This is a genomic window from Pseudomonas fluorescens (assembly GCF_902497785.1).
Lineage (GTDB): Bacteria > Pseudomonadota > Gammaproteobacteria > Pseudomonadales > Pseudomonadaceae > Aquipseudomonas > Aquipseudomonas fluorescens_BO.
This window is the reverse complement of record NZ_CABVHK010000021.1, coordinates 55,453-113,123: the sequence shown is the minus strand read 5'-3', so window position 1 is coordinate 113,123 and position 57,671 is coordinate 55,453. Positions and strand designations below refer to the sequence as shown.

The following is a 57,671-nucleotide window of genomic DNA, read 5'->3' as shown; positions in this document are numbered from 1 at the left end:
CCGCAACTGCTGGGCTTCGTGATTTCCCCGGCGGACACCGCCGACATCCGCCTCAACGAACTGCGCAGTCACCTCGGCGAAGTGTTGCCCGAGCACATGCAGCCCGTGCGTTTGCAGGTGCTGGAACGCTTTCCGCTGATGCCCAACGGCAAACTCAATCGCCAGGCCCTGCTTGACCTCGACGTGCGCCGCAGTGACTTCATCGCGCCGCGCACGGAACTGGAAAAAGTACTCGCCGCGATTTGGGCCGAAGCCTTGCAGGTTGAGCGTGTCGGCGTGCACGACAGCTTCTTCGAACTCGGCGGCCACTCGTTGCTGGCGACGCGGATTCGCGCGCGGATTCAGGAGGAGCTGAACCTGGCGATCCCGCTGAAACTGTTTTTCGACGGCGACACCCTGGAGCGGCTGGCAACGGAAATCGAGCAGTTCCGCCAGCAGGGTGAACACCAGGAAAACGATGTAGACGCACTGGAAGCGTTGTTCGACGAAGTGGATGAGGAACACACGCGATGAGTGCTGCACCGGACAGAATGATGATCCTGGCCCAGCGTTTCTGCGGCCTTAGCCTGGATGCGCGGCGTGCCCTGCAGGAAAAGATGCACGCCCAGGGCCTGACCCTGGAACTGCTGCCGATCCCGCCAAGGGACCCGGCGGTCGACACATTGCCCGCGTCTTACGCACAACAACGCTTGTGGTTCCTGTGGCAGATGCAGCCGCAGGCGACCGCCTACAACCTGACCGGTACCTTTCGCCTCAGCGGTGAGCTGAACCGCGCAGCGCTGGCGCAAACGCTGGACGCGTTGGTGCAGCGTCATGAAGTGCTGCGCACCACGTTCGTCTTCGACGAGCAGCAAGTGCTGCAAAAAATCCACCCGCGAATGGACGCGACGCTGGTCGAATCCGACGCTGCAGATGAAGCCGAACTGCAACGGCAGATCGCCCTCAACGCCGGGCAGCCATTCGATTTGCAGCACGGCCCGTTGATGCGTTGCCGGCTTGTCAGCCTCGATGCGCAACAGCATGTGCTGGTGCTGACGTTCCATCACATCGTCACCGACGGCGGCTCGCTGCCGATTCTGTTGCAGGAATTCACCCGGCTCTATGCGCAGTTGAGCGCGGGTCAACCGGCGCAATTGCCTGCGCTGAGTATTCAATACGCCGATTTTGCCCGCTGGCAGCGCCTGTGGCTGGAGGCCGGCGAGGCCGAGCGTCAGCTCGCGTATTGGCGTGAACAACTGGGTCGCGAGCATCCGCCGTTGAACCTGCCGTCCGACCGTCGGCGCCCGGCGATCCCAAGTCAGCAGGGTGCCAGCGTCGAGCTGCAAGTGCCGGCCGCCGTCGCGTCCCGTCTGAAAGACCTTGCCCGTCGCGAAGGCTGCACGCTGTTCATGGTGCTGATGGCGTCGCTGCAAACCCTGTTGCATCGCTACAGCGGCGAACAGGACATTCGCGTCGGCGTGCCGATTGCCAACCGCACCCGCCAGGACGTGGAAAACCTGCTGGGCTTTTTCGTCAACACCCAAGTGTTGCGTTGCCAGCCCCACGCGGACCAGCCGTTTCTGCAATTGCTCGCCGAGGTCAAAACGGCGGCATTGGGCGCGCAGGCGCATCAGGATTTGCCCTTCGAGCAACTGGTCGATGGCCTCGGTGTTGAACGCAGCCTGAGCCACACGCCGTTGTTCCAGGTGATGTTCAACCACCAGCGCGATGCCGGCGGCCCGCAGCGTTGGGACTTGCCGGGCCTGAGCGTCGAACCGCTGATCTGGGACGAAAAGACCACCAAACTCGACCTGATGCTCGACACCGTGGAAAGCGACGATGGCCTCCACGCTTCGTTCGTCTACGCCACTGAATTATTCGATGTGTCGACCATCGAGCGTCTGGGGCAGCATTGGCTGAACCTGTTGCAGGCAATCTGCGCCGACGGCACGGTCGCCTTGGCGGACTTGTGCATGCTCGCCGACACCGAGCAGCAAGCCACCTTGCTGGACTGGAACCGCAACGCCGCTACACCGGTCACGAACTCGCTGTGCGCGCATCAACTGATCGAGGCCCAGGCTGCCGCGCACCCGCATAACATTGCGGTGACGTGCGACGGCGCGACCCTCAGCTATGCGCAATTGAATGAACAGGCCAACCGCATAGCCCAGCGTCTGCGCGAACGCGGCGTCGGGCCGGACGTGCTGGTGGGTATCGCGCTGGAGCGCTCGCTGCAGATGATCGTCAGCGTGCTGGCAATCCTCAAGGCCGGCGGCGCCTATGTGCCGCTGGACCCGGATTATCCACAGGATCGCCTGGCTTACATGCTCGCCGACAGCGGCACGCGACTGCTGTTGACCGAGTCCGCGCTGTTGCCACGGCTGCCATTGTCCGAAGGCATCGAAGTGATGTGCCTCGACCAGACCAGTGACTGGCTGCAACAAGCGTGCGCCGACAATCTGCCAAACCTCACCTGCCCGGACAATCTCGCTTACGTCATTTACACCTCCGGTTCCACCGGCAAACCCAAAGGCACGTTGCTGCCCCACAGCAACCTGACGCGGCTGTTCAGCGCCACCGAGCACTGGTTCGGCTTCAACGCGGACGATGTCTGGAGCCTGTTCCATTCCTATGCCTTCGACTTCTCCGTGTGGGAAATCTTTGGCGCGTTGTTCTACGGCGGCAAATTGGTGGTGGTGCCGCACGCCGTCAGCCGTTCCCCGGAAGACTTCGCCCGGTTGCTGCGTGACGAACAGGTCACGGTGCTGAACCAGACGCCGTCGGCGTTTCGTCAACTGATGCCGTTTGCCTGCGCCCACGCCCAGGGCATGGCCCTGCGTTATGTGGTGTTCGGCGGCGAAGCGCTGGACGTTCCGAGCCTGCGCCCCTGGTACGACGCGTTCGACGACCAGCAACCGCAGCTGATCAACATGTACGGCATCACCGAAACCACGGTGCACGTGACATACCGGCCGCTGTCCCGCGCCGACCTCGACGGCGCCACCAGTTCGCCGCTGGGCGAGCCGATTGCCGACCTGCGCTGGTACGTGCTCGACCCGCGCCTGAACCCGGTGGCCAAGGGCTGTGTCGGCGAGTTGTACGTGGGGGGCGCCGGGCTCGCACGCGGTTATCACCAGCGCGCCGACCTGAGCGCCACGCGCTTTGTTCCGGACCTGTTCGCCAGCGAAGCGGGTGCGCGCCTGTACCGCACCGGCGATCTGGCGCGCTACTGCGCCGATGGCAGCATCGAGTACGCCGGGCGCATCGACCATCAAGTAAAAATCCGGGGCTTTCGCATCGAACTCGGGGAAATCCAGGACCGCCTGCAACGTCACCCGGCCATCGAACAGGCGCTGGTGCTGGCGCCGCAGATCAATGGCAGCCAGCAACTCGTCGCATGGTTCACCGTGACCGCTGACGTCGCTGATTTGCGTCAGTCGTTGCGCGAACACTTGCAGGCCGGTCTGCCGGACTACATGGTGCCGGCGCATCTGCTCAAACTCGATCACTGGCCGCTGACCAGCAATGGCAAGCTCGATCGCAATGCGCTGCCGACACCGGATGCCGCGCTCGCGCAACAGGTTTTCACGGCGCCGGCGGACGAGATGCAGGTGGCGTTGGCAGCAATCTGGCAAGACGTACTCAAGCTGCAACGCGTGGGCATTGACGATAACTTTTTCGAACTGGGCGGCGACTCGATCATCTCGATTCAGGTGGTCAGCCGTGCGCGTCAGGCCGGCATTCGCATCAGTCCGCGTGATCTGTTTCAGCACCAGACCGTGCAGAGTCTGGCCAAGGTTGCGCAACGCAGTGCAGGGCTTGAGATCGATCAGGGCCCGGTGCGCGGTGAAGTGTTGCTGACCCCGATCCAGCACTGGTTTTTCGAGCAGGCCATCGAGGCCCGGGACCACTGGAACCAATCGGTTTTGCTGGAGCTTCGCGAGCCGCTGGACAGCGCCTGCCTGCAACAGGCATTGGCCAAGTTGCTGGAACATCACGACGGGTTGCGCCTGCGCTTTCGCGAGGTCAACGGTGTCTGGCAACAGGCTCAGGCCGAGCAGTGCAACAGCGCCGAGGTGTTGTGGCAGCGTCAGGCCTCGACCGCCGAGGACCTGCTGGATCACTGCAACGCCGCGCAGGCCAGCCTGAATTTGCAAGACGGCCCGCTGTTGCGCGGCTTGCTGGTGGACATGGGCGCTGGCGGTCAGCGCTTGCTGCTGGTGGTGCATCACCTGGCGGTGGACGGCGTGTCCTGGCGCCTGTTACTGGAAGATTTGCAGACGGCGTACGACCAGGCGCGTCAGGCACAACCCTTGCGCCTGCCGGCCAAATCCAGCGCCTATCAAGCCTGGGCGGCGCGCTTGCAGCAGCATGCGCAAAGCCCCGAATTGGCCAGTCAGGCCGCTTACTGGCAGCGTCAGTATCAAGACGTTGTGGTCGACCTGCCCGCCGACAACCCGCAAGGCAGTCTCGCCAGTCAGCACGCCGTGAGCGTGGAAACAGTGCTCGACAGAACCTTCACCCGCCAACTGCTGCAAGACGCTCCGTCGGCTTACCGCACGCAGGTCAACGACCTGTTGCTGACCGCGTTGGCGCGGGTGCTCGGTGCCTGGACCGGTCAGCCATCGACGCTGGTCAAACTCGAAGGGCACGGCCGCGAAGACCTGTTTGACGATATCGACCTGACCCGCACGGTGGGTTGGTTCACCTCGATTTTCCCACTCAAGCTGACCCCGGCCAGCGACCTGGCGGCCAGCATCAAAGCGGTCAAGGAACAGCTGCGCGCGGTGCCCGACAAAGGCATCGGTTTCGGCATTCTGCGGTATCTGGCGCAGGCCGGTCTTGAGGATTTGCCGCCGCCGCAAATCACCTTCAACTACATGGGCCAGTTCGATGCCAGCTTCGATGAGCAGGCACCGTGGCGCCCGGCACGGGAAAACGGCGGCGCCGAGCAAGGTGCTTCGGCTTCGCTGGACCGTGGCCTGAGCATTAACGGTCAGGTGTACGCCGGCCAACTGCGCCTGAGCTGGACCTTCAGCCGCGAAGTGTTTACCGAGCACACCGTGCAGCGTCTGGCCGAGGCCTACGCCACTGAACTGCAAGCGCTGATCGAGCATTGCACCAGCGGGGCGGGTGGCTTGACACCGAGTGACGTGCCGCTGGTCCACGTCGATCAGGCTCAGCTCGATGCATTGCCATTGGCGTCGCGCGAGATCGAGGCTGTTTTCCCGTTGTCGCCGATGCAGGAAGGCATGCTGTTCCACAGCCTGTTCGCCCCGGAGGCCGGCGCCTACGTCCCGCAGATGCGGGTGGACGTGCAAGGGCTCGACGTCGAAGCATTCCGCAGCGCCTGGCAGCAGACGCTGGACCACCATGAAGTGTTGCGCGCAGCGTTCTTCGGCGAGAGCAATGGCTCACAACCGCTGCAAGTGATTCTGGCCAGCGCCACGTTGCCGGTGACCGTGCTCGACTGGCGCAACGACGCGGATCAAGCCCAGGCCCTCGAACGTCTGGCCGAGGATGACCGCCGGCGCGGTTTCGACCTGACGGCCGCGCCGTTGCTGCGCCTGACGCTGGTGCAGACGGCCGACGACAGCCATCACTTGATCTTCACCCACCACCACATTCTGCTGGACGGCTGGAGCACTTCGCAGCTGTTCGGCGAAGTGTTGCAGCGTTACTCCGGTGTGATTCCGTTGGCGAATGGCGGGCGTTATCGCGATTACATGGCGTGGCTGGGCGGCCGTGATCGTGCCGCGTGCGAGGCGTTCTGGCTCGACCAGTTACAGGCGTTCAGTGAGCCGACGCGCCTGGCCGGCGCGCTGCCCGGGCCGACCGCAGGGCAGGGTGGCGGTCATCGCACCGTGCACCTGAGCCTGGATCGCGCGGCCACCGAGCGCTTGAGCGGCTTTGCCCGTCAGGCCCGCGTCACGCCGAACACCTTGCTGCAAGCGGCGTGGCTGTTGCTGTTGCAGCGCTACACCGGCCAGCGCACGGTGGCCTTCGGCGCCACGGTGTCGGGGCGTGCGAGCGAGTTGCCGGGGATCGAGCAGCAACTCGGCCTGTTCATCAACACCTTGCCGGTGATCGCCACGCCGCACCCCGAGCGCACCGTCCGCCAATGGGTCGACGAGGTGCAGGCGCTCAACCTGAAACTGCGCGATGTCGAATACACGCCGCTGGCCGACGTGCAGCGCTGGGCCGGGCATTCGGGCGAGGCGCTGTTCGACACGCTGCTGGTGTTCGAAAACTACCCGGTCGCCGAGGCGCTGGAGGGCGCTAATCCCAGCGCGTTGAAGTTCTCCGGCGTCAGCCATCACGACCAAACCAGCTTCCCGCTGGCGATTGCCGCCGAGCTCGGCGAGTGCCTGGACCTGCGTTTCAACTACGACACGGCGCTGTTTACCGCGGAGGCCATCGACGGCCTGAGCACTCGTCTGCTGGCGTTGCTCGATGCCATGGTGCGCGAGCCGCAACAATCTCTGGGCCGTCTGAGCCTGCTCGATGCCGTGCACACCGCGCAGCAATTGCAAGGCTTCAACGACACCGCCGTGACCTGGCCCGACGTGCGCCCGGTCAACCAGTGCTTTGAGGCTCAGGTACTGAAAACGCCGGACGCGCCTGCACTGGTGTTTGGCGGTCAGACCCTGACGTACGGTCAACTCAACCAACAGGCCAACCGACTGGCGCACTACTTGCGCGCCGAAGGTGTAGGCGCAGAAGTGCTGGTCGGGATTGCCGCCGAGCGTTCGCTGGAGCTGGTGATCGGTTTGCTGGCAATCATCAAGGCCGGCGGCGCCTACGTGCCGCTGGACCCGGACTACCCGCGTGAGCGCCTCGAGCACATGTTCGAGGACAGCGGCGTGCACGTGCTGCTGACCCAGCGCCATCTGCTGGGGCAGTTGCCGATTCCGCCCGGCACCACGGCGATCTGCCTCGACGACGCTCAAGTCTGGCAAAACCTCAGCGAGGAAAACCTGTCGTGCGTGGTCGAGCTGCAATCGCTGGCCTACATGATTTACACCTCCGGCTCCACCGGCAAACCCAAGGGCGCGGCCAACCATCACGATGCGCTGTACAACCGCATTGCGTGGATGCAGGGCGCGTATCCGCTGGACGCTCGCGACACGGTCTTGCAGAAAACCCCGTTCAGTTTTGACGTGTCGGTGTGGGAGTTCTTCTGGCCGTTGATGGTCGGTGCGCGCCTTGCCGTGGCGCCACCCGGCGCCCATCGCGACCCGGCGCAACTGGTGCGTTTGATCGAGCAACATCAAGTCAGCACCCTGCATTTTGTGCCATCGATGTTGCAGGCGTTTGTTCAGGGCGACGGTTTTGAACGCTGCGCCAGCCTGCGGCAAATCATGTGCAGCGGCGAAGCGTTGTCGGCGGATTTGCAGAACAGCTTGTTCCGCGTGCTGCCCGGCGTCGGGTTGTACAACCTGTATGGGCCGACTGAAGCGGCCATCGACGTGACCCACTGGACCTGCGTCGATGACGGCTCGATCAGCGTGCCGATCGGTCAGCCGATCGCCAACCTGGTGACCTACATCCTCGACGACAGCCTGCAACCGCAAGTGCCGGGTTGCGTCGGCGAACTGTATTTGGGTGGCATCGGACTGGCGCGCGGTTATCACCGTCGTCCGGACCTGACGGCGGAGCGTTTCGTCGCCAGCCCGTTCGGTGAACAGGGCGAGCGCCTGTACCGCACCGGCGACCTGGCGCGCTACCGCGATGACGGCGTGATCGAGTACGTCGGCCGCATCGACCATCAGGTGAAGATCCGTGGTTTGCGCATCGAACTGGGCGAAATCGAAACCTGTTTGCTGGAGTGTCCACAGGTGCGCGAGGCGGTCGTGATCGCGCTGGATGTCGGCAAATCCAGACAGCTGGTGGCTTACGTGGTGGGCCAGTCGGTGGTGCTCGACGCGCTGAAGCAACAGCTGCGCAGCGTGTTGCCCGAGCACATGCAGCCGAATCATGTGTTGCTGCTTGAGCAATTGCCCGTGACGCCCAACGGCAAGCTTGATCGCCGCGCATTGCCACAACCCGATCAACAGGTGCGCGAATACGTCGCGCCACGCAATGCCATGGAGGCGACGCTGCAAGAGATCTGGCAAGCGTTGTTTGAAGTGCCGATCGGCATTCAGGACAATTTCTTCGAACTGGGCGGCGATTCCATCGTGTCGATTCAGGCGGTCAGCCGCGCGCGCAAAGCGGGCCTGAGCATTTCGCCGAAGCACGTGTTCAGCCACCCGACCATCGCTGAACTGGCGACTGTCGCCCAGTCTGTCGAAGCCGTGGAAGCGGCCCCGGTGATTGCCGCTCCGGCGCTGAAAATTGAACTGAGCGAGTCGCAGTACCAGGCGCTGGACTTGACCGCGGACGCGGTCGAAGACGTCTACCCTACCCACTGTCGCCAATGCAGCAGGGCATGCTGTTCCATTCGGTGCAGGACGGTGACTCGGGGCTGTACGTCAACCAGATCGAAGTTGGCTTGCGCGGGGTTGACGGTCCGCGCTTCCGCGAAGCCTGGGCCGACGCCGCGCAACGCCACGCGATCCTGCGTACCGCGTTCCTGTGGGAAGGCGACAAGGAACCGCTGCAAGTTGTATTGCGCAACGCACCGACGCTGTTGACCGAACTCGATTGGCGCGGTCTGGATAACCCATCCGAGCGGGTGCGCCAGTTGGCCACCGAGGAGCGCGAACGCGGCTTCGCGCTGAACCGCGCGCCGTTGTTGCGCCTGTTGCTGGTGCGACTGGAAGACGACCGCTATCGCCTGATCTGGACCTACCACCACATCCTCATGGACGGCTGGAGTGTTTCGCGCCTGATCGGTGAAGTGCTGCGTCATTACAGCGGCGACGAACAGGAGCCGGTGGCCGCGTATCGCGACTACATCGACTGGCTCGGCCAGCAGGTCGCCGAGACCAGTGAAACGTTCTGGAAAGGCAAACTCAACGCCCTCGAAGGCGCCACTTATTTGGCCCGGGCGTTGCCGGTAAAGGCGCCGCAGGCGGGTTATCACGCGATCTACACACACCTGACTGCGCAGCAAACCGCCCGATTGCAGGCATTTGCCCAACACCAGCAAGTGACCCTCAACACCTTGGTGCAAGCCGCGTGGCTGCTGCTGTTGCAGCGCTACACCGGCCAGCGCACGGTGACGTTCGGCGCCACCGTGTCCGGTCGCCCGGAAACCCTTAACGGCTCGGAGAACATGCTCGGGCTGTTCATCAACACCTTGCCGGTGGTCAACAGCGTGCCCACGGACGCGAGCGTCGGTGACTGGCTGCGGGAGATTCAGGCCTACAACCTCGACATTCGCGACTTCCAGCAAACCCCGCTCAGCGATATTCAACGCTGGGCCGGGCAGGGCGGGCAGTCGCTGTTCGACAGCATCATCGTCTTCGAAAACCAGCCGGTGGACCGCACGTTGCGCGAGTGGAACGGCGACTCACTGCGCTTCGACGACGTTTCCGATTTCGGCCTGACCAGCTTCGCCATGGACTTGATGGTCAGCGTCGATGACGGGCTGCGCATCGAGTACATGCACCAGCGGGATCAGTTCGACCTCGCCAGCGTCGAAACCCTGCGCAGCCACATGGAAAGCCTGATGCAGCGTTTGTGCGACGACGCCGGGCGCGCAGTCGGCGAGTTGGGCTTGCTGACGCTGGACCAAGGCCGGCGACTCGACGGTGAATTGCCAACGCTGGCTGACGACCACGAACGGCCGGTGCACGAGCTGATTCGAGAGCGGGCACGCCTGCAACCGCAGCACACCGCGCTGGTGCTCAGCTACGCCGACCGCGACGCTGAACGCTTGAGTTATGCCGAACTGGACCGGCGTTCCGATGCCCTGGCCGTGCACTTGCTGGAGCAGGGCGTGCAGGCCGAAGAGGTGATTGGCGTCTTCATGGAACGCTCGCTGGAACTGTTGATTTCGCTGCTGGCGGTGATGAAGTGCGGCGCCGCTTATGTGCCGCTGGACCCGACCTATCCACAGGAACGCCTGCGCTACATGATGGCCGACAGCGACATGCGTTTGCTGCTGACCCAGGAGCGTCTGCGCGACACTGCGCAACTCAATCCGGGTACACCGATGGTCGCGGTGGACCGCCTGAACCTCGACGTCGAAGTCGCGGCGCCACAATGCGCAGTCCATTCCGAGCAACTGGCCTACCTGATTTACACCTCGGGCTCGACCGGCAAACCGAAAAGCGTGGCAGTGGCTCATGGGCCGTTGAGCATGCACGTGCAGGCGATTGCCGAGCTGTACGAAATGGACCCGAGCAACCGTGAATTGCATTTCATGTCGTTCGCCTTCGACGGTGCGCATGAACGCTGGATCACCGCGCTGATCAGCGGCGCCACATTGGTGGTTCGCGACAACAGCTTGTGGACCGCCGAGCAGACCCTGGCGGTGTTGCATCGCCAGCGCATCAGCGTCGCCTGTTTCCCGCCCGCGTACCTGCTGCAACTGGCCGAGCACGCCGAGGTGCAGGGCGGTGAGCCGCCACCGGTGCGCATTTACTGCTTCGGTGGCGACGCGGTGCCGGACGCCACGTTCGAGCGGGTCAAGCACACGCTCAAACCGCAATTCCTGGTGAACGGTTACGGGCCGACGGAAACCGTGGTCACGCCGTTGCTGTGGAAAATTCCTGCCGGCGGCCACTGCGAGGCGATGTACGCGCCGATTGGCCGCCGCGTCGGCAGCCGCAGCCTGCATGTGCTGGACATGGACCTCAATCCGCTGCCGGTGGGCATGGTCGGCGAGCTGTACATCGGTGGTCGGGGCGTTGCGCGCGGTTACCACCGTCACCCATGGCAAACCGCCGAGCGTTTCGTCGCTGATCCATTCAGCAGTGACGGCGGCCGTTTGTATCGCACCGGCGACCTGGTGCGCCGCCGCGAGGACGGTGTGTTCGATTACGTGGGGCGCATCGACCATCAGGTCAAAGTGCGTGGCTTCCGTATCGAGCTGGGTGAAATCGAAGCGCGTCTGCGCGAGCAAGTCGGGGTCAATGACGCGCTGGTGGTAGTGCGTGATGCCGGGCAGGGGCCGCAACTGGTGGGCTATGTGGTCGCGGCCGAAGACGACGGCCTGGGCCTGCGTTGCCAGGCGGCCTTGCGTGAAAGTTTGCCGGATTACATGGTGCCGACGCAGGTCGTGGTGTTGCTGCGTTTCCCGCTGACACCCAATGGCAAACTCGACCGCAAAGCCTTGCCGGATCCGAGCTTCGAGGGGCGCGATTACGTGGCCCCGCGCACCCCGCTGGAATGGGCACTGGCCGAGATCTGGCAGCAGGTGCTGGGTGTCGAAAAAGTCGGCATCACCGACAACTTCTTCGAGTTGGGTGGGGATTCGCTGCGCACACTGAAAGTGATCTCGAAAGTGCGGGCGCTGAACGAGCCGGACTTTCAGCTGAAACTGCGCGACATGATGGCCAAACCGACGATTGCCGGGTTGTCCGGCGTCGATGAGCAACCGCTGAAACTGAGCTCGGAAGCCTTGCTGCTGTTGAACCTGCCAGTGAGCGATCAACCGGCGCTGTTCTGCCTGCACGCGGGGTTCGGCACGGTGTTCGACTACGAGCCGCTGGCCCGTCGACTCGAAGGCCAGCGCACGGTGTACGGCGTGCAATGTCGCATGCTGCTCGACCGCCAATGGCACGACACATCGTTGCAGCAGATGGCGGCAGATTACGTCGACGCCATCCGCCGCAAACAAACGCACGGCCCGTACCACTTGCTCGGCTGGTCGTTGGGTGGGGCGTTGGCGTTGATGGTCGCGGAGTTGCTTGAACAGCAGGGCCAGCGCGTGGCGTTTGTCGGTCTGGTGGACAGCTTTGTGCCGACCCAGGCCAACGCCGTCGCCAGCGTGGATGAGTGGCGCTCGGACCTGCGCGAGTTTCTCGGTGTAACGTTGAGCATGGACGGCGATGTCATTGCCAGGGCCTTGAGCGTTGCAACCTCCGGTGATGAGGACGCCTTCGCGCGAATCATCCGCACGGTGATCGACACCGAAGGCGAGCAGGCCAGCGGGTATGCGTTGCTTGGGGCCGATGAATTGGCGCACACATTCATGGTCAGCACGCGCCTGAAAGCGCTGTCGCGGCAGGTCGAAACATTGCCGCTGCCGCACGCCGAACTGTGCTGCTGGTGGGCCGATGGCAACCCGACCGCCGAACGCGCCGCGCTGGAGCGGCAGCAACCTCGTCTGCGCAAGGTGCAAACCGTCAGCGCAAGGCACTTCGATATTCTGCAAATGGATGAATGTTTGAACGCCGTGGTCACGGCACTGGCTCGGGAGGTGGTGGTTCAGGACTAAACTTTCACCGCACCCAAACAAGCTCGCCCTAAAGTCTGGAATCAGAGAAACCTGTGGCGAGGGAGCTTGCTCCCGCTTGAGTGCGTAGCACTCACAAAAATCGGCAGTGGTTGTCAGGTTTTTGGGGCCGCTACGCAGCCCAGCGGGAGCAAGCTCCCTCGCCACAAGGTATGTACGACTCAAGAGCGGTCTTAAGTAAACAGCATTCGTCCTAATGAACGACCCTCGCGGTTCGTTTATAGGGCGAGCTTTTTATTTTTGGAGACCGCCGCCCATGGCACTGCACCCGGACATCGAAGGATTTCTAGAGCTGGCCGAGTTCGGTCGCCTCACCGGCAAAAGCCTGCCCATGCATCAGATGAGCCCGACCGAAGCGCGCGAGCAATTCGACCAGACCTCGCAACTGCTCGACGCCCCGCCGCTGGGCGCGTTGACGGTGACCTCGGTGAGCATTCCGGCCCGAGACGGCCACTTGCTCAACGCGCGCCTCTATGCGCGTCCGTCGCTGGGCACTCAAATGCGCCCGGTGCTGTTGTATTTCCACGGCGGCGGTTACGTGGTCGGCAGCCTCGATTCCCACGACACCCTGTGCCGGCGACTGGCGCTGGCCGGTGATTTCGCAGTGTTGTCGGCGGATTATCGGCTGGCTCCGGAACAGCGTTTTCCTACGGCTTACGAGGATGCCGAAGACGTGACGCGCTGGCTCGCGACCACTGGCGCCAGTGCGCTGGGACTCGACGCCGCCCGCATCGCCTTGGCTGGGGACAGCGTCGGCGGCAGCCTGGTGGCGTCGCTGTCGATAGCCATCGCCCGCGATCCGCAGAATTGGCCGCTCACGCCACGAGTGCAAGTGTTGCTGTACCCGGTGATCGACGCCGTGGAAAAACGCCCGTCGCTTGCGCGGTTCGCCGGAGGGTTTTTGCTGGAAGCGACCACGCTGGAATGGTTCTACCAGCAATACCAGCGCAGTGATGAGGATCGTCGCGACTGGCGCTTCTCGCCGCTGTTCGCCGAAAACCTGCAAGGGCTGACCCCGACCATTCTGTGGCTGGCCGAATACGACCCGTTGCTGGACGAAGGCCTGGCCTGGGCGGAAAAACTGCGCTTGGCAGGGCAACCGGTGGTGCTGGAGGTGAAGGCGGGCATGACCCACGACTTTGCGCGCATGGGGGAAATGGTTCAGGAAGTGCCGAAAATGCTGGAACAACTGGCAGCGCAGATTACTGAAAGCTTGAGTTGATGCACGCGCGATGATCGTTCCCGCGCGGGGAACGATCACCTCGCCGGACTAATGCACGTTGTCTATGGGATCCAGATGGTCCAGTGCCCGATTCACCGTCAACTCCGCCAGCATGATCACCTGCGACATAGCCAGCAGCTTATTGCGCGACGGCCCTTCGATATGATCGGCGAGATCATTGGCCATCACATCGAGTGAGGCCAGCGACTCACACGCATAGCCCAGCAGGGATTGGACATCGGTGTGCGGATTGACGGTGAACAGCGTGCTCATCGTGCGTGGTGTGGCGTTGATGTCGGCGATTGAGGGTTGGATTTCAGGCGTTGGGTCGGCGGAAGAATCGAGGTTTTCGTTCGGGGAGGCCGGATCGGTTTCCGGCGGGTTTGGTGTGACCTTGGGCATATTTGGATTCCTGGTGTGGGCCGGAACCACTTCTCTACTAAAAGAAGGGGTGGCAGCTGTACGCAGGTTAGTAGACCGGGGAATCCAAGAAGCCGGCGCGCCCGAGGGCGCCCTACGTACAGCCACCATCAAAATGCAGGAAGAAACCTGACAGATAGCGTTGTACGTCTCGGATTAAGCCACGGGCTACTAAACCCGATCACTGATGGGCAGTGACGGGAATTAAATTACCGATCGACCCCAAGACGCACAAGCCGGCGAATTCTGGCGTACCTGTAGGCAACGACGCAAGGTGATGTAGCTTTCATGAAGTAACTTGTAGGCCGCTTAAACACGCACTGCCGGACAGCTCTAGCACGCGGTTAAGCGATTCCTACACCCGAGGTAAAACGCGAGATTATTCGGGAAATGTCCGACATGTTTTTAGGCTTGGCGGTCGGACGTTGGCCGTATAGCGTGGTCGCATCTTTGGCCACGGGCACGCCAATTCCCCATACATTACGATCAGCCGACCACATGGACGGAGCATCTCAATGGACTCCCTGATTCGAATCGCCACAACCGAAGATGCGACCGCCATAAGCGAAGTCATCATTGGCGCACTACGCGAAACCAACGCCCAGGACTACACGCCAGCAATCATCGAGCAAGTAGAACAAAGCTTTTCCCCAAAAGCGGTCTCACGCTTGCTGACCCAGCGCCAGGTTTACGTGGCAACAATCGAGGGTCACGTTGTCGCCACCGCCAGCCTTGATCAGGACGTAGTCCGAAGCGTATTCGTCGACCCGGCCCATCAAGCGAAGGGCATTGGAAAGCAGTTGATGGCGCGGATCCACTCAGCCGCAGTCAACGGGGGCGTGAAATTACTGCGCGTTCCCTCCTCAATCACCGCCGAAGGTTTTTACGCGTCACTGGGCTTCAAAAAAGTCCGGGACGAATTTAACGGTGCCGAGCGCACGATCATCATGGAGCAGAGCTTGCAAACTTAGCGCGCCACGCATCGACTTCGTCGCTGAGTTCACTTTGGGTGCCCGCTATGTGATCAAGGATGGTCGATGCCGGTGCAGATTGCTTGCGCGGTTGCCGAAAGCCCCGCTAACGACAACGGACAGCATTAACTACGCTTTTGTGTTTCCTACATTCGAGGTGAATCACGTAAATATCGGGAAAAAATCCGACGTGTTTTTAGGCTTGGCGTTCGGAAGCTCAGGGTATAGCGTGGGAGCACCTTTGGCAGATGGCATAGGTGGTCGTAAGGCGAGTCGCCAACAGGGTAGAGGTTGGCACGCCGCTCGTGAATTCAGCTCTGAATGGAACTCTGAAAGCTATGATTAATAAAACAAGCGAATGGAGGTAGGCCATGCTTTTTGACTCGTTTCTAAAAACGGTTGGATTGAGAAATAAGTCTCTCGCCGAAAAAATTAATGACAGAGTCATTTCTGGGTATATCCCCAGCGATATGGCGAAAGCTGTTGTAGGTAAAGTCTCGTCAAAAAAATTCAACGAGATGATGATCAAGGTGATCGATAAATACAACGCTGACAACGAGGTAAAGGTTTTCAAAGATGGGTGATCAGTACAATCAGATGCATGAAAGGCTCGTTAAAACGAGTGAAGATTTTACCGGCATGATCGCCTACTCAATCTACAAAGCTGAAAAGCGCGAAGCGATCAAAAACGGATTGAATATTGTTGAGTTTACCAAGCTGAAACTTCAGTCTAATGAAATAGGTAAGTACAAGCGCGAGGCAGAGGGTTTAGTTAACTTGTTTCTACAGGCTGCCGCTGACGAAAAAATAAATGGAGTCAAGGCTGAGTTGGCTGGGCAGATCAATAGACTGACGCTTGATTCACTGCCTAAAGATCCGATGTACAAAGGTTTTTTCAAATGGCATAACTCTGGCTCCGCTGGTGTTGTTGGAAATTTTTGGACCGCAGTTATCGTTGCAGTTTTTGTTTGGGTTTTTGCTGATTCATCGTCATGGAATACTGCGAAAGACAACGCCATATCATCTGTAAAGGCTCCCTTTGTTAATAGCTTCGGAGAAAAGAACATTTCTGGCTCTAGCTCGGCAACGGTCACTCCTTAACCGCCGATCCGTCTGAAATCCCACCTCCAAAAACCAAACCAGGCCGCAAGCGGCCCGGTTTGTCTCCAACATTTAACGTCCCCAACCCTCAATATTGAGCCCGCAACGTCAGCGTCAAATTGCGCGGGTCGCCATAGACGTTAGTCCCCCACGATAAGCCGCGTCATCATTGCCGCGCTACGCGAAACCAATGCCCAGGACTACACGCCGGCAATCATCGAGCAAGTAGAGCAAAGCTTTTCCCCAAAAGCGGTCTTACGCTTGCTGACCCAGCGACAGGTCTACGTCGCGACCATAGATCATCACGTCGTCGCCACCGCCAGCCTTGATCAGGACGTAGTCCGAAGCGTATTCGTCGACCCGGCCCATCAGGCGAAAGGCATTGGAAGGCAGTTGATGGCGAGGATCCACTCAGTCGCCGTCAGTGAGGGCGTCAAGCTACTGCGCGTTCCCTCCTCAATTACCTTCGAAGGTTTTTACGCATCGCTTGGCTTCAAAAAAGTCCGGGACGAATTTCACGGTGCCGAGCGCACGGTCATCATGGAGCAGGGCTTACAAAAGTAGCGCATTAAATCGTCCACTCCCTCGAAGAGCCGGGCGGGTGCAATGCAGCACTGCGGCACCCGACTGAGCGCAGTTATCGGGGAATGGGGTACCCACGCGCAGTGGCTCAGCCCGCGTTTGACAGGGCCTGTGCGAAGCCTTCCGGACTCGGACTCTGTGGCCAGCTCGGAACGCCCGCCGGCAGCAACAGCCAAGGCTGTTTGTGTTTCACCCAAATATGCGCCATTGGCGTGACGTCGGGGCTGCGGTCAAGCGTTCCGACACGTAGAACCTTCATGCCCGGCGCTGCTGACGTGGTGTTGTAAAGGCGTGTATGGCAAACACCACAGAGCGAGTGAACGCTGTGCTGTCCACCCTCATCGTAAGCGTACTCCACCGGTTCACCACTCACGGTAAATGCGTCTTCGGGCATGAGTGCATGCATCGCAAAGCTGCTGCCGCTCCAGGTTTGACAGTCGCGACAATGGCACGCGTAGATCGCCATTTGTACGTCCCGCGCTGACGTATAAGTCACTGCGCCACAGCGGCATCGGCCAGCTAATTTCATGATTGGATAATTCCTTTACGCGCCATGCGCTCGGTGAGGGGAAGAGGATCTCGCTCTAGCATGAGGTATTATTGGGCTCATTAGAATTGTTTAAGTCTGCCTACCTGCTCATAGGAAATGTATGACCTCGTCTCAACTGCATTGGGAGACTCAGCGGGCATTTTTGGCCGTTCTCCGGACCGGTAGCCTGTCTGGCGCAGCACGCTTGTTAGGCATCGCACAGGCCACAGCGCGGCGGCGCATCGAAGCATTGGAGCACGAGGTAGGGGTGAGCCTCTTCATACGTTCTCCCGCAGGCCTCACCCCCACCGAGATGGCGAGAGAGCTGGTAAGCCATGTTGAGACGATGGAAATGGCTGCCGACGCTTTCGCCCGTGCTGCCTCCGCCGAGGCGTGCCTGCCCGGCGGGACTGTGAGGCTTACCAGCGGCAAGCTGTTGGGAATTGAAGTGCTTCCACCCATGCTGAAAGCGATTCGCAATGTCCATCCAGACCTGGAGGTGGAGCTGAGCATATCGAACCGACTAGAGGCGCTGGCACTGAAAGAGTCGGATGTCGCTGTACGCATTCGTCGTCCCACTGAAGCGAGTGTTGTGACGCGGCATCTGGGTGATCTGCAGATAGGATTGTATGCAACGCCAGAGTTGCTTGAACGACACGGGCATCCGTGCAGCCCGGAGGAACTGACCCGATACTCCCTGATCGGGCCTGATCGTAATCTTGAGGAAATAGAGTTTCTCGGCCGCAACGGTTACATCTGCACCCCCGAGCGCGCTTCGATCCGGACGGACGATCACCTCGCGCAATTTGCGTTGCTCAAGGCGGGCTTGGGCATCGGCGTCTGTTCGAGCCAACTGGCGCAACACCACGGGTTGATACGGGTGTTGCCCCAACGGGTCGACTTCAGTGTGGATGTCTGGATTGCGATGCACCAGGACATGCGGCGAGTCCGTCGAATTGCGCTGGTGTTTGATGAGCTGGGCGAATCACTGGCACGCTATCTTGCCTGACGGCACTGGAGGGGCTGGCGCGCACATCATCGCCTCATCAAATCCGGGCGCACGGCGGATTGGGGCCGGACCTGGATTGAATATCCATACAGCCCGAAACCAGACCGGGCCGCTAGCGGCCCGGTGGTGTTCAACATTTAACGTCCCCAACCCTCAATACTGAGCCCGCAACGTCAGCGTCAAATTCCGCGGATCACCATAGAAGTTAGTCCCCCACGAAGCATCCACCCGGTCGTAGTATTTGCGATCAAACAGGTTGTTGCCGGTGAGTGTGGCCGACAGGTTTTCGTTGAACTTGTAGCCCACCTGCGCCGTGGCGATGCCATAGCCGCTTTGTTCAAAGCGCACTTCACGCTGGTACCAGGTTTTGCTGACCACCCGTACGCCGCCGCCGACGCTGAAGTCTTTGAGTGCGCCGTCGGTGAAGTCGTATTTGGTCCACAGGTTAAAGTTGTGTTTGGGCGTGATGGTGCTGAAGGTGTTGCCTTCGGTGCCGTCGGCGGCTTTGACCAGTTTAGTGCTGGTGAAAGCGTAGCCGGTGACGATGCTCCAGTTGTCGGTCAGGTTGCCGCTCAACTCGGTTTCCCAGCCCTGGCTGCGGGCCTTGCCTTGTGCTTCGTAGCTATTGGAGTCGGCGTTGTATTCAGCGCGGTTTTCGTCGTAGATGCGGAACATGGCGATGCTGGCGTTCAGACGGCCGTCGTAGAATTCGCGCTTGAGGCCGACTTCATACTGCTTGCCTTTGCGCGGTCCGACCGGACCACCATCGGTACTGATTTCACTTTGTGGTTTGAACACCCCCGTGTAGCTGGCGTAGGCCGACAATTCCGGGGTCAGCTTGGCGATGATGGCGCCGTAAGGCACGACCTTGCGGTTGATGCTGGTGTGGGCGTCGCCGAATGTATTAAAGAAGGCGTTGGCGTTCTTGGCGTTGCTTTCGTACCAGGTCACGCGGCTGCCGCCGACCACGTCGAGCCAGTCGGTGACGTTGAACTTGGCGCGGGTATAAACGCCGTACTGGTCGGACTTGGACCAGTTGCCGTTGTTGCGCTCGTAGTCGTTCTTGGGGATGTCGATGCTGCCCGGGTTGTAGACGTTGATCGGGAAGTACTCGCCGCCGCCGTACTCGAAGTCTTTGTCGAGGTGCTGATACTCGGCGCCCACGGTGAACTCGTGTTGGCGGTCCGCAAACTCGAACGGCGTGGTGACGAAGCTGTCGACGCCGATGGTCTTGATGTGGGTGTAGTAGTCATAGGCCACGGCCCAGCTGTCGCCATTGGGCTCGACGGCACCGTCGGCCCAGGTGAAATTACGCTGCGGGGTTTCGGCATCGCGGTAGGTGAGGGTGGTCTTGAACTGACCGCCGTTGTCCAGCGCGTGATCGACTTCAGCGAAGCTTTCCCAGACTTTTTCGTTCAGGGTGTTCCACTTGGCATCGACGAAGGTCGAGCGTGGTACGTCCAGCAACTTGCCGTCGGCAAAGGCCGGCAAGCCGAACGCCGGGGTGGAGTGGTTCTGCTGGTAGGCGCCGCCGACCGACAGGGTGGTGGACGGGTCGAGGTCGAATTCCAGCCGACCGTAGACCATCGGCCGTTCATTCTGGGCAGAGTCGACGAAGGATTTGTTGTTCTCGTAAGCGGTGATGAAGCGACCGCGCACGGTGCCCTGATCGTTCAGCGGGCCGGTGACGTCGACCATCGAACGGTAGTGGTCATAGGACCCGGCGCCCAGTTCGCCGCCAATGGCGAACTTGTCCAGCGCGCGCTTGCGCACCACGTTGATAGTGCCGCCGGGTTCGCCCGCGCCTTGATACAGGCCCGACGGGCCGCGCAACACTTCGACGCGGTCGTACATCGCGAGGTCGAAGCTGGTGCCCATGTCGCCCTGGCCGGTCGGTTGCGACACACCGTCAACCTGCACCTGGTCAACGAGAAAACCGCGCATGTACACGTCGTTCAGGCTGGAGCCGGAGTTGTAAGTCTTGATGGTGACGCCGGTGACCTGACGCATCGCATCCTGCAGGCTGTTCATGTTCTGGTCGTCCATGCGCTGGCGCGTGACCACGGAAACCGACTGCGGAATGTCCTTGAGCTTGATGTTGCCCTTGCCGATGCTGACTTCATCGGACGTGTAGGAACGCGTGCCTTCGGTGGTCGGCCCCGGTGCAATCCCGGAGATCGCGGTTGCACCCAGTTGCAGCGCACTGGAGTTGCTGGCCAGCGGAATCAGCGACACGGTGTTGCCCGTCAATTGAAAGGTAATGCCGCTCCCCAGCAGCAAGGTATTCAATGCCTGTTCCGGCTCCAGATTGCCCGACACCGCCGTGGACTTGAGGCCGTTGACCATGTCCTGGCTGTAGAGAATTTGCAGGTCGGTCTGTTGACCCAGTTGTTGCAGTGCGCTGGCCAGCGACTGTGAAGGAACGTTGACGTTCACCGGCGCTGCCTGGACATCAGACGTGCCCAGCAGCAACAGGGTCAGCAACGCACCCGGTACGACTGTGCGGAATTTCTTGTGCGGCGCGATGGCCAACGCCAGCGGCGCGCGGGACAGGGTAGGGCTGTGCATTGCTCAAATCGCTCCTGAAGGTGTGCAGTTTTTTTAGTTAATGATAATTATTATTAGACGCGTCACGTCGACAAAACCGGAAAACAAACCCCTGAATTCGTTGAAAATCCGTTTATTTGGCGTGCTCAGGCCGTCGCCCGTTCAGCCACCACCCGACCCGATTCCATGCGCACCAGTTGATCGGCCATGTCGAAATAGCGGTCGTCGTGGGAGATGACGATGATGGTCTTGCCCAGGCGCTTGAGGTCCGGGAGCAGCTCGGTGTAGAAGATCCGGCGGAAGGTCGGGTCCTGATCGGCGGCCCATTCGTCAAACACCAGCACCGGGCGTTCTTCCAGCCAGGCGTTGACCAGCGCCAGACGCTTGCGCTGGCCGGTGGACAGGTCGGTGGTGGTGAAACTGCCGTCCTTGACGCTGACCTTGTGCGCGATTTCCAGGCGTTGCAGGTATTTGTTGGCGTCTTCGGGAATGTGCCGGTCGCCTTGCACCACGTCATCGAACAGGTAGTAATCGGCGAAAATCGTGGTGAACAGTTGGCGATAGTCGTCACGGTTATGCGCATTGATGGCTTCGCCATTGAGCAGGATCGCGCCCTGTTGCGGCGCGTACAGGCCCAGCAACAATTTGATCAACGTGGTCTTGCCGCAGCCGTTTTCGCCAACGATGAAAATAATGTCGCCCTGTTCGATGCTCAGGTTCACCGGCCCGAGGCGGAAGGCTTCGCTGCCCGTTGGAGCGGGGAAGGCATAGCTGACGTTGTCCAGTTGCAGGCTGTTGACCACGACGGGTTTCTTGCCGCTGTCGTTGAGCAGCAGGTGCGGCTCGGGCGAGGAAAACTGGCTCGACAGTTCGGCGATGCGGCGGAAGGCAATCCGCGCACGGCTGACCACCGGCAAGGTGCCGACCAAATGTTCGATGGGGCCTTTCATGTACAGCAACACCAGCACGAAGCCGCTCATCACCGCTTTGTCGGCGCTCGGCCAGAACGATTGCAGGGCCAGCGCGAGGCCGATAACCACGAAGAACAGCATCGAACCCAGGGTCTTGGCGATCACGAAAGTATTGATCGAGCGCACCTGGGTGTTGCAGATGAAGTCCGCCGTGCCCTGAATACCCGAAGTGAACATGCGCTGGCGGCGCGGGCGATGAATGCGCAGTTCCTTGGCGCCGCCGGCGATGGCGTTGTAGTGCTTTTGCAATTCGTCTTCCGCATCGCGAGCAGCCATGAAGCCCTTGATGCCCTTGCCTTGCGCGTAGAACTGGATGCCCGTGCCGATGGCAATCGCCAGCACCATCATCAGAAACATCGGCCACGACAACAGCGCCAGATAGCCCATGCAGCCGAGCGTCACGGTCAGGGAAATGGCCAGCGGCGCGAAGGCAAACGCGAAGTCACTGATGGTATCGACGTCATGGGTCAGCACCGGGATCAAACGATGACTGCGGTAGCGTTCGATCTGCTCGATGGGCGCCGACAGGACCTTTTCCCCCAGCTCTTTGCGCAGATTGGCGATGATGTGCTGGCCGACATAGTTGGTGCCGATGTCCGAGCAGATCGAACTGGTCAACGCCAGCAGGCAAAGACCGCCGAACAGTGCGACCACGCCTTGGGTCAGGCCGCTGTCCGAATGCAGCGCCGTGTTGATGGTCGCCAGCAACACCGTCACGCTCAGACCGCCAACCATGCCCAGAAGGATCGACAGGCTGACCACCAGTCGAAACGGTTTCAGGAGGGTGAACAATTCATGAATTGCACCGCGTGCAGGCTGGGTCATGAGCGCAGGGTTCCTTGGGGTCGTGAGGCAGATACCCAATAGAACGTCTGGTCAGGGGTTTAATTTAGCCGGCCACCGACTGGCGGCGGCCGCCGGAGGAAGGGCTCAACCTTTGGACGGCAGCTCGCGCACCACGCGAAAACCGATCCAGTCGCCACGGGTGTGCGGGTAGATGTTGTTGCGGTTGCCTGAACGTGAAAACACCGGTGCTTCGCCCCAGTCGTTGCCGCGAATCTGCAAGGCTTCGCAGTTGGCTTCGACCCAGGCGCTGCCGTCGGTGGGGGCGCCGACGTAATCGCTGTGTTCGCAGTCGGCAATCCACTCGTAGACGTTGCCGTGCATGTCATACATCCCGAACGCGTTGGGCGGGAAGCTGCCGACGGGGGAGGTGTAGCTGTAGCCGTCGGTGGGCCCGTACGTATTGGCATGGGTGGCGATGCTGTAATCGGTGCCTTCATCGAACGGAAACGGGAACGGCCCGGCAGAACCGGCGCGCGCGGCATATTCGCGCTGCGCTTCGCTGACGATGTGATAGTGCTGCCCGGTCTTGAGCGACAGCCACGCGACATACGCGCTGACCTCGGCAAAGTTCATGCACACCGCCGGCTGTCGCGGGCCCTGTGGATAACGGGGTTTGCTGTTGATGCATTCGCGACCGGGGCGGGTGTCGCCGTCGGGAATAGTGATCCCGGTTTCCTTCAGGTATTGATCCCACTCACCGGCAGTGATCTGGTACCGGCTCATGGCGAACGGCTTGGCGAACGTTACTTCGTGCAGGGGGCCTTCATCGGGCTCGCGCCCGACTTCACCCTCCGGCGTGCCCATGGTGAAGGTGCCGGCAGGCAGCACCACCATTTCCGGGCAGTGGCGACAATCCTTGAACACCTTGCCCGGCAGCGGCGCGGTGGAGGCCTGGGCGACCACTGGCAACAACGCCAGCAATGCCAATACTGCGTAAACAAAACCCTGTGGCGAGGGAGCTTGTCGGAACGCCGCACCGTCCCGCTGGGCTGCGCAGCCGACCCTGTTCTTCAGGCGAAGAGCGGGGGCCGCTTCGCGCCCCAGCGGGACGGTGCGGCGTTCCGACAAGCTCCCTCGCCACAGGTGTTGCAATGCCCCGGACTGAGTAGCAATGAATCGGTGCAGGAGATTTTTCATTGTCATTCTCGCAAAAGAAATCGGTGGGTCAGAGCTTGCTCGCCAGCAGCGCCATGACGCGGTCGATGTGCGCCTCGGTGTTCAGCAGGCCCGGAGACAGGCGAATGATCGGGCCGACGTCGCGGTCGACGGCATCGCAGACCACGCGCTGGGCCATGAGGAAATTGGCGACTTCTTCGCAGTCACGATTCTTGATCCGGAAGAAGGTGAAACCGGCGGAATACTCCGGCGACAACGGAGTCACCAGCTCTACCGACGGATGTTCCTGCAAGCGCTTTTTCAGGTAGCTGTTGATCTGGTGAATGCGCGCCTGCACGTCGGCCTTGCCCAGGTCCAGGTGCAACTTGAACGCTTCGGTCAGCGCCCAGCGGTGTTCAAAAGAGTGATAGCCGCCGTAGGTCATCACCGTCGAGAACGTGGTGGCTTCGGAGAAGGTCGGGATGGTCGGCGTAAGGTCTTTCATCTCGTCGGAGCGCGCACAGATGATCCCGGTGCCGCGAGGGCCGAACATCCATTTGTGGGTGCCGGCGATAAAGTAGTCGCAATGCATGTCCGGGAAGTCGAGGTTTTCCACGCCGAAACCGTGGACGCCATCGACCACGTACAGGATGCGATCCTTTTCCTCACGATCACGGTTGTGCTCGGCGACCAGTTTGCCGATTTCGCCGATAGGTAATTTCACGCCGCTGCCCGAATGCACCCAGGTCATGCCGAGCACGCGGGTCTCGGGCCGGATGTTGCGGGCAATCGAGGCGAGGATTTCTTTGCTCGAAACTCTGGACGGGTCCTCGAACAATTTGATTTTGCGAACCTGGGTGCCGTCCTTTTGCGTGCGGTATTCAAACACGCTGTTGGCGGCATAGTGCTCATGTTCGCTGGTGAGGATTTCCTGATCCGGGCGCAGGTGAATGCCGGCGTAGATCATCGCCAGGCCTTCAGTGGTGCTGCCGGTCAGGGCGATCTGCGAGGGCTTGGCTTTGAGGTAACGACCGGCCCAGACGCGGACTTCTTCTTCGCGGCGTTCGGTTTCGCCGCGATGCCAGTCCATCGCCAGACCGGGGTTGCGGTCGAGGTTGGCGCGGTGCATCTCGATGGCTTCGCGCACCGGTCTTGGGTGTGAGGTCACCAGAAAGTTGGCGAAGTGCAGGTAGTCGGGATCCTGATTGAACAACTGGCGAAACTGCGCCCATTTGTCTTTCGGCAGCGGCGCCGGCGTGGCTGCCAGCGCCGGCAGGTTGACCGCAGAACTCAGGGGAATGGCGGCCGCGATAACGCCAGCCTGTTTGAGAAAGGTACGACGGTTGGTCATGAGTCGGGTTCGCTTGGCAAAGTTGAGCATCAGTTTTTTACGACTGGCCTGGAGGACTTCAGCACCTGGTCCCAGACCCGCAGGAAATTGCCACCCCAGAGCTTGGCAATGTCGGCCTCGCTGTAGCCGCGGCTGATCAGCTCGGCGGTGACGTTGCGACCTTCGCTGACATCTTTCCAGCCATTGAGGCCGCCCCCGTCGTTGAAATCGGAGCTGATGCCGACGTGGTCGATGCCGATTTTTTTAACCGCGTAATCGATGGCGTCGCCGTAATCCTTGAGGGTGGCTTTGGGCTCTTCATCGAGGATGGCGTAGAGCTGACTGGCGTAGTCGCCGAAGCGTTGTTCGGGCCACACGGTGATTACCGGGTCGCCGGGCATCAGCGCCATCTCCAGACCTTGCAGCGGTTGCAGGTCGAAGCGCGCACGCAGGGCGTTGAGTTTGTCTTGGGTGGTTTGACTCAGCGGCTTGATGTAAGTCGGGAACCCGACGATCTGCACCACGCCGCCACTGTGCTTGATCAGTTGCATTTCGCTGTCGCTGAGATTGCGCGGGATGTCCACCAGCGCCCGTGGCGCCGAGTGCGAGGCGACCATCGGCGTGCGGCTCAACTGGCTGACTTGTTCAAGCGCTTTGGTCGACATTTGCGACACGTCAATGATGATCCCGAGGTCGTTGAGGCGCTGCACCGCTTGCTTGCCCAGCTCGGACAATCCGCCAAGGGCGTCTCGCGAATCATTGAAAAACGGCAGCGGGCGCGACGAGTCGGCCCAGGCGTTGTTGCCTACGTAACTGAAGCCGAACATGCGCATGCCGCGGGCGGCCCATTTATCCAGGGCGTTAACGTCGTTGCCCAGCGGGTAGGCGTTGAGCATGCTGATGAACACGGCGAACTTGCCTTCGCCATGCAGGCGCCGGAAATCCTCCGGGGTGTAGGCAATGGCCACCTGATTGGGGAAGTCGCGCACCAGGGTGCTGATGATTTTGTAGCGGGTTTCCTGCTCGTGCCGCGCTTCGTCAATGAACCCGGCGGTGGGGCGGTGCGGGGCGTTGTCGCCGTTCCAGATTTCCGGCCAGCCAAAAATGGTCAGCGCCGCGCCGGACAGGCGACCGCGTGCAGCCTTGACCAGGTCGAACTGGCCGCTGCCGTCCTTGTCCGCCTCGTTTTCGGCGGTGCCGAAATCCATCGGCACGGTGATGTGGCTGTCGAACGAGAGGATGCGCTCTTGCAATTCATCGGCCTGTTTCATCACCGCGACCGGGTAACCGGGATTGTCGTTGAACCAATGATCCCAGGCCGCAAACCCTGCGGCGCCGGCGATGGCCAGCGCCAGGGGCAGGCCGATGAAAAGAGCCTTTTTCGAACGAGGTTTTGTCATTGCCGTCTCAGTCAGATTCGCCGTCGAAATGCAGGCGCGGGGGCCTTTGCTATCTGGGTTGAACGAGTGGCTGGGGCAGGAATTTAGGTTGCGCGGAAAAGATCGCAGCCTGCGGCAGCTCCTACATTGGATCGGCGTGCACCCGTAGGAGCTGCCGAAGGCTGCGATCTTTTCCGGAACACCATAAATTTCCCGCGGCAACACTCGTTCTAGCTTGGATAAAGCCTGCTCCATGGCTGACACAGGTAGGGCAATGACGATTTCTCGACGATGGTTCCTGGCAGGTCTGGCACTGACCGGCGCCGCCGTGCCTGCGGCGTATTACGGGCATCGTGAACTGACCAGACCGGACCCGACGATCACCCCCGGCGAAGCCTCGTTCGACGTCGCGGACGTGGCGGGGCAGCGTCTGGCCAATACGTTGCAAGGCGTCTGGGACATTCGTTTCGAAGGACGTGACGCGGGGCTCGACGGCTTGCCCGGCGAGGGCTTGCAACTGTTGCTCGACGTCGGCCACAAGGGCCGTGGGCTCAACGGTTTTCTCGATACGTTCGAGGGGTTGCGCGGCGAACCGACGCCCCGCTATCGCGTTCTCGGCGACCTGGCCGGCACCCGCGCGACCGAACTGAGCTGGCGCCTGATCGATTCGCGATCCCCGACCGGCACGCCGGACTACGAATTCACGTTCAAGCTGGACGAGGTCTGGGCCGCATTCGGCAATGCCGGCAGCGGCACGTTGAGCGGGCGCGTGCTGCGCCTGGATCGTCCGTTGGCCTTGACCGCTCAGGACAATCGTTTCGTCGCGGTCAAGCAAGTGTTCCCCGAAGCACGCGAGCGCACAGGCCTGGAGCCGGCATTACTGGCGTGGCTGATTTCCCCTGAGCACCGCTTGTTTCATCAACTCTGGCACGCCTCCCGGGACAAGTGGCACAGCCTGTCCGAAGACAAGCGCAACGCCCTGCGCGGTATCGGCTGGCAGCCGGGAGTGCGGGACCAGGAGCGCGACGCGCGCGGACCGCGCAAGGATCGCAATGGTTCGGGTATCGACTTTTTCTTCATGCACCGGCACATGCTCGGCACGGCGCGCTCGCTGCAGGACTTGCCGTCCTGGGCGCAATTTCCGTTGCCGCAACCGGAACTGGTTCGAGATCGCCAGGGCTTCGCCCGCTATTTCGACAACCACGACGGCACCGCTTTGCCGCCGGCGTGGCGCGCCGATGACGATGACGAATACTCGCAATGGGTCGCCGACCTCAAGACCGCCGAGACCTACCACAGTAATTTTCAGGTCTGGGAATCGCGCTATCGCGACCCGCGTTACCTGGCGAAGCTGACCTTGGGGCAATTCGGCTCCGAGGTCGAACTGGGTCTGCATGACTGGCTGCACATGCGCTGGGCCTCGGTGCCCCGCGATCCGTCCAACGGCCAGCCGGTGCCGTTCGCCCGGGACACCGCAGACTTTTCCGCGCGCTGGTTTGCGGCGGAAAACGATTTTCTCGGGGACCCGTTTTCATCCCATGTGAACCCGGTGTTCTGGCACTTCCACGGCTGGATCGACGACCGTCTCGAAGACTGGTTCCGCGCCCACGAGCGTTTTCATCCGGGTGAGGTCAGTCGGCTGGCAGTCAACGGCGTGCAGTGGTTCGCGCCCGGTCGTTGGGTCGAGATCGATGATCCGTGGCTGGGGCCGAGCACGCATGGCTGCAACACCACGCCGGGGTTGCAGGCGGGCAAGTCGGTGGAGATGGACCCGGAAACCATGAAGCTGGCGCTGCGGATTACCTTTGGCGAGGACGAGAAGAAGCTGGCGGACTTGTTCCGCAAAGTGCCGCAACGGCCGTGGTATGCGCGGAATTTGAAGGTTAAGCCGATTTCGAGTTAATCAATTGAACCGCGTTATCGTTCAATCGCGGGCAAGCCCGGCTCCCACAGGATTTATGTGTGCTGCCTGTTCTGGGTACGACACATCATCTGTGGGAGCCGGGCTTGCCCGCGATGACGGTCTATCTGGCTCCATCCCTTTTATAAAACCTGCCACCCACCCCCAAGCGCCTTGTACAGCGCAATGCTCGCCTGCAACCGCGACAACCGCAGCTGCACATTCAGATCCTGCGCGGCGTACAGCGTGCGCTGTGTTTCCAGCACCGTCAGTAAGTCCTCGGCCCCGGCCTGATAGCGGCTTTGCGCAATATCAAACGCCGTTTGCGCCTGATTCAATTCTTCACTCTGCCACTGGCGCTGGGCGTCGAGTCCGCGAATGCCGGTCAGGGCTTTTTCGACGTCGGCAAAGCCGTTGATGATTGCACTGCGGTAGGTTTCCAGCAGTTCTTCCTGACGCGCCGTGGCTTTGTCGCGTTCAGCGCCCAGTCGGCCGTTGTTGAAAATCGGCGCGACCAATCCGGCGGTGAGGTTGTAGAACGGGCTGCGCAGGACATCGCTGAAGGTGTCGGCGCCCGAGCCGAGCTGGGCGCTCAACGTCACCGTGGGCAGCATTTTCGCCCGGGCCACGGTGACGTCGGCCCGTGCCGCCGCCAACTGTGCTTCGGCGCGAGCGATGTCCGGGCGCCGGTTGAGCAGGTCGCTGGGTACGCCCGCGCCAATCACCGGCCAGCTCATCTGGTCAAAGCGCTGAGCGTCGAGTTGCAGCTCCTGCACCGGGCGGCCGAGGAGGGCGGCGAGGGTGATCCGTGCTTCGTCGGCCTGTTGCTGCACCAGCGGCAATTGCCGTTGCTGCGCGGCCACCAGGCTCTTTTGCTGAGCCAGTTCCAGTGCGGTGGCCGAGCCTGAGTCAAAGCGGGTCTGGACCAGGTTCAACACCTTTTGCGCATTCGCCAGATTGAGCTGCGCGATACGGTGCTGCTCTTGCAGCGATAGGGTTTGCGCGTAGGTGCTGGCGACGGCGCTGAGCAAGGTCAACTCCACCGTATCGCGATCGAACCGGCTGGCCTGCAAGCCGAACTGTGCACTGTCGCGGGTGGCGCGCTGGCCACCCCAGAAGTCGAGTTCGTAACTGGCACTGAGGCTGGCGTCGAAGTAATCCACCGCTTTGTCGCTGCTGTCGGCGTCCAGTTAGCTGTAACCGTTGCCGCGCATCAGCTTCTGTCGATTGGCATTCACCGCTCCCCTCACTTCTGGCAGCCGCGAACCGCCGGCAATCACCGTTGTGGCCTGGGCTTTTCGGACCCTGGCCAGTGCGGCCGCCAGGTCGTAACTGCCGATGCGGGCCTGGGCAATCAGTTGATCGAGCTGCGGGCTGCCAAAGCGCGTCCACCACTGGGCGTTGCGCATCAAGTTGTTTGCACTGTGCGCCGATTGCCAGTCGGGCGGCGGCTGCAGGCCGCTGTCCGGACGCGGGTCGGGACTGGCGCACGCGCTGAGCAACACGCAGAGGGTCAACAGGCTGAGGGGCGCTTTCATCAATCGATCATTCACTGGTAAGGGCCGTGACCGGGTCGAGCCGGGCAGCTTTGCGGGCCGGCATGAAGCCGAAGACAACGCCGGTGACCAGCGCGCAGCCGAAGGCGCCGAGTACCGCAATCAAGGAGAACGCGACAGCCACTTCGCTGAGCATCAACACACCGCCGACGATCAGCGCCAAGGCAATGCCGGCGAGGCCGCCGACCACCGAAAGCATCACCGCTTCGGTGAGAAACTGCCGCAGAATGTCGCGCTGGCGGGCGCCGGTGGCCATGCGGATGCCGATTTCGCGGGTGCGTTCGCGCACGGTCATGAGCATGATGTTCATCACGCCGATGCCGCCCACCAGCAGCGAAATCGCGGCAATCGAACCGAGCATCAGCGACAGGGTGTTTTGGGTGCGCGCTTCGGCCTGAATCATCGCCGCGTTGTTGGTCAGCTCGAAATCCTTCTTGCCGTCGTGCAGGCGCAGCATCAACTGCTCGATGGCGATTTCCGTTTCCTTGACCTTGCGCGCATCGGCGGCGGCAATGGCCACGTATTCCGGGTTATGGGTGCCGAACAGCCGCACACTGGCGGCGGAATACGGAATGGCGATGCGGTCGTCGCTGTCGGAGTCACCGGAGCTGGCGCCTTTTTCCGCGAGCACGCCGACCACCTGAAACGGCACGTTCTCGATCAGGATGTACTGGCCGATCGGGTTGGCCACGTCCTTGAGCAACTTGGTCCGAACCTTGTGCCCGATCACCGCGACAGCCGCCGCGCTGCGCTCGTCTTCCTGAGTGAAGTAACTGCCTTCGACCACGGGCCAATTGAAGATCGCCGGGAAGTTGGTGTCATTGCCACCGACGTAGCTCAAGTGGTCGAGGTTGCCGAAACGCACGCCGGCTTCCTGGCCGTTGACCGGCATGATCCGCGTCACTTGCGGCAGGCTGCCCACGGCTGCGACGTCGTCCAGGGTAATGATCCCCGGCGGCGTACGCGGATTCGGCGCCGAGCCGCTGAGGTAAATGATGTTCGAACCGAACGCGCCCATTTGCGCCATGACCTGACGCTTGCTGCCTTCGCCGACGGCCAGCATCACCACCACCGAGGCGACGCCGATGATGATCCCGAGCAGCGTCAGCGCGGTGCGAAATTTGTTGATCCACATGACGCGCCAGGCCGCTTGCACCGCGTCCACCAACTCGCCTTTCCAGGCGCCGGTGGCCTCGGCGCCTTCGCTAAGGCGCTTGCGCAAATCCACCGCTTGCAGGGCGCCGGGGTTGGCTGAGGTCTGAACGTCCGGGTTGTCGTGGGCGCTGTCGCTGATGATCAGCCCGTCGCGGATTTCGATGATGCGCTTGGCCCGGGCGGCGACTTCACGGTCGTGGGTGATCAGGATTACCACATGGCCCTGGCTCGCCAGTTCGTCGAGCAGGGTCATGACTTCGGCGCCGCTGTGGCTGTCGAGGGCGCCGGTCGGTTCGTCGGCGAGGATGATATGGCCGCCGTTCATCAAGGCGCGGGCGATGGACACTCGTTGTTGCTGCCCGCCGGAGAGTTGGTGCGGCCGGTTGCCGGTGCGCGAGGCGAGGCCGAGGCGGTCGAGCAGGGCGGCGGCGCGGGCGTGGCGTTCGGCGGCGGGGGTGCCGGCGTAGATCGCCGGCATCTCGACGTTTTCCTGGGCCGAACCGGACGGGATCAGGTGGTAACCCTGGAACACAAAACCAAAGGCTTCGCGGCGCAGCCAGGCCAGTTCGTCACTGTCGAGGGCGGCGACATTTTGCCCGGCGAAGCGGTATTCGCCCGAGGTCGGTCGGTCGAGGCAGCCGAGGATGTTCATCAGCGTTGATTTGCCGGAACCCGACGCACCGACAATCGCCACGAACTCGCCGGCATGAATCGACAGGTCGATGCCGCGCAGCACGTGGACGTGCGGGGAATCGCCGCCGCCGTAGGCTTTGCGAATGTCCTGCAGGTCGATCAGGGGCGTGCGCATTCAGCCGCCACTCCCGTCGGCCGGGCCGATCAGCAGGTGATCGCCCTCCTGCAAACCGTCGAGGACCTGCACCCGCAGGCGATCGCTGATGCCGGTGCGTACGTCGCGCTGTTCGATGCGGCCGTTTTTGGCGACCACCTGCGCGGTCTGCATGTCCGCTTGCGTGCCGCCCTGCAACGCGGCGATGGGGGCGGTCAGCACGTCTTTCGCCTGGTTGGCGACGAAGAACACTTGCGTGGTCATTTCCGCCATCAGCGCATTGTCGGCGTTATCGACATCGAGCAGCACGGTGTACAGCACCACCCGGGCGCTGCCGCTTTTGCTCGAACTGGCCGGGCTGCCACCGCCCTGACTGGTCTGGTCCAAAGGCTTGGGCGGCACCGGCAGAATCTGCCGCACGGTGCTGCTCCAGCGCCGCTTGCCGCCGCTGAGGGTGGTGAACCAGGCGCTCATGCCGGGTTTGACGTGGCCGATGTCGGCTTCCGAGACTTCGGCCCAGACGGTCATGGGCGACAACTTGGCGATGCGCAGAATCAGCGGCGTTTGCTGTTGCGCGTTCAGGGTTTGGCCGACTCGGGCGTCGAGGGCAACCACGGTGCCGGACATCGGTGCGTAAATCCGCGTGTAACCGAGCTCGGCCTGATCACTGCGCAAGCTGGCCTGGGCCTGGCGGATCTGCGCCTGGAACATGTCGATGCGTGCCTGGGTGGCGCGCAGTTCAGCCTGGGCGGTTTGCACGTCTTCTTCGCGGGTGGCGCCGCCGGCCTTGAGGTGTTGCTGGCGCTGGAACTTTTGCCGGGCCAGCTCGTGCTGTGCCCGTTGCTCCTCCAGCTGCGCCTTGAGATTGTCGACGGAAAAACGCCCGGCATCGAGTTTGGCCTGTTGTGTGGACGGATCGATTTCCACCAGCAACTGGCCTTCCTTGATCACATCACCGACTTCAACGTGGATGTTCTGGATCTGCCCGGACGCCTGCGCACCGACATCGACATAGCGCCGGGGCTGCAAGGTGCCGAGGGCCGTGACGCTGCTTTCGATATCGCCACGACTGACCTGCACGGTGGCAAACGTGTCTCGCCCCGGCGGGATGATCTGCCAGGCCGCCACGGCGATAACGGGGATCAGACACAGGGCTGCAAGCAGGGCGCGTCGGGTGTGTCGGGGACGTTTCATGCAGGGTTCCGGCCAATGGAAATCGGCCCGTCGTTCAAGGGACGGGGGGCTGTCCTTTATACGAGGAAAGCCGCAGGGAATTTAGGTGCAGACACATGGCGTAACACCCGTAGGAGCTGCCGAAGGCTGCGATCTTGTGATCTTGATGGTTGGCGCGATCACCTCCATCGAAGGTCAAGAGATCGCAGCCTTCGGCAGCTCCTACCGGAAAGATAAAGGAATACTTTAAATCTATATGAGAATTACTATAAATTACGCACCTCGAATTGCCACTATCGTGCCACTGCCCATTTCGGCAGTCGCCGACCGGGAGTCATGTTGGAAAACTACTATCGCGAGCTGGTGTGTTTCCTCAACGCCAAGCTGGGCAACCGTCAGGTGGCCGAAGATGTGGTGCATGACGCTTATCTGCGGGTTCTGGAGCGCTCCAGCAGCACGCCGATCGAGCAGCCGCGGGCTTTCCTGTATCGCACCGCGCTGAATCTGGTGATCGACGACCATCGGCGCAATGCCCTGCGTCAGGTCGAGTCGCTGGATGTCCTCGACAACGAAGAGCGCTACTTCACCCCCTCGCCTCACCACTCTCTGGATCACGGTCAGCGCCTGGAAATGCTCCAGCGTGCGCTGGCGGAATTGCCACGGCTGTGCCGCGAAAGTTTTCTGTTGCGCAAAATCGATGGCCTGTCACATCCGCAGATCGCCGAGCGGCTGGGGATTTCCCGGGCGCTGGTGGAGAAGCACATCGTCAATGCGATGAAGCACTGCCGGGTGAAGATGCGCCAGTGGGATGCGCATTGATCCCGCCATCGGGCTGTTGTTGTTAAATTTTATTTCATTGTCCTCGTTCCCTATCAACAGACGACCTGCTGGCCAGGTCACTTAGGCTAACTCCCCACGGTTGAGGGGTTCATCCAGAGGACACTGGAAATGACACAGGCAATTGCATCGCCCATCGTTCACGATCTGATCGGCGTCGGTTTCGGCCCTTCGAACCTCGCGCTGGCCATCGCCCTGCAAGAACGCGGGCCGAGCCAGGGCGAGCTGGATGTTCTGTTTCTCGACAAGCAGGCGGACTATCGCTGGCACGGCAACACGCTGGTGACCCAGAGTGAATTGCAGATTTCCTTCCTCAAAGACCTGGTGACCCTGCGCAACCCGACCAGCCCGTATTCCTTCGTCAACTACCTCAAGCATCACGGGCGTCTGGTGGACTTCATCAACCTCGGCACTTTCTATCCGTGCCGCATGGAGTACAACGACTACCTGTGCTGGGTCGCCGGGCAATTCGCCGCACAGAGCCGCTACGGCGAAGAAGTGCTGACCATCGAGCCGGTGCTGCACAACCAGCAGGTCGAAGCGCTGCGCGTGATCTCCCGCGATACCCACGGCCAGCAACATGTGCGCACCGCCCGTTCGGTGGTGGTCAGCGCCGGTGGTACGCCGCGTATTCCGGAAGCGTTCAAGGCGCTAAAGGATGACGGCCGGGTGTTTCATCACTCGCAGTACCTGGCGCAGATGGCCAGGCAACCTTGTGTGAATAATCAGCCGATGAACATTGCGATCATTGGCGGCGGGCAGAGCGCGGCTGAGGCCTTCATCGATTTGAACGACAGCTTCCCGTCGGTGCAGGTGGACATGATCCTGCGTGGTTCGGCATTGAAGCCGGCGGATGACAGTCCGTTCGTCAACGAAGTGTTCTCGCCGCAGTTCACCGACCTGGTGTTCCAGCAGGCGAGCAGCGAGCGCGAGCGGCTGGTCAACGAGTACCACAACACCAACTATTCAGTGGTGGACATCGACCTGATCGAACGCATCTACGGGATCTTCTATCGCCAGAAAGTCTCGGGCATCGCCCGTCATGTTTTCCGCACCCTGACCACTGTCGAGAAAGCCACCGCCACCGAGCGCGGCATCGAACTGGCGGTGCGCAACAACGCAACCGGCGAAGTCACGGTTCGGCACTACGATGCGGTGGTGTTGGCCACCGGTTACGAGCGTCAGATGCACCGCAAATTATTGGCGCCGCTGGAGCAGTACCTGGGGGATTTCGAGGTGGATCGCAACTACAAACTGGTCACCGACGAACGCTGCAAGGCCGGCATTTACATGCAGGGGTTCTGCCAGGCGAGCCACGGCTTGAGCGACACCTTGCTCTCGATCCTGCCGATTCGTGCAGATGAGATTGCCGGCTCTTTGTATGAGCATGGCAAGCAGCGGGGGCAGGGGCGGTCGGTGGTGGATGTGTTGCTCGCGACAGCCAGTTAACATTTGTTGCGCCTTATGCCGTCATCGCGAGCAAGCTCGCTCCCACAGTAGATCTTCAGGGAACACAAGTTTTGTGTAAAACAGAGATCAAATGTGGGAGCGAGCTTGCTCGCGATTGGGCCTTCAAAAGCACCACACATCTTGAATTCTGAACCCTTGCTGAAGAACCCCGCAATTCCCCCGCACCCATCAAAAGATCAAAAGATCAAAAGATCGCAGCCTTCGGCGGCTCCTACCGGGGATCGGTTTCACGCGGTGAATCTCCGTTCATTGACGGACGAGATGCCTGGATTTTCGGAATAGTCCTACAGAAAGCTTGAGGGCTCTTCCGTAGCCTTGGGGCCTCATGAACTTGAAACCCGCCAAGGGGCTCCCGTTGCTAAACAAAGCGTTGCGTATTCTGATTGCCGACAAGCAGCATTTTCAGCGGCTGCGAATGGAGCGCCTGTTCAACCAACTCGGCTACTACCGGGTGGCGCCCGCGCAAAACCTTGAAGAACTGCTGACGCTGATCGAATACGGCGATGTGCCTTTCGATCTGGTGGTGATCAATGCGGCGCTGGCGGGCGAGGCGCTGGACCTGAACGACTACTTCCTCGATCACCCGCAGGTGCGCCATGCATTGATTTATGCAGGCGCACAATCGCCGCCGATCCCGTTCGGCGGGTCGCAGAAGATTCGGCTGAGCGATGCGGCGTTGCCTGATCTGATAAGTATTCAACGGTTGATGACGACCGTTGATCCACGGTTACCGTTCGTCGGCACTGTCATTTCTGTCAGGTAGTCGAGCCCGGATTTTCATGCAAAAGTCGTTGCGCAGCCCTGCGTTAAACCGGGTCTGGCCCATGGGCATTGAATGCCCGATTGTCGTGCCCTACGCACAGGAGTTGCCATGAAGCCAGCGCTAAGAGCGGGGATCGCGGATGATCATCCCGTGGTTCGCACGGCGGTGAGGATGTTGCTTGCCCAGGCGGGATATCGGGTGAGCGAGGTATCCAACGGTAACGCGGTGATGTCGATGCTTCGCGAGCACCAACCTGGCACGCTGGTGCTGGATCTGAACTTGCCCGGACTGGATGGCCTGGGTGTGCTGGAGCACATTCGAAGCAGCGGCATCCGATGCCAGGTCGTGGTGTTCACTTCACTGAACGGGATGTTTTATCAGGATCGTTGCATGCGTGCGGGCGCTGCGGCTTTTGTTTCAAAAACCAACGATCTGGAGCACCTCCGCAAGGCCATCGATGCAGTCAAGGCGGGTTACAGCTATTTTGAAAAGCTCGAGACGAGCTCGGTCTCACTCAGCCTTGTGCAGCGCAGTGACGCGCAGCTGATTGAAAAACTGTCCAATCGTGAACTGACGATTTGCTGCTACCTGGCCAACGGTATGAGCAACAAGGCCATTGCCGAAATAATGCACCTGAGCCACAAGACGGTCAGTACCTACAAGACCCGATTGACCGACAAACTCCAGATCGGCTCCCCGGTGCATCTGCGCGATTTTGCCAAACGCAATAATCTGATCTGAATGATGATTTCGCACCGATTGCGTTGCCTCACCTGCCTTGTGCTGCTGGCTTGCCTGTGGATAACCAGCGCCGGTGCACAACCCCAGACCCTGAAACTGCTTGGACGCTCCAGCGTCGATGGCTACGACGTCAAACTGTCGGATGCCGATTCGCGGGTGCTGCGTCAAAAGGGTCGGCTGGTGCTGGCCGTTTCGAAGCCGGATTATCCGCCCTTCGACATCACCACCAACGACGACGATTACGAGGGTTTGACGGCCGACTACGCCGGGCTGCTCAAACAGCTGTTGCACGTTGAGATCGAGGTTCAGCGCTATGCATCGCGAGGCGATGCTGTGCGGGCGATCAAGGACGGCAAGGCTGATTTGCTCGGCACCGCCAATCGTTACGAGACCGAAGATCCACAGTTGCGCATGTCCACTGCCTACGCGGACGACCAACCGGTGGTGCTGACCCGCACGGATGCGTCTGCGCCACTGGACCCCGAACTGGCAGGTAAACGGCTGGCAATGCTTTATCACTACCTGCCCGAGCAGCAGGTGCGGGCGTTTTACGCCAAGGCGGATGTCGAGCTGTTTCCCTCGACGCTGGGGGCCGTGGGCGCCGTTGCGTTCGGCCAGGCAGACGCTTACCTGGGCGACGCCATCAGCGCCAATTACCTGATCAGCAAAAACTACCTCAACAACGTTCAGCTCGCGGATTTTTCGCCGATGGAATCCGGGGTGTTCGCGTTTGCGATGAGCCGCGACAACCTGCAGCTGCAACGCATCGTCAACCGCGCGCTGGCGGCGATTCCGACCAATGAGCGAATGAACATCCTGCGCCGATGGGGCGGCAGCGGGACGTCGATCGCCGGCACTCAGGCACCGCATTTCAGCGTGATCGAGCAACGCTGGATCGAGGATCATCCGCGCCTGCGAGTGGCGATCAATCAACACCTCATGCCGATTTCCTTCGTTGACAGTGAGGGCAAGTACCGCGGCATCAGTATCGATGTGCTGGGCAAAATCAGCCTGCGCACAGGCTTGAAATTCGACATTCAACCGACCCGGTCGGTGGCGGAACTGCTCGGCTGGATCAGAGCCGGCCACGTCGACCTGGTCGCCGGGATAAGCCCCAGCATCGAGCGTGAAGCCGAATTGCGCTTTACCCGGCCGTTTCTCACCAGCCCGAATGTGCTGGTGACGCGCATTGCATCCGACAGCCCCAAGACCCTGGACGAGATGGCCGGTAAAACACTCGCGATTACCCAGGGCAACAGTGCCGGCGAATTCATTCGCCAGCACTACCCGCAGATTGAGCTGATCGATGCGCCGTTGACGGCGCAAGCCATGGAAATGGTTGCCGAGGGCAGGGCCGACGGCGGCATCAACTCGCTGATCGGGGCGCGGGTCATGATTTCCCGCCAGTACCGGGACCGGTTGCAAGTGACCAGCACCGTCGGCACCGACCCTGCCCGCAGCACCCTGGCAACTGCGCGTGACGCGGTGGTGTTGCATTCGATTCTGGACAAGGCGTTGCTGAGCATTTCCCCCGAAGAAATCGATGAAATGACTGCCTTCTGGCGCAATGACTTGATGGTCGAGCCAAGCTTCTGGCTGGGCCACCGGCGGGACATTCTCCAGGCCTTTGCCGCTGCGGGTGCCTTGCTGGTGCTGGCGCTCGCCTGGATCGCCTGGCAGCGTCGACAGATCCGCCTGCGTCAGCAACTGCTTGCGCAATTGCAGGATGCCAAGGACGCCGCCGATGAGGCCAACCGTGCGAAAACCACGTTCCTGGCAACCATGAGCCATGAAATCCGCACGCCGATGAATGCGCTGCTCGGGATGCTTGAACTGGCGCTGAAACGGGCGGACGAAGGCTTCACCGACCGATCTGCCATCGAGGTGGCTTCGAATGCCGGGCAACAATTGCTCGCGTTGATTGGCGACATTCTGGACATCGCGCGCATTGAGTCCGGGCATTTGTCCCTGACGCCGGAGCGCGCCAACCTGCGGTCGCTGGTCGAGTCGGTGTGCCGTGTGTTCGAAGGTCTGGCACGGCAGAAAAAACTTGAGTGGCGCGTCAAACTGGACGATCGCAGCGACTGCGATGTGATGATCGACCCCACGCGTTTCAAGCAGGTGCTGTCCAATCTGCTGAGCAACGCGATCAAATTCACCCGCGAGGGCAGCGTGAGCCTGACATTGGTGGTTGAGCCTGATCTTTGCGGGCGGCTAGCGGTCACCGTCCTTATCGAAGACACCGGCGTCGGGATCAGTGCGTTCGACCAGAAGCGCCTGTTCAGTCCGTTCGTGCAAGCCGAAAACGGCCAGCAATCGGGTCGCAATGGTTCCGGGCTGGGGCTGGTGATCAGCCGCACACTGTGCGAAATGATGGGCGGCCAATTACGGCTCGACAGCGCTCTGGGGCGTGGCACGCGGATCAATGTCAGGCTTGATGTGCCGGTGTTGCAAGCGTTGGCCGGCAGCGATCTGGCCGACAACGAAACGCCGGCGCCGACCCGGCCGCTGAAGATTCTGGTGGTCGACGATTACCCGGCCAATCGGCTGTTGATGTCTCGTCAGTTGGGCTATCTGGGGCACAGCGTTATCGTCGCGGAAGAGGGGAGGCGAGGTCTGGAGGCGTGGCGCAAAAACGAATTCGATGTTGTCATCACCGATTGCAACATGCCGGTGCTCGACGGCTATGAATTAACGGGTGCGATACGCGATGAGGAGCATCTGCAGGGCTTGCCACCAACGCTGATTCTGGGGTTTACCGCCAATGCGCAGCCTGACGAGAAGGCCCGTTGCCTTGAGGCGGGCATGGACGACTGCCTGTTCAAACCGATCCGCCTGGCGGACCTCAGTGCCTGGCTGGCCGATCGATTTCCCGATGGTGCGTCGCCGGTTATCGATGCACCTTCATTTTCCGAGATTGACTTGAGTGGGCTGGAGCAATACGTCGGCGACGACCGTGAACTGATCACGCAGTTGTTGCGCGACCTGCTCACGACCAATCGCACCGATCGCGATGAACTGCTCAAGGCGCATGCCAGCGACGATAGGCAGGTACTGCGCAGGCTGGCGCACCGTATCAAGGGCGGGGCGCTGATGGTGCGGGCGATCAGCCTGATCGAATGCTGCGAGGTGCTGGAACGCGCCTGCGGTGATGGCCGTGGTGCGCTGATCGACGAAGCGGTCGATCAGTTGCAGCAGGCCATGACACGCCTGGATCAACGACTGGCGCAAGGCTAGTCCCGAAGTGACGGCGCCTGGTCTGACGCATTCGCGAGCAGGCTCGCTCCCACAGTTGGAACGCGTTCCCCTGTGGGAGCGAGCCTGCTCGCGAAAGCCGCGACTCGGTGTGAAGTCTGTCACCCAACCTCAACAATCAAGCGATCCCCAGTTGGAACGCGTTCCCCTGTGGGAGCGAGCCTGCTCGCGAAAGCCGCGACGCGGTGTGAAGTCTGTCACCCAACCTCCAAAATCAAGCAATGTCGCTGTGACTGAATTCCTCCCCCAGAAAGTCAATCAGCGCCCGCACCGACGGCAGCAATCCACGCCGTGACGGAAAGATCGCATGCACGATCCCGCACTTCGGCGCCCAGCCCGGCACCAGCTCCACCAGGCGTCCGGCGCTGATGTCGTCGCGCACGACCACCGCTGGCAAGTGCGCAATGCCAATCCCCGCGAGTACCGCGTGCCGCAACGCCAGCAAGTCATCGGTGACCATGCGCGGTGCGTGGCGGATCAGCGCGCTGGCGCCGTCCGCGCCGAATAACTCCCACTGATACTCACGCTGCGCCGCGCCCCAATGCACGCTGGGCATACCACTGAGGTCGGCCGGGGAGGCCGGCGACGACAGCCGTTCGGCAAACACCGGGCTGCCCACCAGGCATTGCGTGCTGTTGCCTAGCACCTTCATCACCATGTCGGTGTTTTCCAGCGGCGGAAAACGCACCCGCAGGGCGATGTCGAAGCCCTCGTGAATCAGGTCGACCCGGCGGTTGGTGCTTTCGATGAACAACTCAACCAGCGGGTATTTCAGCATGTAGCGGGTCAGCATCGGCCCGACCCACGAGTTCAGCAGCGCGGTCGGGCAGCTGATGCGCACCAGGCCTTGGGGTTCGGAGCGGTTGCGCTCGATCAGTTCGGCGGCGCTTTCCGCTTCCACGCGCATGGCCAGGCACCGTTGGTAGTAAGCCTGGCCGATTTCGGTCAGCGAACAATGCCGGCTGGTGCGGTGCAGCAAGCGCACGCCGAGGCGTTCTTCGAGCTCGGAGATGCGCCGGCTGAGCTTCGACTTGGGCATGTCCAGCGCCCGCCCGGCCGGGGCGAATCCACCGTGTTCCACCACCTGAGTGAAGTAGTAGAGGGTGTTGAGGTCTTCCACCATCGTTCTCCAAATAGAACGCTAAGAGTGATTTTTGCAGTCTAGTGCAAAAAAGGCGGTGGTTTTAAGCTTTGTTCATCGCGTCAAACCACAGAATTCGGAGGCAGCATGAAAAACATCATCGGCATCTACACCAGCCCGCGGACCCATTGGGTCGGCGACGGTTTTCCGGTTCGCACGCTGTTTTCCTACGACAACCTGGGCAAACACATCAGCCCGTTTCTGCTGCTGGATCACGCCGGTCCCGCCGAATTCACCCCGACCACCGAGCGGCGTGGCGTCGGCCAGCACCCACACCGCGGTTTCGAAACCGTGACCATCGTCTACAAGGGTGAACTGGAACACCGCGATTCCACCGGCAGCGGCGGCAAGATCGGCCCGGGTGATGTGCAATGGATGACCGCCGCGTCGGGCATTCTCCACGAGGAATTCCACTCCGACGGTTTCGCCAAAACCGGCGGCACCCTGGAAATGGTCCAGCTGTGGGTCAACTTGCCGGCCAAGGACAAAATGGCCACTGCCGGTTACCAGACGATTGTCGATGGCGACATCCCGAGCATCCCGCTCAAGGACAAGGCCGGCAGCCTGCGCTTGATCGCCGGTGAGTTCGACGGTCACCGCGGCCCGGCGCGGACATTTACCCCGGTCGACGTCTGGGACCTGCGCCTCAACGGCGGCAAATTGCTGACCCTCGATCTGCATGAAGGACGTAACACAGCGTTGGTAGTGTTGCGTGGCACGGTTCAGGTCAACGGCCTGGAACTGGTGCGCGAAGGGCAATTGGCGTTGTTCGAACGTAACGGCCAGCAGATCAGTCTGGAAGCCAACAACGACGCTGTTGTGTTGCTACTCAGCGGCGAACCCATCGACGAACCCATCGTCGGCCACGGTCCGTTCGTGATGAACAGCGAGCAGGAAATCCACCAGGCCTTTGCCGATTTTCAGTCGGGCCGGTTCGGGCGGATGAGCAGTTGAAACACGGATACACGGTTACACCGCTTCCGGCATGGCTGACTACGCTTGTCTGGTCGCGTTGAAATGAATCATCGGAAAACACTTACGCCGGCCCGTTCGGCATCGAAATCAAAGCGAGGATGACCCCATGACTACTTCTTACAAACGTCTCGACAAGGATAACGCCGCCGTTCTGTTGGTCGATCACCAGGCGGGCCTGCTTTCCCTGGTGCGCGACATCGAGCCGGACCGTTTCAAGAACAACGTGTTGGCCCTGGCGGACCTGGCCAAGTACTTCAAATTGCCGACCATCCTCACCACCAGTTTCGAAACCGGCCCCAACGGCCCACTGGTGCCCGAGCTGAAAGCGCTGTTCCCGGATGCGCCGTACATTGCCCGTCCTGGCCAGATCAACGCCTGGGACAACGAAGATTTCGTCAAGGCGATCAAGGCCACCGGCAAGAAACAACTGATCATCGCCGGTGTGGTGACTGAAGTGTGCGTGGCATTCCCGGCGCTGTCGGCCCTGGCGGAAGGTTTCGAGGTGTTCGTGGTGACGGATGCTTCCGGCACGTTCAACGAGCTGACCCGTCAATCGGCCTGGGATCGCATGTCGTCCTCCGGCGCGCAATTGATGACCTGGTTCGGCCTCGCCTGTGAGCTGCACCGCGACTGGCGCAACGACGTGGAAGGGCTGGGCACTCTGTTCTCCAACCACATCCCGGACTACCGCAACCTGATGACCAGCTACAACACCCTCACCAACAACAAGTAACCCCCAACACACATCACCCCTTGTAGGAGCTGCCGAAGGCTGCGATCTTTTGATCTTTCTAGATCGCCAAAAGATCGCAGGCTTCGCCAGCTCCTACAATACGTGCGATGTTTGCGTCATCGGTCCTTGCCGGAGTCGCTTGATGCTGTCACTGCTTACCAATCACCCATTGGTCTGCGCCTTGGTCCTGATCCTCATCGATCTCGGGCTGTGGCGTTTGATCAGTGCCAATGGCAGCAACTGGAAACTGGTGGTGCGGCTGCTGATTTTCGCGCTGTTCAGCATCCTGCTGTTCAACGAAGGCTTGAACCCACTGGAGCCCGCGCCCTGGGCCGATAACGTGCCGTTGCACCTGGCGGCGACCGGTTTGCAGATTGGCTGGTGGCTGTTCGGCGCGCGCACCCTGACGGTGCTGATCGGTGCAGTGATGATGCAACGGGTCGGGCACACCGGGCGTTTGCTCCAGGACCTGCTGGGTGCGGTGATTTTCCTGATCGCGATCATCGCGGCGCTGGCCTACGTGCTCGACCTGCCGGTCAAAGGCGTGCTGGCGACGTCCGGGGCGTTGGCGATCATCGTCGGCCTGGCGCTGCAAAGTACCCTCAGCGACGTGTTCTCGGGGATCGTCCTCAACACCACCAAACCCTACCAACTGGATGACTGGATCTCCATCGACGGTACCGAAGGCCGGGTCACCGACATCGACTGGCGCGCCACGCGCCTGCAAACCGCTCAGGGCAGCATGGCGGTGATTCCCAACTCGCTGGCGGCCAAGGCCAAGATCATCAATTTCAGTCGGCCGAGCGATATTTTCGGCGTGTCGATCAGCCTGCAACTCAGCCCGCACGCACGGCCGCAAACAGTGATCGATGCACTGGAACGGGCGATGGAAGGGTGCCGGCATCTGTTGAGCAAACCGGCGCCGAGCGTCGCGCTAAAAGGCTCGAGTGCCGCCGGGGTCGAGTATGAAATCAGCGGATTTGTGGTCTCGATGGACCAGAAACGCATGGTGCGCAATTTGCTGTTCGACCTGGCGTTCCGTCATTTGCAGGCGTCCGGCGTGAGCCTGTTGTCCAGCGTCGAATCGAATGCGTCGCCAGGTCTGTCGCGGCCACGGGCGTTGCTGGAAAGCTCGGCCATTTTTTCGACCCTGCGTCAGGAAGAAAAGGAGACCTTCGCCCAGCATATGACCCTGCAGACCTTCCGCCCTGGGGAGATGATCCTGCCGGCGGGGGAGGTCAGCGACCATTTGTTCATCGTCGAATCCGGCGTGGTCTCGGTGGCGCTGAGCCGTGCCGGGGTCAAGTTTGAGTCCGGGCGCATGGGACCGGGCGAGGTGATCGGCGAGGGCGGGATTCTGTCGGACACGTCGCTGCCGGCGGAATTCACCGCCAAAACTACTTGCAGCTTGTACCGGATCGAGAAGGACTACCTCAAACCATGCCTGGAGGCCCGGCATGACATCGGCGAAGCCATGAAAGCGTTGCTCGATTACCGCTTGAACAGGGCGCAGACCTTGACCCAGGAAACGCCGAAAGTGGTGGAGAAGAAGGGGTTCTTGCAGTGGTTGCGCAGTCGCGCTTGAGTCTTTATTGAATGGCCGCTGCGCGGTTCACCGCAGATCCACTGTGGGAGCGAGCCTGCTCGCGAAGGCGATGCCAGGCTCACCACAGAACTCAGATCAGAACTCCATCATCGCTGACACCTCAATGGCCTACCCATCTTCTGAAACATTGGCTATTTAAGCGATGGCCGGAGGGGATTAACTTAGCCCCACCCCCACTTGTCACCGGAGTCCGCCATGAAACCTCGTATCGATTTCTACACCGCATCCCCTGACGCACTCAAAGCCATGATCGCGCTGGAAACCGCTGTCTCGAAGCTGCCACTGGAAAAGAACCTGATCGAACTGGTCAAGCTGCGCGCCTCGCAAATCAACGGTTGCGCGTTCTGCATCGACATGCACACCACCGACGCGATCAAAGGTGGCGAAACCCCGCGTCGTCTGTTCGCCGTGACGGCATGGCGTGAGGCGCCGTTCTTCACCGATCGCGAACGCGCCGCACTGGCCTGGACCGAGTCCCTGACGCAACTCAGCCTGACCCACGCGCCGGACGAAGACTACGAATACGTCAGCGCTCAGTTCAGCCCCAAGGAAATGGTCGACCTGACCGTGGCCATTTCCACCATCAACAGCTGGAATCGCCTGGCCGTTGGCTTCCGCAAAACACCCCAAGCCTGATCAATGGGCATCCGCTGACGGCGCGGCCGGTGGTTGCACCTTGCGCATCAAGGGCACCATCGCCGTGGCGATCACAAAGCACACCCCGATCATCAAAAACGCGTCGCCGTAGGTTTGCGTCTGCGCTTCGCGATAAGTCAGCAACCACAGCTGATGCAGACTCGCGGTGACGCCGAGGTCACCGCTTTGACCCAGGGCGGCGAAGTGATTGCCGACCTGGGACAGCCACTGATTCATCGCCTCGTTGGTGCTGTTGAGATTTTCCGCCAACCGCGTGAAGTGCAGGTTGGTCCGGTCATTGAGGATCGTTGCGCACGCGGCGATGCCAATCGCACCCCCCAGATTTCGCATCAGGTTGAACAAGCCCGAAGCGTGTTTGAGTCGCGAAGGCGCCAGCCCGCCCAGGGTCAGGGTGACCGCTGGCGGCACTGCCAATTGCTGGGCAATGCCGCGCAAGGCTTGCGGCAACATCAATTCCTTGGCCCCCCAGTCATGGGTGATCGGGCTGAAATCCCACATCGATAACGCGAACAAACCCAGGCCGGTCATCATGATCCAGCGCAAATCAATGCGGTTAGCCAGAAAGGCGTACAGCGGAATCGCCATGATCTGGAACACCCCGGTGGAGAAAACCGCCAGACCAATGTCCAGCGCGCCGTAGCCACGCACCCGGCCGAGAAACAGTGGCGTCAGGTAAATGGTGGCGAACAGGCCGATCCCGGTGACGAACGAAAAGAAGCAACCGAGGGCGAAGTTGCGGTCCTTCAGGGCGCGCAAATCAACAATCGGATTGGCCACGTGCAAGGTGCGGCCGATGAACGCCAGGCCGGCGAGGCCGCTGATCCAGGCGGTGGTCAGGATCGTACTGTCGCTGAACCAGTTCCAGCGCGGGCCCTCTTCGAGGGTGTATTGCAGGCACCCGAGAAACAGCGCGAGGAACACCATGCTCAAATAGTCGGCGCCCTTGAGCAGCGACAATTCCGGCTGATCGATTTTCACCAGCATCGGCACCGCCACGGCGACGAAAATTCCCGGCAACAGGTTGATGTAGAAGAGCCAGTGCCAGGATGAAATGTCAGTGATCCAGCCACCGATCACCGGCCCCAATGTGGGCGCCAACGAGGCGACCGCGCCGATGGTCGCGGCGGCAATCACCCGTTGTTTACCGCTGAAAAATACGAACGCCGTGGTGAACACCAGCGGGATCATCGAGCCGCCGAGAAAACCCTGCAACGCGCGGAACGCAATCATGCTCTGGATGTTCCAGGCGGCGCCGCACAGCAGGCTGGCGAGGGTGAAGCCCACCGCCGAGGCGCAAAACAGCCAGCGTGTCGAGAACACGCGGGACAGCCAACCGGACAGCGGAATCACGATGATTTCAGCGATCAGGTAACTGGTTTGCACCCATGCGGTTTCGTCGGTGCCGGCCGACAATCCGCCGCCAATATCACGCAATGACGCCGAGACAATCTGGATGTCCAACAGCGCAATGAACATGCCGATGCACATGCTGGCGAAGGCGAAGACTTTGGTCGCTGTCGCCATGTCGGCAGCGTTGAACGGCTGGGCGGGGGCGGCGAGGGCGCGGCTCATGGCGCGCTGGCTACGGCTGCGGTTTCAGGCGCCTTGCGCGTGTCCACTTCGGCAGTCACCGACAAGCCCGGACGCAGATGACCGAGCACGCTATCGGCGGGATCGAGGAGGATGCGCACCGGCACCCGCTGAACGATTTTGGTGAAGTTGCCGGTGGCGTTTTCCGGTGGCAGCACGCTGAACTGCGAACCGCTGGCCGGCGCCAGGCTGTCGAGGTGACCGTGGAATTCCTGACCTGAAAGCACGTCGGCACGAATCACCACGCGTTGACCCGGCAACATGTGCGCCAGTTGATCTTCCTTGAAATTGGCATCGACCCACAGCCCGCTGGCCGGCACCACCGACAATTGTTGCGAGCCGGCCTGCGCATACGCGCCGACCCGCGCCCGGCGATTGCCGACCACGCCATCAATCGGCGCGCGCAGCTCGGTGTAACCGACATTCAATTGCGCCAGATCCCGCTCGGCCCGGGCTTGCATCAGCGCGGCGCGGGCCTGCTGCTTCTGGGTGGCGATCACGTTCAACTGGCGTTGCGCCGCCAGCAGTTCCGCCTGAGCTTTTGAACTGAGCGCCTGCGCGGTCTTGAACGTGGCATCGGCGCGTTGCGCGCTTTCCACCGAGACGGCATTGCTGCCCACCAGCTTTTTATAGCGCGCATTGTCATTGCGCGACCGTGCCGTTTCGGCGCCGGCAGCATCAATCCCGGCGCGGGCCTGACCAATCACCGCCTGTTGCAGTTGCTCGGTGGCGTCGAGGTTGGCGAGCAACGCTTCTTCCGCCGCCACCGCGCCTTCGGCCTTCGCCAGATTGGCGCGGTAGTCACGGGCATCAATACGGATCAACACATCGCCGGCCTTCACTTTCTGGTTATCGGTGACCAGCACTTCATCGATGTACCCCGCGACCTTCGGCCCGATCACCGTCACGTTGCCGCCAATGTAGGCATCGTCGGTTTCCTCGATGAAACGGCCGGCGGTCCACCAATGGGCGGCATAGAAACCCGCGAACAGCAGCGCGGCAATGGCCAGCGTCAGCAGGATCAGGCGCTTGAGCAGGGGAGGCTTGGGCGTGCTCACCGCAACAGCAAGTTCGGATTCGAGGCTGGGCATGCTGGTCATCGGGTGAGTACCTATGGGAAACGGTTATTTATTACGAGTGTAATATGACGTAGGTAATATTTAGTGGCAATTGATTTTTGCTGCCGGTCGTCAGGTGCCTGTTTCAACCTGCGGACTTTGGGGATGTGAGAGATCTACAGCCGCCTACTGCCCCTGTAGGAGCGAGCTTGCTCGCGATGAACTCGAGAGCGCCGCGTTTACCCGGAAACCCGCGTATCCGTTAACGAACATCGCGAGCAAGCTCGCTCCTACAGTGGATGGCGGGTGAATCCAATTGCGTCCAGTTAATAGGAAGCATTACTATTCACGCCCCATCTTCACAGCACGCCGCAATGACCCCCAAGCTGCCCCGCAGACACGGCTTTTTCGAGCATTACGAAGAGTTGGTTGGCACCTGGACCCGTCGCCTGAGAAATCGTCAGCAGGCCGAGGATCTGGCCCACGACACCTTCGTGCGGGTGCTTGAGTCCGATTCGGCGCTGGTGGCGCAACCTCGGGCGTATTTGCACCAGACCGCGCGCAATATCGCGGTGGATGGTTATCGGCGTGAGGATCGGCGGGGGGCCATGGAGTCGGAGGCGGTTGATCACAGTGTGTCGTCGTCCGGCGACCCGGAGCATTTCATGCAGGCGATCCAGCTGGCTGATTCCATCGAACGGGCGCTCATGGAGTTGCCGGTCAACTGTCGCAAGGTGTTTGTCTGGCAAAAGATCGAAGGCCTGACCCAGGCGGAAATCGCCGAACGCCTGGGGCTGTCCAAGAACATGGTGGAAAAGTATATGATCCGCACCCTGCGGCATCTGCGCGACCGTCTTGACGGGTTGCAATCATGATCTGCGCTGGCATTTGCAGGAGCTGGCGAAGCCTGCGATCTTTTGGGGTCCTTGAGATTGCCGAAAATCAAAAGATCGCAGCCTTCGGCAGCTCCTACGGGAAACCAAAGCGGTTCACCTTCTTATCCCCAGCCGAACAGGAATTTCCATGATGGATACTCGTGATTGCGCGTGCGGGCAAACGACGGTGCGCGATGAGGCGGCGCGATGGTTTGTGCGTTTGCAGGAACCGGCCATCGATGTCGAGGAATATCGGCGCTTCGAGTTTTGGCTGAACCAGCACCCTCAACATGCCGACGAATTTAAAATGCTGCAGCGCCTGTGGACCGCTGCGGATCTGCTGCCCGCCGCGCGTCTGCAAGCCTTGTGTGAAACGCCGTCGACGCGCAGCAAACGCCGCCCGCTGCGTTACGCGGTGGCCGCCAGCGTATTGGCCGTGGCGCTTGGCTTGGGACTGTTCAGCGGGTTGAATCAGCCGACACCTTACAACGCCGAGTTTTCGACGGCCTTGGGCGAGCGCCGTCATGTGGCGTTGCCGGACGGTTCGGTGATTGATCTGAACAGCCGCAGCCGCCTTCAGGTGCGCTTTGAAAAAGGCCATCGAAACATCGAGCTGACGGAAGGTGAGGCGATGTTCAACGTCGCTCACGACAGTGATCGACCGTTCGTGGTCAATGCCGGCAGCGGCAAGGTCACGGTCACCGGCACCCGGTTTGATGTGCGCCGCGGCGTCAGCGATACCCGGGTGGTGGTGGAGCAGGGCACGGTCAAGGTTCAGGGGCGCGGTGCGGCCGAGAACGAATTTATCAGCCTCACCGCCGGGCTCGGTACGCGCGTCGATGCCCAAGGTACAGTCGCGGCGGCGTACGCGGTCAATCCGGCGGAACTGACCGCCTGGCGCAGCGGCAAACTGGTGTTCAACAACGCCAGCCTGGCCGACGTGGCTGAAGAAGTGTCGCGCTATCGCGAGAAACCGCTGACCGTCAGCAACGACAAAGTCGGCGATCTACGCCTGACCAGCGTGTTCAAATCCGACAACACCGATGCGCTGCTCAAAGCCCTGCCGAACATCCTGCCGGTCGCCATCCGGACCCTTGATGACGGCAGTCAGCAAATAATTTCCAAATAGCATTCAGGTTTTTTTCGAGTTCATCGTCTTCTAGTCCAACTGCAACTGGTTTGCATTAACAAGCGCACACTCTTGCGATCCACAGGACACCGTTCGACGTGAAAAAAACCACCGCTAAAAATAACAAATCCCTCTGGCTGCCGCTGGCTCTTGCCCTGGCGGTCAACGTGGCGCTGCCCCAAGCCTTTGCGGCTGATGCCATTCACATTCCGGCGCAACCTCTGGGCCAGGCCTTGAGTGAATTGGGTCAGCAAACCTCGTTGCAGGTTTTTTTCAGTCCAGATCTGGTCGCCGGCAAACAGGCCCCAGCGGTGGACGGCAACCTTTCACCGGAACAGGCCTTGCGTCAATTGCTGCAGGGCAGTGGTCTTGAGTATCAGATCGACGACGGTTCGGTGACGTTGACCCCGGCCCCGACTTCCGCGGCCAGCGGCCCACTGGAACTGGGCGTGACCGACATCAAAGTGGTCGGCGACTGGCTCGGCGACGCCGATGCCGCCGTGGTGCAAAACCACCCCGGCGCGCGCACGGTGATTCGCCGCGAAGCGATGGTCGAGCAGGGCGCGATGAACGTCGGCGACGTGTTGAAACGCATCCCCGGCGTGCAAGTGCAGGAAGCCAACGGCACCGGCGGCAGCGACATTTCCCTGAACGTCGGCGTGCGCGGCCTGACGTCGCGCCTGTCGCCACGCTCCACGGTGTTGATCGATGGCGTACCCGCAGCGTTTGCGCCGTACGGCCAGCCACAACTGTCGATGGCGCCGATTTCCTCGGGCAACCTCGACAGCATTGACGTGGTTCGCGGTGCCGGCTCGGTGCGTTACGGGCCGCAGAACGTTGGCGGCGTGATCAACTTCGTGACCCGCGCCATCCCGGAAAAAGCCTCCGCTGAAATCGGCACCACCCTGGAAACCTCCCAGCACGGTGGCTGGAAACACATCGATACGGCGTTCGTCGGCGGCACCGCCGACAATGGCATCGGCGTGGCGCTGTTGTACTCGGGCGTGAACGGCAACGGTTACCGCGAGCGCAACAACGGCAACGACATCGACGACGTGATTCTCAAGACCCACTGGGCGCCGACCGATGTCGACGATTTCAGCCTCAATTTTCACTACTACGACGCCAGCGCCGACATGCCGGGCGGTCTGACGCAGGCGCAGTACGACGCCAACCCGTTCCAGTCCGACCGCAACAACGACAACTTCAGCGGACGCCGCAAGGACGTCTCGTTCAAGTGGCTGCGGCAGATCGATGACCGCACCCAAGCGGAAGTGCTGACGTACTACTCCGACAGCTTCCGAGGCAGCAACATTGCCGCCCGCGATCAGAAGACCCTCGGCTCGTTCCCGCGCACTTACTACACCTTCGGCATCGAACCGCGGGTGTCCCATGTGTTCGATGTCGGCCCGACCACCCAGGAAGTCAGCGTCGGTTATCGCTACCTCAAGGAAGGCATGCACGAGGAGGCGAGCCGTCTGGCGCTGGTCAACAATGAGCCGGTGGTGCGCCCGGGTTCTGACGGCCATGTGTATCAGGATCGCACCGGCGGCACCGAAGCCAACTCGGTGTACGTCGATAACAAAATCGACGTCGGCAACTGGACGATTACCCCCGGCGTCCGTTTTGAACACATCAGCACCGACTGGCACGACCGCCCGGTGCTCGACACCGCCGGCAGACCGGTGCAGGAAAAGAATCGCAGCATCGAAAGCAACGAGCCGTTGCCGGCCCTGAGCGTGATGTACCACCTCTCTGATGCGTGGAAGCTGTTCGCCAACTACGAAACCTCGTTCGGCAGCCTGCAGTATTTTCAGCTAGGTCAGGGCGGCACGGGTGACAGCACCGCCAACGGCCTGGAGCCGGAAAAGGCCAAGACCTACGAGGTCGGCACGCGCTACAACGATGACGTGTGGGGCGGGGAAGTGACGCTTTTCTATATCGACTTCGATAAAGAGCTGCAATACATCAGCAACGACGCGGGCTGGACCAACCTTGGCGCGACCACCCACCAGGGCATCGAGGCCTCGGTGCATTACGACATGGCCGCCCTCGACTCGCGGCTCGACGGCCTGACCGCCAACGCCGGTTTCACCTACACACGCGCTGTTTATGAAGGCGAGATCCCCGGCTTCAAGGGCCGTGACTTGCCGTTCTACTCGCGTCAGGTGGCGACCGCCGGCCTGCGTTACGACATCGACCGCTGGACGTACAACGTCGATGCGTTTGCCCAGTCCAAACAGCGCTCGCCAGGCGTTGCGGTGAACGGAGACGGCAGTTTCACTAACAACTACATCACCGAAGGTAGCGCGGATGGGCAGTACGGCGACATCCCGGGTTACGTCACCTGGAACGTGCGCGGCGGTTATGACTTCGGCGCGCAGCTGTCGAATCTGAAAGTCGGTGCCGGGGTGAAAAACGTTTTCGACAAGCAGTACTTCACCCGCTCCAGCGACAACAACTCGGGCATGTACGTCGGCGCACCGCGTACGTTCTTTGTGCAGGCCAGTGTCGGGTTTTAACCGCTGAAAAGATCGCAGCCTTCGGCAGCTCCTACGGGATGTACGCCATTCCAATGTAGGAGCTGCCGAAGGCTGCGATCTTTTCGATCAGACTTTCAACACTTTCCCGCCGATGGCGACGGCCACCAGCAATACCGCCATCAACCCGAACGCAAAACTCAAGCTGCTGCCATGGGCGATAAACCCGATCAACGCTGGCCCCGCCAGAATCCCCGCATAACCCAGCGTGGTAATGGCCGGCACGGCAATGCTTTCCGGCATGACCGTCTGCTTGCCGACCGCGGTGTACAGCACCGGCACTATGTTCGAACAGCCCGCGCCCAGTAGCGCATAACCGACCAGCGCCAGTTCCCAGCTCGGGGCGAACGTCGCCAGAAACAGGCCCGCCGCAGCTGTCAGTCCACCGAACACGATCACCTGGGTCGCACCCAGACGCCGGACAATCTTGTCCCCCGTCAACCGACCGACCGTCATGGTCAGCGCAAATGCCGCATAACCCAGCCCCGCGTACGCCGTGTCGATCCCGCGTTCCTGCGCCAGGAACACTGCGCTCCAGTCCAGCGCCGCGCCTTCGGCCAGAAAGACGATGAAACACATCCCGCCAATAAACAGCACGATGCCGTGGGGAATGGCGAACGCCGGCCCCGAACTTTCGCTGCCGTACGGCAGCAGGTGTGGCGCCGCTTTGCACAGCGCGACCAGCAGCAACACGATCACCACCAGCATCGCCCCCAACGGCGAAACCCCGAAGCCGAGCAAGGCGCTGACGCCCGCCGCGCCGACAATACCGCCGAGGCTGAACAGCCCGTGGAACCCCGACATCATGGTCTTGCCACTGGCTCGCTCGACGATCACCGCTTGCAGGTTCACCGTCGAATCCACCGTGCCCAGGCCCGCACCGAACATGAACAACGCGCCGATCAGCGCCGGTATCGACGACACCGTGGCCAACAGCGGCAGGGCCAGGCAGATCAGCAACGTGCCGCCGCTCAGCACTCGCCGGCAGCCAAAGCGTGTGGCCAGAATCCCCGCCATCGGCATCGCCAGAATCGAGCCGACGCCCAGGCATAGCAACAATAAACCGAGGGTGCCTTCGTCCAGCCCGGCGCGGGCCTTGGCGTAAGGCACCAACGGCGCCCACGCGGCGATCCCGAACCCGGCGATGAAAAATGCCACGCGCGTGGACATCTGCTCCAGGCGTCCGGGCACAAAGGTGGTCTGGGTGTTGAGGTTGGTCATAAAGATCCTTGGCAAAAAACGTCGCGTGCGCAACGGACAGTGATTCACCGGTGAGGTTCGATCAGCGTCCGGACGGCGTCGCGGTCAGGCAGGGTGACATCCTTGCACAGCCGGTCGTTGTTTCGCGATATGTTGTGAGCTTTCGAGGTTTGCACAGGAGGCGCCATGACGCCGTTCTACGATGCGCGAGGCAATATTTATGCGGTGCTGGCGCCGGACGCGCTGCGTCGCCAAGGGATCGATCTACCTCAACAGGCCGACCGCGCCGCGCAAACCCGTGAAGCATGGGCCTCGGCCGCCATCGAGGCGTTCTGCGCCTGGGCGCCGGGCACGCAACCGTCGGGCAGCAAGGATCATCGCTGCGATGGGTTGCTGGTGGGGCCGTTTCAATCCGCGCCACCGTTCGATTTGCTGATCGTCAACACCGACGGGACCCTGGCCGAACGCAGCGGCAATGGGCTGACGATCTTTTCTCAAGCGCTCAGTGACCAAGGGTTTTTCCCGAACCAAGAGCCTTGCGTGCTCAGGGTTCATCACGACAAGACCGATACGCCATCGCCGGGGGAAACATCGGTGAAAAACGCCGATGTCGAAGGCCAGCAGGGCTTTTGGCTGGACTTGGGCAAACCGACGTTCGGGCCGGACGCGGTCAGTGCTCACGGGGTTGAAAGTACGCCAATGAACGGTCGTGAACTCAGCCACGTTCAACCGTTGTCCGCATTGAATCCGGCGTGGACGCACAGCCAGTTCGTGCGGGTCGGCAATCCGCACTGCGTGACCCTGGTGGACGTTGCCGAGGCATTGCCGGCCAATCAGCAGATGCGTGAAACGCGGTTGTCCGAGGGACTGACGCGCATTGCCTACGCGATGCCGACCGGGGCAGGCCAGCCTTGCCCGGCGGGGATCAATTTGCAGTGGGCGATGCGCGAGGCGCCGGGGAGAATTGCGGCGCGGGTGTTCGAGCGCGGGGAAGGGCCGACGGCGTCGTCCGGCACCAGTGCGACGGCGGTGGCCTGTGCAGCGTGGCGTGTGGGTTGGGTCAGCGCCGGAGAAGTAAACGTAGTGATGCCGGGTGGTACGGCGCCGATATTGCTGGAGGAAAAGGACGGGGAATTGAGTCGGGCCAGTTTGTTTGGCATGGCGCGGTTGATGCGGTGAGTTCAATATCGCCATCGCGAGCAAGCTCGCTCCCACAGGATTTGAGAACGACACAGATCCAATGTGGGAGCGAGCTTGCTCGCGAAGGCGTCAGTCCTGTCAACGCAACATTCAGCCCTGATCGCCGAAAAACTCCACCACCGGCATCTGCCGCTTCATCAACACCTTGCCCTCGCGCACCGAATACAGCGGCAAGCCCTGACTGCGAATTACCTCGTAGTCACTGTCCGCCGACAGAATCAGCAAATTCGCCGGCCGCCCGCGTTCCAGCCCGTAGCGCTCCCCGAGATTCATGGCCTTCGCGCTGTTATCGGTCACCAGGTCCAGCGCACTCTGCAGGTTGCGATAGCCCAGCATGTGGCAGATATGCAGACCCGCTTCCAGCACCCGCAGAATGTTGCCATTGCCCAGCGGATACCACGGGTCGACGATCGAATCCTGGCCGAAGCATACGTTCATCCCCGCTTCCAGCAACTCATTCACCCGCGTGACCCCACGGCGTTTCGGGAAGTTGTCGAAGCGACCTTGCAGATGGATGCTCTCGGTCGGGCAGGAGACAAAACTGATCCCCGAATGCCCGAGCAGGCGGAACAGTTTGGCGCAGTAGGCATTGTCGTAAGAGCCCATCGCCGTGGTGTGGCTCGCGGTGACTCGTGAACCCATGTCGCGGCTACGGGCTTCTTCGGCCAGCACCTCAAGAAAGCGCGAGTGCGGGTCATCGGTTTCGTCGCAATGCACGTCCACCAGGCAACCGGTGCGCTCGGCCAGGTCCATCAGGAATTTCACCGAACTCACGCCCTGATCACGGGTGTATTCGAAATGCGGAATCCCGCCGACCACGTCCGCGCCCATGCGAATCGCCTCTTCCATCAGCTCGCGCCCGTTGCGGTACGACTCGATGCCTTCCTGGGGGAAGGCGACGATCTGCAAATCGATCAGGTGCCGGCTTTCCTCGCGCACTTCGAGCATCGCCTTGAGCGCGGTGAGCTGCGGGTCGGTGACGTCGACGTGGGTGCGCACGTGCTGAATGCCGTGGGCGGCAAGGGCCTGGATGGTCTTCTTCGCGCGGGTCTTGGTGTCCTCCTCGGTGATGGTCACCTTGCGCTCGCCCCAGCATTCGATGCCCTCGAACAGCGTGCCGCTCATGTTCCAGCGCGGCTCGCCGGCGGTCAGCGTGGCGTCGAGGTGGATATGCGGCTCGACGAAGGGCGGCACCACCAGATTGCCACCGGCGTCCAGATCATCCGGGCCCAGGGTCGGCGCTTCGGTCTGCCGGGCGATAAAGCTGATCAGGCCGTTTTCCAGGTGCAACTCATGCAGGCCTTCTTGGTTGCGCAGGCGGGCGTTGATGATGTGCATCAGGCGAATCCTTTTATAAAGCTTGTCGTGGTGCGTGGGCGCTTGGCATCCGTACAACATACGCCTTCGCCAGCACGCCGGCACCTACGGCAGGGCGGCTTTCGTCGGGGGATTCAGGGAGATGGCAGGAAGCGCAGCAACGCCGCGACTATCGCTTCCGGTGCATCCTCCTGGACCAGATGCCCGGCATTCGGAACCGGATGAAATTGCGCCCCTGGAATCATCTGCTGCAACGCCCGCCCACGGTCGATGGGAATCCACTGATCGTCTTCACCCCAGAGAATCTGCACCGGGCAACGAATCGTCGGGTACAACCCCTCGACCTCGCGGGTGTAACGCTGATCCATCTGCGCGATCTGCCGGTAAAACCCCGCTTGCCCCGGATCACCCAGCCACGGTTGCACGTACGGCGCGAGTTCTTCATCGGTAATGTCGCGTTTGATCGCCCCACGAATGTAGGCCGGCACGATCGCCCGCTGAATGTAATCAGGCACACCGGCGAATGCCGCCTCATGCTGGCGCACATGCTGCACGAACGGCGAACCCCAAGGCGTCAGCGCCACCGGATCGATCAGCGTCAGGCTGCGGTAATCCTTGCCGTTGAGCAGATGCGCGCGCAGCACCGTCGCCCCGCCGAAATCGTGGGCCACCACGTCCGGGCAATCCAGGCCCCAATGCTCCAGCAGTTGCGCCAACAGCTCGTTTTGCACACCCAGCGACACATCACCGTCGACTTTGTCCGACAGCCCGTAACCGAGCAAGTCGAAGTAGTACACGCGGTGCGACGAAATGAAGTGCGGCGCAATCCGGTGCCACACGTAAGAAGAAAACGGCGTGCCATGCACGAACACCAACGGCGGGCCATCGCCCCGCATGGCGAACCGAACGGAGTGCCCGTTGAAGCGATAGGTCTGAGCCAGCGGCCATTCAGTCATACGCGTGTTCTCTTGGCGGGTGCGAGCCAAAAAGCATAGGCGTAAAAAAACAGCCATGAAGGCTGTTTGTTGTCTCACTGACGAAACACCATACCCTGTGGGAGCGAGCCCGCTCGCGAATGCGGTGCAGCGGTCGACATTTGAATGACCTGACCCACCGCATTTGCGAGCAGGCTCGCTCCCACAGGGTTTGGGTTGTCCAGTTACTCCCCGCGATAGATGCAGCCGCTGGTGCAGGTCTCATGGATACGTATCGCGCTGAGTTCCGGCAACAACGGCTTCAACTCAACCCATATCCACTTCGCCAACACTTCACTGGTCGGATTCTCCAACCCCGGAATGTCATTCAGATAGTTGTGATCCAGCCGCTCATACAGCGGTTTGAAGATCGCCTTGATCTCCGAGAAGTCGCGAATCCAGCCGGTATGCGGATCGAGATCGCCACTCAAATGAATCGCCACTTTGAACGAGTGACCGTGCAAGCGGCCGCACTTGTGGCCGTCCGGGACGTGGGGCAGGCGGTGGGCGGATTCGAAGGTAAATTCTTTGAAGATTTCCACAGTGGTTTCAGCTCTGTCAGGTGGCGATCGCCGTGGCGATGTGGGCAGGCGGCGAGTTTAGCAGTTTGTCCTGACTAAAGGGTCAGCAAGCGCTCGCCGAGGCGACCGTTGGCGGCCAGTTCAAGGAACTCGTCACCGAGACGGCGGCTCTCGTCCATCGCTGCGCG

General features: G+C 61.2%; 38 protein-coding genes and 2 pseudogenes (2 of these 40 only partly in view). 22 read left to right on the top strand and 18 right to left on the bottom strand.

The annotated features are described in order from the left end of the window. The 3 genes and pseudogenes from F8N62_RS26785 to F8N62_RS26775 all read left to right on the top strand — a co-directional run. Nucleotides 1-513: the end of a non-ribosomal peptide synthetase gene (locus F8N62_RS26785; protein ID WP_150713490.1), read on the top strand. 2,583 nt of this gene lie to the left of the window's left edge; the window shows 513 of its 3,096 coding nt (coding positions 2,584-3,096); its start codon lies beyond the left edge, outside the window; it ends in the stop codon at nucleotides 511-513. Then, nucleotides 510-12,310 (top strand): annotated as a pseudogene (locus tag F8N62_RS26780) (amino acid adenylation domain-containing protein). Before F8N62_RS26785 ends, F8N62_RS26780 begins: the two are co-directional and overlap by 4 nt. A gap of 274 nt (nucleotides 12,311-12,584) precedes the next feature. Further along, nucleotides 12,585-13,550, top strand: a complete 966-nt coding sequence (locus F8N62_RS26775; RefSeq protein WP_150713489.1) for an alpha/beta hydrolase — start codon at nucleotides 12,585-12,587, stop codon at nucleotides 13,548-13,550. A 48-nt stretch (nucleotides 13,551-13,598) separates the two neighbouring features. Here F8N62_RS26775 and F8N62_RS26770 read toward each other — a convergent pair whose 3' ends face one another. Then, complete coding sequence (locus F8N62_RS26770) at nucleotides 13,599-13,952, bottom strand: DUF6124 family protein (RefSeq protein WP_150713488.1); 354 nt, start codon at nucleotides 13,950-13,952, stop codon at nucleotides 13,599-13,601. A 533-nt stretch (nucleotides 13,953-14,485) separates the two neighbouring features. Between F8N62_RS26770 and F8N62_RS26765 the strand changes: the two genes are divergently transcribed. From F8N62_RS26765 to F8N62_RS26750, 4 genes are all read left to right on the top strand, one after another. Next, nucleotides 14,486-14,941 carry a GNAT family N-acetyltransferase gene (locus F8N62_RS26765; RefSeq protein ID WP_150713487.1) on the top strand — a complete coding sequence of 152 codons (456 nt, stop codon included), beginning with the start codon at nucleotides 14,486-14,488 and terminating at the stop codon, nucleotides 14,939-14,941. A gap of 371 nt (nucleotides 14,942-15,312) precedes the next feature. Then, the gene (locus F8N62_RS26760) at nucleotides 15,313-15,525 is read left to right on the top strand and encodes a hypothetical protein (RefSeq protein WP_150713486.1); all 213 of its coding nucleotides are present in this window, start codon (nucleotides 15,313-15,315) and stop codon (nucleotides 15,523-15,525) included. Beyond that, entirely contained in the window at nucleotides 15,518-16,042 is a 525-nt protein-coding gene (locus F8N62_RS26755) for a hypothetical protein (protein WP_150713485.1), read from the top strand. The genes F8N62_RS26760 and F8N62_RS26755 overlap by 8 nt, the downstream gene beginning before the upstream one ends. Before the next feature lie 153 nt (nucleotides 16,043-16,195). Beyond that, nucleotides 16,196-16,606, top strand: a complete 411-nt coding sequence (locus F8N62_RS26750; RefSeq protein WP_224791422.1) for a GNAT family N-acetyltransferase — start codon at nucleotides 16,196-16,198, stop codon at nucleotides 16,604-16,606. A gap of 106 nt (nucleotides 16,607-16,712) precedes the next feature. On the opposite strand, the gene F8N62_RS26745 is transcribed toward F8N62_RS26750, so the two are convergent. Then, nucleotides 16,713-17,090 (bottom strand): GFA family protein, encoded by a 378-nt coding sequence (locus F8N62_RS26745; protein WP_318181641.1) that lies wholly within the window; start codon nucleotides 17,088-17,090, stop codon nucleotides 16,713-16,715. 184 nt (nucleotides 17,091-17,274) lie between these two features. Here F8N62_RS26745 and F8N62_RS26740 point away from each other — a divergent pair, with 184 nt between their 5' ends. Further along, nucleotides 17,275-18,162, top strand: a complete 888-nt coding sequence (locus tag F8N62_RS26740; protein WP_150713483.1) for a LysR family transcriptional regulator — start codon at nucleotides 17,275-17,277, stop codon at nucleotides 18,160-18,162. Nucleotides 18,163-18,315: 153 nt separating this feature from the next. Here F8N62_RS26740 and F8N62_RS26735 read toward each other — a convergent pair whose 3' ends face one another. The 5 genes from F8N62_RS26735 to pvdM all read right to left on the bottom strand — a co-directional run bounded on the left by F8N62_RS26735 (nucleotide 18,316) and on the right by pvdM (nucleotide 26,351). Beyond that, complete coding sequence (locus tag F8N62_RS26735; RefSeq protein WP_150713482.1) at nucleotides 18,316-20,730, bottom strand: TonB-dependent siderophore receptor; 2,415 nt, start codon at nucleotides 20,728-20,730, stop codon at nucleotides 18,316-18,318. A gap of 125 nt (nucleotides 20,731-20,855) precedes the next feature. Continuing rightward, nucleotides 20,856-22,505, bottom strand: coding sequence for a cyclic peptide export ABC transporter (locus F8N62_RS26730; RefSeq protein ID WP_150713481.1), 1,650 nt, complete (start codon nucleotides 22,503-22,505; stop codon nucleotides 20,856-20,858). Between the two features lie 105 nt (nucleotides 22,506-22,610). After that, complete coding sequence (locus F8N62_RS26725; protein ID WP_224791421.1) at nucleotides 22,611-23,663, bottom strand: formylglycine-generating enzyme family protein; 1,053 nt, start codon at nucleotides 23,661-23,663, stop codon at nucleotides 22,611-22,613. 28 nt (nucleotides 23,664-23,691) lie between these two features. Next, nucleotides 23,692-24,972 carry an aminotransferase class V-fold PLP-dependent enzyme gene (locus F8N62_RS26720; RefSeq protein ID WP_150713480.1) on the bottom strand — a complete coding sequence of 427 codons (1,281 nt, stop codon included), beginning with the start codon at nucleotides 24,970-24,972 and terminating at the stop codon, nucleotides 23,692-23,694. A 29-nt stretch (nucleotides 24,973-25,001) separates the two neighbouring features. Beyond that, the gene (gene pvdM / locus F8N62_RS26715) at nucleotides 25,002-26,351 is read right to left on the bottom strand and encodes a pyoverdine-tailoring dipeptidase-like protein PvdM (protein ID WP_150713479.1); all 1,350 of its coding nucleotides are present in this window, start codon (nucleotides 26,349-26,351) and stop codon (nucleotides 25,002-25,004) included. Between the two features lie 253 nt (nucleotides 26,352-26,604). Between pvdM and F8N62_RS26710 the strand changes: the two genes are divergently transcribed. Continuing rightward, nucleotides 26,605-28,233 carry a PvdJ/PvdD/PvdP-like protein gene (locus tag F8N62_RS26710; protein ID WP_150713478.1) on the top strand — a complete coding sequence of 543 codons (1,629 nt, stop codon included), beginning with the start codon at nucleotides 26,605-26,607 and terminating at the stop codon, nucleotides 28,231-28,233. Nucleotides 28,234-28,373: 140 nt separating this feature from the next. On the opposite strand, the pseudogene F8N62_RS26705 reads toward F8N62_RS26710, so the two are convergent. From F8N62_RS26705 to F8N62_RS26695, 3 genes and pseudogenes are all read right to left on the bottom strand, one after another. Then, nucleotides 28,374-29,768, bottom strand: a pseudogene (locus tag F8N62_RS26705) (efflux transporter outer membrane subunit). A 7-nt stretch (nucleotides 29,769-29,775) separates the two neighbouring features. Then, nucleotides 29,776-31,749 (bottom strand): MacB family efflux pump subunit, encoded by a 1,974-nt coding sequence (locus tag F8N62_RS26700; protein WP_150713477.1) that lies wholly within the window; start codon nucleotides 31,747-31,749, stop codon nucleotides 29,776-29,778. After that, a complete protein-coding gene (locus tag F8N62_RS26695; RefSeq protein ID WP_150713476.1) occupies nucleotides 31,750-32,922 on the bottom strand; it encodes an efflux RND transporter periplasmic adaptor subunit in 1,173 nt (390 codons plus the stop codon). It abuts the gene before it with no gap. A gap of 315 nt (nucleotides 32,923-33,237) precedes the next feature. Between F8N62_RS26695 and F8N62_RS26690 the strand changes: the two genes are divergently transcribed. From F8N62_RS26690 to F8N62_RS26670, 5 genes are all read left to right on the top strand, one after another. Continuing rightward, nucleotides 33,238-33,720: a sigma-70 family RNA polymerase sigma factor gene (locus tag F8N62_RS26690; RefSeq protein WP_150713475.1), complete on the top strand. Its 483-nt coding sequence runs from the start codon at nucleotides 33,238-33,240 to the stop codon at nucleotides 33,718-33,720. Nucleotides 33,721-33,849: 129 nt separating this feature from the next. Beyond that, complete coding sequence (locus F8N62_RS26685) at nucleotides 33,850-35,187, top strand: lysine N(6)-hydroxylase/L-ornithine N(5)-oxygenase family protein (RefSeq protein WP_150713474.1); 1,338 nt, start codon at nucleotides 33,850-33,852, stop codon at nucleotides 35,185-35,187. A gap of 376 nt (nucleotides 35,188-35,563) precedes the next feature. Continuing rightward, the gene (locus F8N62_RS26680) at nucleotides 35,564-35,971 is read left to right on the top strand and encodes a response regulator (protein WP_150713512.1); all 408 of its coding nucleotides are present in this window, start codon (nucleotides 35,564-35,566) and stop codon (nucleotides 35,969-35,971) included. 108 nt (nucleotides 35,972-36,079) lie between these two features. Continuing rightward, entirely contained in the window at nucleotides 36,080-36,712 is a 633-nt protein-coding gene (locus F8N62_RS26675; RefSeq protein WP_150713473.1) for a response regulator transcription factor, read from the top strand. After that, nucleotides 36,713-39,949: a transporter substrate-binding domain-containing protein gene (locus tag F8N62_RS26670; protein WP_224791419.1), complete on the top strand. Its 3,237-nt coding sequence runs from the start codon at nucleotides 36,713-36,715 to the stop codon at nucleotides 39,947-39,949. Nucleotides 39,950-40,181: 232 nt separating this feature from the next. Here F8N62_RS26670 and F8N62_RS26665 read toward each other — a convergent pair whose 3' ends face one another. Further along, on the bottom strand, nucleotides 40,182-41,090 hold the full coding sequence (locus F8N62_RS26665) for a LysR substrate-binding domain-containing protein (protein WP_150713472.1): 909 nt from the start codon (nucleotides 41,088-41,090) through the stop codon (nucleotides 40,182-40,184). Between the two features lie 105 nt (nucleotides 41,091-41,195). Between F8N62_RS26665 and F8N62_RS26660 the strand changes: the two genes are divergently transcribed. The 4 genes from F8N62_RS26660 (at nucleotide 41,196) to F8N62_RS26645 (ending at nucleotide 45,058) form a co-directional block, all read left to right on the top strand. After that, a complete protein-coding gene (locus F8N62_RS26660) occupies nucleotides 41,196-42,062 on the top strand; it encodes a pirin family protein (protein WP_150713471.1) in 867 nt (288 codons plus the stop codon). Nucleotides 42,063-42,189: 127 nt separating this feature from the next. Beyond that, a complete protein-coding gene (gene ycaC / locus F8N62_RS26655; protein WP_150713470.1) occupies nucleotides 42,190-42,816 on the top strand; it encodes an isochorismate family cysteine hydrolase YcaC in 627 nt (208 codons plus the stop codon). A gap of 142 nt (nucleotides 42,817-42,958) precedes the next feature. Then, a complete protein-coding gene (locus F8N62_RS26650; RefSeq protein ID WP_150713469.1) occupies nucleotides 42,959-44,401 on the top strand; it encodes a mechanosensitive ion channel domain-containing protein in 1,443 nt (480 codons plus the stop codon). A gap of 216 nt (nucleotides 44,402-44,617) precedes the next feature. Then, nucleotides 44,618-45,058, top strand: a complete 441-nt coding sequence (locus F8N62_RS26645; protein WP_150713468.1) for a carboxymuconolactone decarboxylase family protein — start codon at nucleotides 44,618-44,620, stop codon at nucleotides 45,056-45,058. Here the strand turns inward: F8N62_RS26645 and F8N62_RS26640 are convergent, their stop codons facing one another. After that, nucleotides 45,059-46,651: a DHA2 family efflux MFS transporter permease subunit gene (locus F8N62_RS26640; RefSeq protein ID WP_150713467.1), complete on the bottom strand. Its 1,593-nt coding sequence runs from the start codon at nucleotides 46,649-46,651 to the stop codon at nucleotides 45,059-45,061. Further along, nucleotides 46,648-47,769: an HlyD family secretion protein gene (locus tag F8N62_RS26635; protein WP_150713466.1), complete on the bottom strand. Its 1,122-nt coding sequence runs from the start codon at nucleotides 47,767-47,769 to the stop codon at nucleotides 46,648-46,650. The genes F8N62_RS26640 and F8N62_RS26635 overlap by 4 nt, the downstream gene beginning before the upstream one ends. Nucleotides 47,770-48,101: 332 nt before the next feature. On the opposite strand from F8N62_RS26635, the gene F8N62_RS26630 reads away from it, so the two are divergent. From F8N62_RS26630 to F8N62_RS26620, 3 genes are all read left to right on the top strand, one after another. Continuing rightward, on the top strand, nucleotides 48,102-48,602 hold the full coding sequence (locus tag F8N62_RS26630) for a sigma-70 family RNA polymerase sigma factor (protein ID WP_150713465.1): 501 nt from the start codon (nucleotides 48,102-48,104) through the stop codon (nucleotides 48,600-48,602). Between the two features lie 148 nt (nucleotides 48,603-48,750). Beyond that, entirely contained in the window at nucleotides 48,751-49,731 is a 981-nt protein-coding gene (locus F8N62_RS26625) for a FecR family protein (protein ID WP_150713464.1), read from the top strand. Nucleotides 49,732-49,829: 98 nt separating this feature from the next. Further along, entirely contained in the window at nucleotides 49,830-52,253 is a 2,424-nt protein-coding gene (locus tag F8N62_RS26620; protein ID WP_150713463.1) for a TonB-dependent siderophore receptor, read from the top strand. An 87-nt stretch (nucleotides 52,254-52,340) separates the two neighbouring features. Here the strand turns inward: F8N62_RS26620 and F8N62_RS26615 are convergent, their stop codons facing one another. Beyond that, nucleotides 52,341-53,492: an MFS transporter gene (locus tag F8N62_RS26615; protein WP_150713462.1), complete on the bottom strand. Its 1,152-nt coding sequence runs from the start codon at nucleotides 53,490-53,492 to the stop codon at nucleotides 52,341-52,343. A 165-nt stretch (nucleotides 53,493-53,657) separates the two neighbouring features. Between F8N62_RS26615 and F8N62_RS26610 the strand changes: the two genes are divergently transcribed. Then, on the top strand, nucleotides 53,658-54,650 hold the full coding sequence (locus F8N62_RS26610; RefSeq protein WP_150713461.1) for a diaminopimelate epimerase: 993 nt from the start codon (nucleotides 53,658-53,660) through the stop codon (nucleotides 54,648-54,650). 111 nt (nucleotides 54,651-54,761) lie between these two features. On the opposite strand, the gene codA is transcribed toward F8N62_RS26610, so the two are convergent. The 4 genes from codA to F8N62_RS26590 all read right to left on the bottom strand — a co-directional run. Beyond that, a complete protein-coding gene (gene codA, locus F8N62_RS26605; protein ID WP_150713460.1) occupies nucleotides 54,762-56,009 on the bottom strand; it encodes a cytosine deaminase in 1,248 nt (415 codons plus the stop codon). 113 nt (nucleotides 56,010-56,122) lie between these two features. After that, entirely contained in the window at nucleotides 56,123-56,944 is an 822-nt protein-coding gene (locus F8N62_RS26600; protein ID WP_150713459.1) for an alpha/beta fold hydrolase, read from the bottom strand. A 203-nt stretch (nucleotides 56,945-57,147) separates the two neighbouring features. After that, entirely contained in the window at nucleotides 57,148-57,504 is a 357-nt protein-coding gene (queD, locus tag F8N62_RS26595; protein ID WP_065884039.1) for a 6-carboxytetrahydropterin synthase QueD, read from the bottom strand. A gap of 74 nt (nucleotides 57,505-57,578) precedes the next feature. Then, nucleotides 57,579-57,671 carry the 3' portion of a patatin-like phospholipase family protein gene (locus F8N62_RS26590; RefSeq protein ID WP_150713458.1) on the bottom strand. The gene runs 987 nt beyond the window's last position, so the window shows 93 of its 1,080 coding nt (coding positions 988-1,080); its start codon lies beyond the right edge, outside the window; its stop codon occupies nucleotides 57,579-57,581.

Coding starts and splice junctions, on each gene's coding strand:
- F8N62_RS26775 (WP_150713489.1), top strand. CDS start 12,585: ATGGCACTGCACCCGGACATCGAAGGATTTCTAGAGCTGGCCGAGTTC.
- F8N62_RS26770 (WP_150713488.1), bottom strand. CDS start 13,952: ATGCCCAAGGTCACACCAAACCCGCCGGAAACCGATCCGGCCTCCCCG.
- F8N62_RS26765 (WP_150713487.1), top strand. CDS start 14,486: ATGGACTCCCTGATTCGAATCGCCACAACCGAAGATGCGACCGCCATA.
- F8N62_RS26760 (WP_150713486.1), top strand. CDS start 15,313: ATGCTTTTTGACTCGTTTCTAAAAACGGTTGGATTGAGAAATAAGTCT.
- F8N62_RS26755 (WP_150713485.1), top strand. CDS start 15,518: ATGGGTGATCAGTACAATCAGATGCATGAAAGGCTCGTTAAAACGAGT.
- F8N62_RS26745 (WP_318181641.1), bottom strand. CDS start 17,090: ATGGCGATCTACGCGTGCCATTGTCGCGACTGTCAAACCTGGAGCGGC.
- F8N62_RS26740 (WP_150713483.1), top strand. CDS start 17,275: ATGACCTCGTCTCAACTGCATTGGGAGACTCAGCGGGCATTTTTGGCC.
- F8N62_RS26735 (WP_150713482.1), bottom strand. CDS start 20,730: ATGCACAGCCCTACCCTGTCCCGCGCGCCGCTGGCGTTGGCCATCGCG.
- F8N62_RS26730 (WP_150713481.1), bottom strand. CDS start 22,505: ATGACCCAGCCTGCACGCGGTGCAATTCATGAATTGTTCACCCTCCTG.
- F8N62_RS26725 (WP_224791421.1), bottom strand. CDS start 23,663: ATGAAAAATCTCCTGCACCGATTCATTGCTACTCAGTCCGGGGCATTG.
- F8N62_RS26720 (WP_150713480.1), bottom strand. CDS start 24,972: ATGACCAACCGTCGTACCTTTCTCAAACAGGCTGGCGTTATCGCGGCC.
- pvdM (WP_150713479.1), bottom strand. CDS start 26,351: ATGACAAAACCTCGTTCGAAAAAGGCTCTTTTCATCGGCCTGCCCCTG.
- F8N62_RS26710 (WP_150713478.1), top strand. CDS start 26,605: ATGACGATTTCTCGACGATGGTTCCTGGCAGGTCTGGCACTGACCGGC.
- F8N62_RS26700 (WP_150713477.1), bottom strand. CDS start 31,749: ATGCGCACGCCCCTGATCGACCTGCAGGACATTCGCAAAGCCTACGGC.
- F8N62_RS26695 (WP_150713476.1), bottom strand. CDS start 32,922: ATGAAACGTCCCCGACACACCCGACGCGCCCTGCTTGCAGCCCTGTGT.
- F8N62_RS26690 (WP_150713475.1), top strand. CDS start 33,238: ATGTTGGAAAACTACTATCGCGAGCTGGTGTGTTTCCTCAACGCCAAG.
- F8N62_RS26685 (WP_150713474.1), top strand. CDS start 33,850: ATGACACAGGCAATTGCATCGCCCATCGTTCACGATCTGATCGGCGTC.
- F8N62_RS26675 (WP_150713473.1), top strand. CDS start 36,080: ATGAAGCCAGCGCTAAGAGCGGGGATCGCGGATGATCATCCCGTGGTT.
- F8N62_RS26670 (WP_224791419.1), top strand. CDS start 36,713: ATGATGATTTCGCACCGATTGCGTTGCCTCACCTGCCTTGTGCTGCTG.
- F8N62_RS26665 (WP_150713472.1), bottom strand. CDS start 41,090: ATGGTGGAAGACCTCAACACCCTCTACTACTTCACTCAGGTGGTGGAA.
- F8N62_RS26660 (WP_150713471.1), top strand. CDS start 41,196: ATGAAAAACATCATCGGCATCTACACCAGCCCGCGGACCCATTGGGTC.
- ycaC (WP_150713470.1), top strand. CDS start 42,190: ATGACTACTTCTTACAAACGTCTCGACAAGGATAACGCCGCCGTTCTG.
- F8N62_RS26650 (WP_150713469.1), top strand. CDS start 42,959: ATGCTGTCACTGCTTACCAATCACCCATTGGTCTGCGCCTTGGTCCTG.
- F8N62_RS26645 (WP_150713468.1), top strand. CDS start 44,618: ATGAAACCTCGTATCGATTTCTACACCGCATCCCCTGACGCACTCAAA.
- F8N62_RS26640 (WP_150713467.1), bottom strand. CDS start 46,651: ATGAGCCGCGCCCTCGCCGCCCCCGCCCAGCCGTTCAACGCTGCCGAC.
- F8N62_RS26635 (WP_150713466.1), bottom strand. CDS start 47,769: ATGACCAGCATGCCCAGCCTCGAATCCGAACTTGCTGTTGCGGTGAGC.
- F8N62_RS26630 (WP_150713465.1), top strand. CDS start 48,102: ATGACCCCCAAGCTGCCCCGCAGACACGGCTTTTTCGAGCATTACGAA.
- F8N62_RS26625 (WP_150713464.1), top strand. CDS start 48,751: ATGATGGATACTCGTGATTGCGCGTGCGGGCAAACGACGGTGCGCGAT.
- F8N62_RS26615 (WP_150713462.1), bottom strand. CDS start 53,492: ATGACCAACCTCAACACCCAGACCACCTTTGTGCCCGGACGCCTGGAG.
- F8N62_RS26610 (WP_150713461.1), top strand. CDS start 53,658: ATGACGCCGTTCTACGATGCGCGAGGCAATATTTATGCGGTGCTGGCG.
- codA (WP_150713460.1), bottom strand. CDS start 56,009: ATGCACATCATCAACGCCCGCCTGCGCAACCAAGAAGGCCTGCATGAG.
- F8N62_RS26600 (WP_150713459.1), bottom strand. CDS start 56,944: ATGACTGAATGGCCGCTGGCTCAGACCTATCGCTTCAACGGGCACTCC.